This is a genomic window from Chromohalobacter sarecensis, assembly GCF_023061135.1.
Taxonomy (GTDB): domain Bacteria; phylum Pseudomonadota; class Gammaproteobacteria; order Pseudomonadales; family Halomonadaceae; genus Chromohalobacter; species Chromohalobacter sarecensis.
The window spans coordinates 111360-168459 of record NZ_JAKGAN010000007.1 but is presented as its reverse complement, the minus strand read 5'-3'; the positions used below and the strand labels follow the sequence as shown (position 1 = coordinate 168459).

The following is a 57100-nucleotide window of genomic DNA, read 5'->3' as shown; positions in this document are numbered from 1 at the left end:
TCGCGAATTCGACTGGCCGAGACATCGCTGACCAGTGGGACGCTGACCGACTCCCATTGCGGAAACAGCGTGAGGTAGTAACTCGACTGACCACGACTGGCGCCAATCAACCCGATCCGGGGTAACCGGCCCTGTTGGGGAACGACCACATCGCGCACCCGGCGCTGCACATCGCGTACCCAGACATCGTTGTTGTAGAGCGCATCCAGTAACGGCGTAATTTCGAGTCGCGCGTTATCCTCGACATCGAAGCATGCCCGCAACATGTCTCGACGCTCCTCGAAACGCCACGGATTGCGCAGCGAACGGGCCTGCCAGGCGGACCCCACCATGACGATCACCTGCCGTGCCTGCTGCAATGCCTCGCGGATGACAGTGATATGCCCCCGGTGCGGCGGCTGGAAACGCCCGATGAAGACTAAGCAATCGAAGGCATAGGGTGTATCGGAAGAGGGGAAGGATGTGGTGGCGTTGGACATGAAAGCTCCGTTGGCAGGGCCGAGCCATTATGGGCAGCCACACGGGGCTCTGCAATATAAGCAGTGGCCGGGGCATCTGCGCTATCCTGAAACCAAGCTACGTTGTGTTCGTCATTCATCATGTTCGACAAGGAGAGTCCGTGATTAATCTTTCGCCGCGCTATTGGTACCGAATCGTCGTCAATGCCACGACTTTGTGGCTTGAACACAATGCGTTCAGCTACGCGGGCTCCCTGGCGTTTTACACCCTGTTTTCACTGGCGCCGACGATCATCATCGCGGTCACCGTGATTGGGCTGGTACTGGGAGAAGACGCCGTGCGAGGCCAGATCGTAGCGCAGTTGCAAGACACCATGGGTCAAGACGCCGCCATGGCGATACAGCAAGCGGTGGCGCAGTCACGTATTGAAAGCTCCGGTATCTGGCCGACCTTTCTCGGCTTTGGCGCGCTGGTGGTGGGGGCCACGACCGTCTTCGCGCAGATGCAATTTTCCCTCAATACGCTGTGGGGCGTGACGGCGCGTCCCGATCGCAACGGGTTTTGGCTATTCATCAAGAAACGTCTGCTGTCGCTTACCGTGGTGTTGGCGGTGGGCTTCATCCTCATGGTGTCGTTGGTGCTGGGCGTGATGCTGCAAGCCTTTTTCAGGTATGCAAGCGACTGGCTACCGGGTGTCAACGCGCTCTTGGGCAGTGCCGAATTCCTGGTCTCGCTGGCGGTGATTGCGCTGTTTTTCGCCGCTATTTTCAAGGTATTGCCGGATGTCGTCGTCAGCTGGCGAGATGTTATGGTCGGCGCGATCGTAACGGCGGTGCTATTCGCGATTGGGCGTTACGCCATCGCCGCGTATCTCGCCTATACCGCTACGGCGTCGACATACGGCGCGGCGGGGTCGGTCGTTCTGGTATTGCTGTGGGTTTACTACAGTTCGCTGATTCTGCTGTATGGCGCCGCCTTCACTCGCACCCATCTCGAAGCGCGTGGTAAGCGTATCGTGCCGCGCAACTCTGCAGTCCTGGTCAAGCGTGAATTCGTTGATTCTTCGGGATATACGGCTTCCAGCGCGACGCCTGAAAGCAAAGGAGAGGGCCATGCATGAATATTGTCTCAAGGCGTGGGTCACCGGCCGTGTTCAAGGCGTTGGATTTCGCGCCGCGATACGCGATCAAGCGTTAAAGGAAGAACTCAAAGGGTATGCCCGGAACCTCGGCGACGGCCGTGTCGAAGTAATGCTGTGCGGCGAGCAGACGGCCGTCGACCGGGTCGTGCGCTGGTTATGGCACGGGCCGCCGGCGTCGCGCGTTACTCATGTCGAGTGCGAAAAAGTCGATGTCACGCCTCCGAGTACCTTCGAGCTCGGCTAAAACTCCCGCCGCCCCGTTCCGCTATGGGCAGAAAAGGCGGGGCAACGGGCTCTCAGCGGGTCAGTGTCTCGACGATCCAGTCCACGACGACCTCACCCTCGGCGTTCATACACACATCGACGAGCGGCGTGCGTGACCAACGGGGATCGATGAAAGCACGCTCTTGCGGCGCAAACAGCGTCTGGCCTTCGGCGTCCCCATCGGTGACGACATTCAAGTGTCCGCGCCTGGTGGTGAAGAGTTCCGGGCGCATCAGCCACGCCAAGGCACAGCTGTCGTGCGGGCAACAGCCATCGATATCCAGCGCGGTACGATAGAAGGCGCGATAGAACGCATAGCTGCCGGCCAGCACCTCGCCCAGCTTGCCTTGGGCGGCGGCGATCTTGTCCATTTGCGCGGGACCCAGCACGCAGCGATGCGTGGCATCCAGCCCCACCAGGGTCAGTGGCCAGCCCGCCGTCAATACGCGTGCCGCGGCATGCGGGTCATTGAAGATATTGGCCTCGGCGACGGGCGTGACGTTGCCACCCTCGCGAATCGACCCACCCATGACGACAACCTGTTTGACACGCTCGACGATGCCCGGATCGAGCTGCAGCGCAGCGGCCAAGTTGCCCAGCGGACCCACGGCGACCAGGGTGACCTCGCCGGGGCGGGCATTGATCTGCTCGACGATGAACTGCGGCGCACTGATCGTCTCGGCATGATGCGTCGGTACCGGCAAGGGATGATTGCCCAGCCCGTTATCGCCATGGATATGCGCCGGCGCCGGATGCTTGAGCTTGACCAGTGGCGCTGCGGCACCCTGTGCAACGGGGATGCGCTGGCCGGCGAGCTCGGCGAGCAGCAACGCATTGGTGGTAGCGGTATCGATATCGACATTGCCGTAGGTCGTGGTCATGCCGAGAAGTTCGATCTCGGGATGCGCCAGGGCGATGGCAATGGCTTGAGCGTCGTCTACGCCGGGATCGGTATCGAAAATCAGCGGAATGCCCATAAATGTCCTGTTTCAAATGATGTTCAAGTAACCAAAAGACGGTACCGCGAGAGTCAACGGCGCAAGCCATCGCGCGCCGACCAATCACGAGAGGTCGCTGCGACCTCGTTGGCAAGCGGGATGCTCGGCGCCGCGCCAGCGCGTTGCACGCACAAGGCCGCAGCAATGCTCGCTTCATGCAGGCACGTCTCGATGGGTTCGCTGCGTTGGCGTGCAGCCATGAAGTAACCGATGAAAGTATCGCCCGCCGCAGTCGTGTCCACGGCTTCAACAGGGAACGCCGGAAGTTCGAGGCGCTGGGCGCCATGCTGATAACGCACGCCATCACGTCCCAGCGTCAACACCAGCTCCACCTTGGGCAGCCGTCGAGAGAGAACCTCCATGAGTTCGTCGGCCCCGGCGTGTTCGTCGAGCCCCGCCAACGCCGCAGCTTCGCCACGATTGAGGAACAATATCTGGCACAGTTCGAGCGGTAGAGAGTGCACGTTGGCGCCGAGCGGCGCGGGATTGAAGGCGATACGCATGCCGTGGTGCGAGGCGAGGGCCATGACGTTTTCGAGCGCATTGCATTCGTTTTGCAGCAATAACCAATCGTCAGGACTGACCGAGGGCATCAAGGCATCGAGGTGACGTTCACTGAAGCCATGATTGGCGCCGGGATAGAGAATGATGGCGTTTTCAGCGTGATCGTCGACCTGAATGATGGCATGCCCGCTGGCATCGGCGGTAAGTTCGATGGCAGACGTATTGACGCCCGCCTGAGCAAGGATTTCCAGCACCCAGCGATCATTCTGAGATACACGTCCCCAATGCGTCACGTCACCGTCTGCTCGAGCCATGGCCAAGGATTGATTGGCGCCTTTACCGCCCAGCACCTGCGTGAGGCTCTGGCTGGATAATGTTTCGCCGGGGCGCACCAGATGGCTGACGCGGTAGACGTAATCGATATTGATGGAACCGTAGTTGTAAAGCATCCAAGCTCCCAGCCGTAAAAATCATGTATTAAGCGCGTGAAGCAAGCCATTGATGCAGGTTGTCGCGCGTCAGACTGACGACATTGGCGCGAGCTTCCGGCGAGATCCAAGCGCTGTGCGGGGTGACGATAAGGTTGAGCGCTTCATGCATGGCGCTAATCAGCGCATGCCCCTCACGCGGGGGTTCTTGAGGCAAGCTATCGACGCCGAGCCCGCCAAGCGAGCCGCCACGTAGCGCGTCCAACGCGGCGCTTTCGTCTATGATACCGCCGCGCGCGCAATTGAGCAGCAAGGCGCTGGGCTTGAAACGGGCCAGCATCTCGGCGTCGACGAGATGCCGTGTCTGCTCCGTCAACGGGCAGTGCAGGCTCAATACATCGAGCTCGCCCGCCAGCGAGGCGAGGGAAGGGCGCGAATCCTGCGCTTCGTTGCCGGGGCGTGCAGCAAAGGTGACGCGCATGCCGAAAGCCTCGGCCAACTGCGCCACGGCACGACCGAGTTCGCCATGGCCGACGATGACCAGATGTTTGTCGGCCAGTTGCAAGGTGCGATGATCGAGCAGGCAGAACAAGGCGCTATCGTTCCAGCGGCCGGCGGCGACATCGCGCATGTAAAGCGGTAGACGATTGGCCAGCGCAAGCATCAACATCAGGGTATGTTGCGCCACGCTCGCCGTGCCATAGGCGGAGACATTGCGCACCTCGATGCCCCGGGCCTGGGCAGTCTCCATGTCGATATTGTTGGTCCCCGTCGCCAACACGCAAATCAATTTAAGATCGGGCAGGGACGCGAGCAGGTCGCCATCCAGCACGACTTTGTTGGTGATGGCAATATCCGCGTTATCGAGACGCGCCTGGCGCTCATCGATGGCGGTATGCGCATGGACCTCAAGGCTGTCGACCGCCGCGTGCAGCGGCGAGAGATCAATATCGTCGCCGAGGCTGGCGGCATCGAGAATCACGGCTTTCATGCGACGTCCTTTTTCTTTTAACGAAGTGAAGTGGGACTGGCATCGTAGCGGCAAGCTACATGATATCGAGCCCCGATACGCTTGCCCGCTGGGTGGCGCAACGCGCTATAATGAGCGGCTTTCGGAAAAGGCTTGGAAAGTGCGATCTCCGGCCCTATATCCCTGCCACCGCGCGAGCGTCGCGCGGGCGCTTCTTGATGACTTGAATGGTGAGAACCATGCCCATCTACGAGTATGAGTGCAAGGCCTGCGGCCATCGCCTGGAAAAGCTGCAGAAAGTCAGCGCGGCAGCGTTGACCGATTGTCCACGCTGCGAGCGCGCAGAATTATCCCGCTTGGTCTCGGCGGCGGGCTTTCGCTTGGCCGGCGGCGGATGGTATGAAACCGACTTCAAATCGGGGCAAAAACGCAATCTCGCGGGAGAGGCCTCCGCGCCTTCCACGTCTACAGAGACTGGCGGCAAAACGCCCGCCTGACGTGTTCGGTGCCGTCCGGGCGGCGCCGAATCGCCCCATGAAATACGCAACGAAACAGGATAAGACATGCGCAGTCACTATTGCGGTCAATTGAACGAAACCCAGGTGGATCAGGAAGTCGCACTCTGCGGCTGGGTACATCGTCGTCGCGACCACGGGGGAGTGATCTTCCTTGATTTGCGCGACCGCGATGGTATCGCCCAAGTCGTGGTCGATCCCGATACTCCCGAGGCATTCGCCAATGCCGATCGTGCCCGCAACGAGTTTGTACTGCGCATTCGCGGACGCATTCGCCTGCGTCCCGACGGGACCCAGAATCCCAACATGCCCACCGGCATGATCGAAGTATTGGCATCAGACGTCGAAGTGCTCAACACGGCCGCCACGCCACCGTTCCAGCTCGACGAGCACGGCAAGGTCGGCGAGGAGACGCGTCTCAAGCATCGTTACATCGATCTGCGTCGCCCGGAGATGATCGACAAGCTGCGGTTGCGCTCGCGGATTACGCACAGCGTACGCGCGTATCTCGAAGGGCAAGGCTTTCTGGATATCGAGACGCCGATTCTGACGCGTGCCACCCCGGAAGGCGCTCGCGATTACCTGGTGCCGAGCCGCACGCATCCGGGTGAGTTCTTCGCCTTGCCGCAGTCACCGCAGCTGTTCAAGCAGCTATTGATGGTTTCGGGCTTCGACCGTTATTACCAGATCGCCAAGTGCTTCCGTGACGAAGACCTGCGCGCCGATCGCCAGCCCGAGTTCACACAGATCGACCTGGAAGCTTCGTTCGTCGAGGAAAGCGACATCATGTCATTGACCGAAGACATGATCCGTCAACTGTTCCAGGACGTGCTCGATGTCAGCCTGCCGGCATTCCCCAAGATGCCGTACAGCGAAGCGATGAACCGTTACGGTTCGGACAAGCCGGACTTGCGTATCCCGCTCGAGCTGGTCGATGTCAACGACCTGATGCGCGATGTCGACTTCAAGGTGTTCTCCGGCCCGGCCAAGTCCGATGATGGGCGCGTCGCGGCGCTCAAGGTCACCGGTGGTGCCAAGCTGTCACGCAAGGAAATCGACGCCTACACCGATTTCGTCAACATCTACGGTGCCAAAGGGCTGGCCTGGATTAAGGTCAACGAGCGCGCCAAGGGCATCGAAGGGCTACAGTCGCCCATCGTCAAGTTCATGGACGGCATCATCGAGCCGTTGCTCGACCGCGTGGGGGCCGAGGACGGCGACATCATCCTCTTCGGCGCCGACAAGGCCCGCACCGTCAATGAGGCGCTGGGCGCGTTGCGCGTCAAGCTCGGCGAGGATCTCAACCTTTATACCCAAGAATGGTCACCGTTGTGGGTCGTGGACTTTCCCATGTTCGAAGCCGACGATGCCGGCCGCCTGGCGGCCTTGCACCATCCGTTCACCGCGCCGTCGTGCTCGCCGGAAGCTCTCAAGGCAGAACCCGCCAATGCGTTGTCACGCGCCTACGATATGGTGCTCAACGGCACTGAACTGGGCGGTGGCTCGATCCGTATTCACGATCAAGCCATGCAGCGTACGGTCTTCGACGTGCTGGGTATCGGCGACGACGAAGCGGAGGAGAAGTTTGGCTTCCTGCTCGATGCTCTTCGCTTCGGCGCACCGCCGCATGGCGGACTGGCCTTCGGCCTCGACCGCCTGGTCATGCTGATGAGCGGCGCCAAGACCATTCGCGAAGTCATCGCCTTCCCCAAGACCCAGAGTGCCGCCTGTCTGATGACCGACGCGCCGGGCGAGGTTAGCGCCGAGCAGCTCAAGGAACTCAACATTCGTTTGCGCCAAAAGGCGCAGCAAGGTGGTGACGGCGAGACCTGACGAACGCCGCTGGTCCCACGTTCTTCTCGTTTTCCCGGCGTCGTCTCGGCGCCGGGTGTCCTGCAAACGCGAACGCCTGTTTTCCAAGGAGTGACGTCGATATGGCAGGCCATAGTAAATGGGCGAACATCAAGCACCGCAAGGCTGCCCAGGATGCCAAACGCGGCAAGATTTTCAGCAAGCTCATTCGTGAACTGACCGTTGCCTCCCGCCAGGGTGGCGGCGAGGTGGCGGATAACCCTCGCCTGCGCGCTGCCATCGACAAGGCGCTGGCCAACAACATGACCAAGGACACCATCCAGCGTGCCATCGAGCGCGGCGCCGGTAATGCCGATGGCGACGAGATGGAGGAAACCGTCTACGAAGGTTATGGTCCCGAAGGCGTCGCCGTGATGGTCGAGTGCATGACCGATAACCGCAATCGCACGGTTTCCGAAGTGCGCCACGCCTTCAGCAAGAACGGCGGTAATTTGGGTACATCCGGGTCCGTCGCTTTCATGTTCCATAAGCAAGGGCGTTTGACGCTGCCGGAGGGTACTTCCGAAGAGGCTGCCATGGAGGCCACGCTGGCCGCCGAACCCGAGGACATCGTCACTCAGGATGACGGTACGCTCGAGATCGTGACGTCCGTAGAGGACTTCGGTGCAGTCAAGGACGCGCTGGTCGAGGCGGGCATCGAGCCCACCGCAAGCGATGTCGGGTCTCATCCCGACAACTATTCCCCCATCGACGACGTCGACACGGCACGCAAGGTCCTCAAGTTGTTCGACATGCTCGAAGACCTCGACGACGTGCAGAATGTCTATTCCAACGCCGATTTCTCCGATGCCGTCATGGCGGAACTCGAGTGAGTGGCGTGATGCGAGTAAGGGACGTGACGCGAGTGAGTGGCGCCACGGAGATGATGAGCCGATGATCCTGCTGGGAATCGACCCCGGGTCGCGCATCACCGGTTATGGCGTCGTCGATGTCGCCTCGGCGACGCCACGTTACGTTGCCAGCGGCTGCATTCGCATCAAGAGCGATCAACTGGCCCAGAAGCTCGCCCAGGTGTATGCCGGCATTGCCGAGTTGATCGGCGTGCATCGTCCGCATGAAGTCGCCATCGAGCAAGTCTTCATGTCCAAGAATGCCGACTCCGCACTCAAGTTGGGGCAGGCACGCGGCACGGCCATCGTCTGCGCCGCCAATCATGGCCTCGAGGTCTTCGAGTACGCCCCCACCCAGATCAAGCAGGCCGTCACCGGTACCGGCGCGGCGACCAAGGATCAAGTACAGCATATGGTGACGGCTATTCTGGGGCTCGACGGTACGCCACAAGCCGATGCCGCCGACGCACTGGCCATCGCCCTGACGCATGCCTATGCCCGCCAGGGACCCTCGCTGTCAGCGGTCCGCGGGCGGCGGCGAAGCGGTTCCCGTCAGCGTTGGCGGGACTTTCGCCCCGACTGAGCACCGCTTGTCGAGTGCTGGTCAGTCGCGAAGCGGATCAGTATAGTGTCAACCCAGTCAATCGAAGGACTCGATGTGCATGATTGGACGCTTGCGTGGCACCCTGCTGGAAAAGCAACCGCCGTGGATCGTCGTCGACGTCGGCGGCGTCGGCTATGAGCTGGAGACTTCCATGACCACCTTGCTGGCATTGCCGGCGGTGGGCGAAGAGGTCCAGTTGCATACGCATATGGCGGTGCGCGAGGATGCGCATCTACTGTATGGCTTTGCTCGCGGCGAAGAACGCCAGTTGTTTCGTGCCCTGATCAAGGTCAACGGGGTAGGACCCAAGCTAGCTTTGGCGATTCTCTCCGGCATGGATCAGGAAGCCTTCATCCGCTGCGTCATGGAAGATGACAGCAAGGCGCTGACACGCCTCCCCGGAGTTGGTAAGAAAACCGCCGATCGCCTGGTCGTGGAGATGCGTGACCGCTTCCCCCATTGGCAGCTCGAGCAGGAAAACGCCCTGCATGCCCTTGAGCTGGGTGCCTCACCCGCAGCGCCTGCGGCCGATCCCTTCGCCGATGCGGAATCGGCCCTCGTCGCTCTGGGCTACAAACCCACCGAAGCCTCGCGCATGTTGTCCGGGCTGGACGAGAGCCTTTCCACTGAAGGCCTGATCAAAGCCGCCCTGACACGCAAGATGGCAGGCTAAGGACCGCGAATGATCGATACCGACCGCTTGATCGCGGCACAACCTCAGGGAAGCGAGGTGCACGTGGATCATGCCATCCGCCCGCAGCGGCTTGCCGAGTACATCGGTCAGCCCCGTGTGCGCGAGCAGATGGATATCTTCATCAGCGCGGCCCGTCAGCGCGGCGATAGCCTCGATCATACCCTGGTCTTCGGGCCGCCCGGCCTGGGCAAGACCACGCTGGCCAACATCATCGCCGCCGAGATGGACGTCGATATCAAATCCACCTCCGGTCCCGTGCTCGAGCGCGCCGGCGATCTCGCCGCCATGCTCACCAACCTGCAAGCCGGTGATGTGCTGTTCATCGACGAGATCCATCGCCTTCCCGCCTCGGTGGAAGAGGTGTTATATCCGGCGATGGAGGATTACCAGCTCGATATCATGATCGGCGAGGGCCCCGCCGCGCGTTCCATCAAGCTCGATCTACCGGCCTTTACGCTAGTCGGCGCCACCACGCGTGCGGGATTGCTCACGTCGCCACTACGCGATCGTTTCGGTATCGTACAGCGACTGGAATTCTACGCGGTCGACGAGTTGACCGAGATCGTCGTCCGCTCGGCGCATTTATTGGGGGTTGAGGCCGACCGTGACGGCGCGGCCGAGATAGCCCGCCGCGCACGCGGCACGCCACGCATCGCCAATCGCTTGCTGAGACGCGTGCGCGACTTCGCCGAAGTGCGCGGCGACGGTCGCCTGAATGAAGCGATTGCCGATCAAGCCCTCAACATGCTGCATGTCGACCGCCATGGGCTCGACCACATGGACCGGCGTCTTTTGATGGCCATGATCGAGAAGTTCGATGGCGGTCCGGTCGGTGTCGACAGCCTGGCGGCCGCCATCAGCGAGGAACGCGACACGATCGAGGATGTCCTAGAACCGTACCTGATCCAGCAGGGATTCATGATGCGTACCGCTCGCGGACGTGTGGTCACACGTCTGGCTTACGAACACTTCGGTCTGACGCCGAGCGATGCCGTCGTCGCGGCGCCGTCGCTTGACGACAAGCGGGTGGAGGGCGATGCATGAGCGACTTCACGCATTCGGTGAAAGTTTACATCGAAGACACTGATGCCGGCGGCATCGTCTATTACGTCAACTATCTCAAATACATGGAGCGGGCACGCAGCGAGTGGTTAAACCACCACGGCCTAACCCAGCGCGACTTGTTCGCACAGGGAATTCAACTGGTCGTGCATCATCTGGAATGCCGTTATGCCAAGCCTGCCCATCTCGACGACGAACTGCACATCACGTCGGATGTCGTCGAATCCACTGCCTGCCGTGCGACCTTCGCCCAGACAGTGACACGTCGCGGGGAACGACTGTGCGAGGCCCGGGTGGACATCGTCTGCCTCGAGGCTTCTCGGCTTAAACCCGTGCGTTGGCCGGATGCTCTGCAGCCACTGATGCACGGATAAACCAAGCGAAACGAACTCTCAAGCGACACGAGGATTGCCGTGAACGACTCCATGTCCATTCCGCATCTGATCATGAACGCCAGCCTGATCGTTCAACTGGTCATGCTCCTGCTCCTGGCGGCCTCGATAGCCTCATGGATCATCATTTTCCAACGCAGCATCGCGCTACGTCGCGCCGAAAAAGCGTATCGGGATTTCGAGGACCGCTTCTGGTCCGGCGTCGATCTCAATGAGCTCTATCGTGACCTGCCCGCCGAACAGGAATCGCTGGGTGCGGAGCACGTTTTCCGCTCCGGCTTTCGCGAATTCAACCGTCTGATGCCCAAGACTCAAAGCACCGATGCCGTGCTCGAGGGCGTGCAGCGAGGCCAACGCGTGGCACTGTCGCGTGAAGAAGACCGCCTCCAGTTGAACCTGACCTTCCTGGCCACGGTTGCCTCGGCAAGCCCTTATATCGGCCTTTTCGGCACCGTATGGGGCATCATGGGATCGTTTCAAAGCTTGTCGATGGCACAGCAGGCCACGCTTTCCACCGTGGCGCCCTGGATCGCGGAGGCCTTGGTCGCCACGGCCATGGGGCTGTTTGCCGCTATTCCTGCGGTGATCTTCTATAACCGACTGTCCGCCCATGCGGGACGCTTGCTCGGCAAATACGAGAACTTCGCCGAGGAATTCCACGCCATTCTGCACCGCAATCTGCAGGGGCGCAGCGAACGCGAGGCATCCTGAGGGAGGAAGCATGTACGGATCCTATCATCATCGCCAGCGGCGTAAGCCGATGGGCGAGATCAATGTCGTGCCGTTCATCGATGTAATGCTGGTGCTGTTGGTGATCTTCATGATCACCGCCCCCATGCTCAATCAAGGTGTCGATGTCGAACTGCCACAGGTGTCTTCCGAGCCCATCGATACCCAGGAGCAAGAGCCACTGATCGTGTCGGTGGACCGTGAAGGGCAGTACTACATTTCCCTGGGAGACGAAGAGACGTCCGTCGCCCTCGATGAACTCGGGGAAAAGGTCAAGGCCATGCTGAGCCGCAACGCGGATACACCGGTCATGGTGCGTGGCGATCGTAATGTTGCCTATGGTCAGATCGTGACATTGATGAGCACACTGCAAGGGTCGGGAGTGGGCAACGTCGGACTTATCTCCGAACCCCCTTCCGGCGGTGAAGAGTGAGGCATCGACATGGCGAAACGTGAACGCCGTGTAGGCTATGGCTGGCCAGTGCTGCTGGCCATTGGCGTGCATATCGCGGCGCTGATGCTCACTATCATCAAATGGCCTGAAAGCGAGCCAGACCCAACCTCTTCATCGGTGGTCCAGGCGACGCTCGTGCGCGCGGAAACGGCGACCGATCAGCCCCAGCAGACCGAGGAATCCACTCCGCCGCCTTCACAGTCGGAGGAAGAGGATGCGCCGAAACCCGAAGAATCGGCGCCTGAGGAATCGTCCAAGGAGCCAGCGCCCGATAACGATGCCGAGGTAACGGATAACGCGGTGGAAGAAGCCAAAGCCGAAGCCCGGCGCTTGCAGGAAGAAGCGCAACGCGCAGAACAGCAGCGAGCCGAAGCCGAGCGACAACGTCAGGAAGAAGCTGAAGCCGAGAAGAAGCGCCAGGCGGAAGCCGAGGCCGAACGGCAGCGTCAGAAAGAAGCTGAAGCTGAGCGGCAGCGTCAGGAAGAAGCCGAGGCCGAGCGGAAGCGTCAGCAAGAGGCCGAAGCCGAACGACAGCGTCAGCAAGAGGCCGAAGCCGAACGACAGCGTCAGAAAGAGGCTGAAGCCGAGCGACAACGTCAGGAAGAAGCCGAAGCCGAGCGGAAGCGTCAGGAAGAAGCCGAGGCCGAGCGGAAGCGTCAGGCGGAAGCCGAGGCCGAGCGGAAGCGCCAGCAAGAGCTCGCCGAACGGGCAGCCCAGGCCAATGAGTCATCACTGGACAGCATGATCAGTGATGAAGAACAATCCATTGCTAACGCCGAGCAGGCCAGCGAAGCCGCTAATGGCTTCAAGAACCTGGTTCGCAGATACGTCGAGCAAAGCTGGAATGTACCCTCCAATGCGTCTTCGGAGTTACGCGCCATCGTGCGAATCCAATTACTGCCCACTGGCGAGCTAGTAAACGCCACGATCACTCAAAGCAGTGGCAATTCCGCTTTCGATCATTCCGTGATCAATGCCGTCGAAAAGGCGGCGCCATTCCGTGAGATGCGCGAACTCGACGCTTCGGTAAAAGGTCAGTTCCGTGAATTCAATCTGGACTTCAACCCAGAGGATATCCGCTGATGAAACGACTCAACCTTTGGGCAGCTACGTTGCTGCTGATGTTGTGCGCTGGTATGGCGCATGCCGAGCTGACCATCGAAATCACCAAAGGCAGCGATCAAGCCATCCCCATTGCCATCGTGCCCATGGAAGGAGGAGATCAACTACCGGAAGAGGTCTCGCGCATCGTCGGCAATGACTTGGAACGCAGCGGTCGTTTCGAGCCATTGTCGCGTGAATCGCTGATCTCGCGGCCCAGCAGCAGCGATGATGTTCACTATCAAGACTGGCAACAGCTGGATAGCGACTATTTGGTGGTGGGCAAGGTCGAGAACCAGGATGGTCAGTACCGCATCCAGTACGAGCTTCTGGACGTCAATGGCGAAGACCGCATGCTCGGCGAAGTCGTGACCTCCAGCCGTGATCAACTGCGCGATAGCGCACACTATATCAGTGATCAGATCTTTGAAGAGATCACCGGTATTCGCGGCGCCTTTTCGACGAGCATCGCCTATGTCTCGGCCAGTGGCGTCGAGGATAACATCAAGTATACCTTGAATATCGCCGACTCCGATGGGCACAACAATCAGCAGATTCTGTCCTCGGACGAGCCCATCATGTCGCCGGCGTGGTCACCCGACGGGCAAAAGCTGGCCTATGTCTCATTCGAGACGGGGCGGCCCTCCATTTATGTCCAGAATCTTGCCACAGGGCAGCGTGTTCGCCTGACCTCCTTCGAGGGCATCAATGGCGCACCGGCTTGGTCGCCGGATGGTCGCAAGCTGGCGATGTCGCTATCCAAGGATGGCCAGCCGGAGATCTACGTCATGGATCTCGGTTCGCGTGACCTCACGCGTCTGACGCACAGCGACGCGATCGACACCGAACCCGAGTGGGCACCCAACGGCCGTAGCTTGATTTTCACCTCCGACCGTAGTGGCAATCCGCAGATCTATCGTTACAGCCTGGGAGACGAGCAGGCCCAGCGGATCACCTTCACTGGCAGCTACAATTCACGTGGCCGTTTCAATCCAGAGGGCGATGCGATATTCATGGTGACCCGCGACGACGATGGTTTCCACGTTGCTCGACAGGATCTGGATACCGATCGCATGACGATCCTCACCGATTCCAACTGGGATGAATCTCCCAGTGTCGCGCCGAATGGCACCATGGTAATCTTCGCCACGCAAGAAGGGACCCGCGGTGTATTGGGGGCCGTATCGGACGATGGGAGTGCTTCTTTCCGGCTGCCATCGCCACAAGGGGACGTCCGCGAACCCGCATGGTCGCCCTTTTTGGACTAAACCGCGTTAGAGTCATTCGACTTTCAAGCAAGGAGAAAACAATGCAATTCAAACCGTATGCTCAAGGGCTCGCCGTCGCCATTTCACTCGCCGTTCTCGCGGGTTGTTCCAGCACTGGCGGCACTCAGGATGGCAGCATGGATGGCACCTCCGGAACAGGCGCCGGTGGATCAGGCTCTGCCTCCAGCCAAGGCATGGAAAGCGGGCAGGGCACCGCGGGCAGCGATATGAGCGACCGCGATGCCATGCCCGAACAGCGCACCATCTACTTCGCTTTCGACCGCGATACCATTCGTCCGGAATTCGAATCGGTACTCGAAGCGCATGCTCGATATCTCAAGAATCATCCCAACACCGATGTCGTCCTGGAAGGGCATGCCGACGAGCGCGGCACTCGCGAGTACAACCTAGGGTTGGGTGAGCGTCGTGCGCAAGCCGTCGAGCAATATCTCAGCGTGGAAGGCGTCTCGTCGTCACAGGTCGAAATCGTCAGCTATGGCGAAGAACGTCCTGCGGCCCGCGGTCACGATGAAGAGTCGTACGCCCAGAATCGCCGCGTCGTCTTTTCCTACTAAACGTCGCCGGAGTCAGGTATGAAACACGGTCTGAAAAGACTGTGCGGCGCGGGAGCCTTGGTGCTCCCGCTGTCCGTATGGGCTCAGCCCTCGGTCGATGACTTGACCGATCAGTCCAGCAGTAGCCTTTATAGCCAGACCGCCGTGCGTGGGGAAGCGGGCGGCGGTGGCGGCAATCTAACCTTATTCAATCAGCTTCAAGACAGCCAGCGCGAGATCAAGCAATTGCGTGGCCAGCTCGAGGAATTACGCTATCAACTCGAGCAGCAGAAGAAACTTTCGCAAGAACGCTTTCTGGACCTTGAAAAGCGCGTCGATAACATGGCGTCGCGTTCTGATTCCTCTAGAGATTCTTCCGGCGTCGATAGCGATGCAGCCGAGTCGGTCACCGGGGATGCCGGTACCAACGAATCGCAAGCAGGTGGTGCGCAAGAGGGCACGTCAGGCGACCAGGGGCGCGAAGATTATCAGGCGGCTTTCAAGAAGGTTCAGGCGCGTCAGTTCGATCAAGCAATCCAGGCCTTCGAGAATTTCGTCGGTGACTACCCGAATTCCGATTTACGCCCCAACGCGCACTATTGGCTAGGCGAATTGTATTCCGCGCAATCGCAATTGGACGCGGCCGCCGAGTCTTTCCAGACGGTCATCGATGACTATCCCGACAGCAACAAGGTCGCGGATGCTCTCTACAAGTTGGGACTGCTCAAGGCGCGCCAAGGCCATCCCGATGAAAGCACAAAGCTCCTCGAGCGCGTCCGCGACGACTATCCTGATAGCAATGCGTCTGACATGGCCAAGGATTTCCTGAACCAGTCAGAGTGATTGACGCGGCAAAATGGAGGATGACTCATGGAATGTCATATCGATTTTCATCCGCCAGCAAACCTGCTCGAGGGGCGGGTCATCCTCGTTACTGGCGCCGGGGCCGGTATCGGGCGCGCCGCCGCGCGGTCTTTTGCCGAGCACGGCGCCACGGTGGTCCTGGTCGGGCGTACGCTGGCCAAGCTCGAAGCGGTCTACGATGAAATCGAGACTGCCGGTGGTCCGCAACCCGCGATTTTTCCGCTCAACTTCGAGGGGGCGACACTCAAGGAATATCGCGATCTGGCCGACACGCTGGAACGCGAGTTCGGGCGTCTCGATGGCCTGCTGCACAACGCAGGGCTGCTCGGGGAATTGACGCCTTTTGCGCATTACGATCTGGAACTCTGGGAACGGGTGATGCAGGTCAATGTCACCGGGCCGGCGTGGATGACGCAGACGTTGCTGCCATTGCTCGAGGCGTCTCGCGATGCCTCGGTGGTGCTGACCTCCTCGAGCGTCGGACGCAAGGGACGCGCGCGGTGGGGTGCCTATTCGGTCTCGAAGTTCGCGACGGAAGGCTTCATGCAGGTGCTGGCCGAAGAACTCGAGCCCACTACCTCGGTACGTGTGAACACCCTCAACCCCGGGGCGACGCGCACTGCCATGCGGCAGCGAGCCTATCCTGATGAGGACCCAGCCACGTTACGCACGCCGCTGGACATCATGCCGACGTACCTGTGGTTGATGGGACCCGCCAGCCGGGGGCGTACGGGCCAGGCATTCGATGCTCAGCCACCGAGGGCGTAGCGTCGGTTCCCGCCTAGGCGGTGTCGTCAGTCGGAAGGCACCGCCAGCATGCCGTCTTCGCTTGGCCAAAGCGCCTGCGTCAAGCTTTCCGGCGTTTCGAACCAACGATCCACCGGCCACGTATCGGGGGTTTCTTCATCGCCAATGTAGCCATAGCGTACCGCGATAGCGTGCATGCCCGCCGCGCGCGCCGCCTGCATGTCACGTAGATGGTCACCGATGTACCAGCAATCGACGGGCGCGACGCCGAGACGGCGCGCTGCCTCGAGTAGTGGCGCAGGGTCGGGTTTCTTGAGCGGCAGATCATCCGCAGCCAGCAATACGCCATGTGTCAGACCGAGTGCTTCGACCAAGGGTGCGGCATAGGCGCGCGGTTTGTTCGTCACTATTCCCCAGGGGCGCTGGGTTCGGTCCCATGCTTCGAGCAGAGGCGTCAGGCCGGGGAATACGCGGCTATGCACTGCGATGTTACGGCCGTAGGTCTCGAGGAGGAAACGCCGGGCCTCGCCATGATCGGCATGCGTAGGCGCCCATCCCAGCGCCAGCTCCACCAGGGCGCTGCCGCCGTTCGAGACCTGTGCGCGGATGGTTTCATAAGGCAATGGCGCGAGTCCGTGATGGGTTCGCAAGGCATTGGTGGCTTGCGCCAGATCAGGCGCCGTGTCGACGAGCGTGCCGTCGAGATCGAAAAGCAGCGCCGCCGGCGTGGCGTAGCTCATTGCGCCTCTCCCGGGCCTGTCCATTCCGGTGTGCAATGCATCATATAATTCACGGACACGTCGTTGGCCACCAGGCGATAGCGCTTGGTCACGGGGTTGTAGGTCAGTCCGGTTTGCCGACGCACGCGTAATCCGGCGTCGCGGCACCAAGCGGATAACTCTGCCGGGCGAATGAACTTATCGTAGGTGTGCGTACCGCGAGGCAACAGCTGCAAGACATACTCGGCCCCCAGAATGGCGAACATGTACGCCTTGGGGTTGCGATTGATGGTCGAGAAGAACAAGTGGCCGCCGGGTTTGACCAGGGTCGCGCACGCACGCACGATTGCCGCCGGATCGGGGACATGCTCGAGCATTTCCAGGCAGGTGACGACATCGAACTCACCGGGATGCTGGGCCGCCATTTCTTCGGCGCTGATCTGGCGGTAGTCGACCTCTACCTCGCTGTCCTGCTGATGCAGCCGCGCAACGGCGAGCGGCGCTTCTCCCATGTCGATACCTGTGACCCGAGCGCCGCGATGGGCCATCGCCTCGCTGAGGATACCGCCGCCACAACCCACATCGATGGCGGCTTTGCCTGCCAGATTGGCCTGCTCATCGATAAAGTTCAGACGCAGCGGGTTAATCTCATGCAGCGGTTTGAACTCGCTTTCAGGATCCCACCAGCGGCTGGCAAGCGCTTCGAACTTGGCGATCTCGGCGTGATCCACGTTGTTACCGAACGTCTCGCTCATGGGGCTTCCTCTTGGAGAAATGATCGAACCGATGCCGCAGCATTCGTTTCGAAATCTAATGTCTGTATGGGGCGTCATGTGCCGGCACGCCAATAAAGCACATTCTACAATGTTACGCGTGGATGTTGAGGGGCGCATTCTGCCAATCTGCCAACCTCGACAATGCAAGACAGTGCGAACCTCTTTGTCTGAATACCATCAAAGGAATGCCGAATCGGTGGCGCCGTCGCGCTTTTCACTATGGCATACTGCCGACACTCGACCCTAGAACGCTAAGGAAGGACTCCTCATGATCAAGAAGGCCGTACTCCCCGTCGCTGGACTCGGCACCCGTTGCCTGCCAGCCTCCAAGGCCATTCCCAAGGAAATGATCACCATTGTCGACAAGCCGGTCATTCAATACGTCGTCGAAGAGGCGGTGGCCGCCGGCATCAAGGAAATCGTGCTGGTGACGCACTCCAGCAAGAGCGCTATCGAGAACCACTTCGACAAGAACTTCGAGCTCGAGGCGATGCTCGAAGCCAAGGGCAAGGATGAACTGCTCGCGGAAGTCCGCAACATCGTGCCCGAGGACGTAAGCATCATTGCCGTGCGCCAGCCGGTCGCATTGGGACTGGGGCACGCCGTGCTGTGTGCACAGTCAGTGATTGGCGACGATCCGTTTGCCGTGCTGCTGCCCGATGTGCTGGTAGATGCCGGCGATCTGGCGCAGAACGACCTGGCGGGCATGATCGAGGCTTACGGCAAGAGCGGCCAGGCACAGATCATGGTCGAAAACGTGCCGCAAGAGATGACCCACAAGTATGGGATCGTGGCACTCGAGGGCGAAGTACCGAGCCCCGGCGATAGCGCACCGTTGACCGGCATGGTCGAAAAACCCAAGGTGGAGGAGGCGCCTTCGAGCCTGGCGGTGATCGGGCGTTATTTGCTGCCGGCTGCTATCTTCCCGCTGATCGCCGACACCAAGCCCGGCGCGGGGAATGAGATCCAGCTCACCGACGCCCTGGAAACCCTGCGCCAGCAGCAGGGCGCCGAGGCCTATCGCATGCGTGGCAATACCTACGACTGCGGGCACCAACTAGGCTATCTGGAAGCCACGCTGGCACTCGCCAAGCGCCATCCCCAGTATGGCGAAGGATTCCGCTCCCTGTTGGGTCGTTACGCAAACGAGGGCTGATGCCATGCGCGTGAACGTGTATGGAAGCGAGCTATCGGCGGCCGTGGCGGCGGCAGCGCTTTCCTCGGTGGGGCACCAGGTTGACTGGTGCCCGCATCCCGAGGTGCCTTGGCAACGTCTGGAACATGCCGAATGGCTGCTTCGCGAACCGGGACTCAAATCCCAGATCGATGCGGGGTGTCGCTCGGGCTTGCTGCGCCTGACCGATACGCCCACGCGGGAAGAGGTCGAGATTCATTGGCTGGCGCTGGCTCCGGATCAGCGCGAGGCCGCCGAAGCCTATGTGGCCGATATTCCCGCTGCACAAAGCAGCCCGCTGGTAATCGTCAATAATTCGACGTTCCCGGTCGGCCACACCGAACGCCTCGAGGCCCTGCTAGGGCACGCCGACCAGTCAGCCGTCGCCTTGCCAGATATGCTGGAAGAAGGCCGTGCCTGGGAGACCTTCACTCGTCCGGCACGCTGGTTGCTGGGCAGCGAAGATAGCCAGGCCACCGCTCAGGTACGTGAGCTGCTACGTGCGTTCAACCGCCGTCAGGACGTCTTCCAGCTCATGCCACGCCGCGCTGCAGAGCTCTCCAAGCTGGCAATCATCGGCATGTTGGCAACACGCATCAGCTACATGAATGAATTAGCGGGTCTGGCCGACTCGTTGGATGTCGATGTCGAACACGTCCGCCTGGGCATGGGCGCCGACAGCCGCATCGGGTTCGAATATCTGTATCCCGGTTGTGGCTTTGGCGGTCCCAGCTTCTCGCGCGACCTCATGCGGCTGGCCGACGTCCAGCATGCTTCCGGTCGCGAATCGCTGCTGCTCGAGCATGTCCTCGACATCAACGAGCAGAAAAAAGAGACACTGTTTCGCAAATTCTGGCACCACTTCCATGGCCAGCTTTTCAAGCGGCGCGTGGCGATCTGGGGAGCGGCATTCAAGCCCGGCACCACCCGCATCGACCAGGCGCCGGTGCTGACCTTGCTCGAGGCGCTGCTGGCACAGGGCGTCCATGTCAGCATTCACGATCCCGAGGCGTTGCCGGCACTGCGTGACCTTTACGGGGATCATCCTCGCGTGCGCTTTTGCGACGGCGATTTTTACGCCGCTTGCGAGGGCGCGGATGCCCTGATGCTGGTCACCGAGTGGAAATGCTATTGGAATCCCAATTGGCGTCGTCTAAGTGAGCTCATGGCCACGCCGTTGATCCTCGATGGCCGCAATATCTTCGATCCCGATTATGTCGCGGCACGCGGTTTGATCTATCGCGGTATCGGCCGACGAGCGGACCCTGCGAATGCCTGAATGACGCACGCCCCGTCGAAACGGGGCGTGCTCAGTGCTTATCTCGACGGACGATCAGCCGTTGAAGTTCTGGGCGATGAAGTCCCAGTTGATGACATTCCACACGGCATCCAGGTATTTGGGCCGGGCATTGCGATAATCGATGTAGTAGGCATGCTCCCAGACATCGATGGTCATCAGCGGCGTCTGACCGTGCGCGATAGGGCAGTCGGCATCATCAGTGTTGCTGATGGTCACGCCACCATCGGCGGTCTTGATCAGCCAGGTCCAGCCGGAGCCGAAATTACCCGCCGCTTGGGCATTGAACGTTTCCTTGAACTGCTCGAAGGAACCGAAGGTCGCTTTGATCGCATCGCCCAACGCGCCCTTGGGTTCGCCGCCACCCTGTGGGGAGAGACAGTGCCAGTAGAAAGTATGGTTCCATACCTGGGCGGCCTGATTGAACATGACGCCGGAAGCCGATTGCATGATCTCTTCGAGTGACTTGTCGTCGTCGGCGGTACCCTGGGTCAACTCGTTGAGCTTGTTCACGTAGGCTTGATGGTGCTTGCCGTAGTGATACTCCAGGGTTTCGGCGGAGATATACGGTTCGAGCGCGTTTTTCTCATACGGTAGGGCGGGCAGTTCAAATGCCATGGTGTTCTCCTTTTGCTTAAAAACCTTACAATACCAAGCATCTGCGTCCTCAACGACGCCCGGTATCCTAGCACCGGCCCCGGTAAGCGCCCATTTCACCACACTCGTGGATGCGCCAGGGTATTGATTAATAACGTAGCCGAGACGAGAGCCGAGCATGTCTGAACGACCTGAAGGAACACGTCAGGAGCCGCGTATCGTGCCCGAGCGCGACGACCCCATCGCCGAGGAACGCCTCGACAGCCGTCCACAGCGTCGCAGCAGCGGCACGCGACGTCGTCGTTCGCGCGTCTGGCCATTATGGTGCCTGACGCTGCTCCTCATCGTCGCCTTGGCGGGAATCACAGGATTTTACTGGCAAGAGCGCCAAGCCTGGCAGGCGCGGTTTTCCAACCTTGAAGCACGTCAAAACACCTTGACCGACCGCCTAGACGCCACAGGCAGCTCGTTGGATGCCTCCGGCGACAGCTTGCGCAATGAACTGGACCGGCTGCGATCTGAACTGGGCGCTTCCCGCGCGGTGATAGGCAACCTGGAAACCAAGGTTAGCGAGCTGGAAGAAAGCACAGGTTCGGGCAATGCCCTGGAGAGGTTGCGTGAGACGCAAGAGACCCAGCAAGCTCTCATTGCCGCCCAGCAATCCTCGCTCAAGGCCCTGGAAAGCACTGGAGAGGATGCACGCGCCACCTTGTCGTCACGCTTGGAGTCTCTTTCCTCGGGCCAGGAAGAGCAGGGCGATGGGATCGAGGCTTTGTCACAGCGTCTTGAGGAACTGGCCGATGCACGTCAGGCCCGTGGCGCAACGCTTGACGACCTGCAAGAGAACCTCGACGATCTGAGCGCGCGTCTCGCGTCACTCTCCGGCGATCATGATGAGGTCGCCGATGAGGTCGCAGCCGTTCAGGACGATCTAAGGGAACTTCGCCAGGGACAATTGGCTCTCAATGCCAATGTGGAAGCGCTTTCCGCTTCTCAGTAATGCCGTCCTCGACTAATCACGCGATCTCACGACAAGGATTGAGTCATTGGAAATCAGCCGAGATCAACGCGCGAGGATTATCGCCTCGCCACGGGTGAACGTTGTCGATCAGCAGCATCGGGGAGGCTGATGCCGATGCCCCACTCCATGACAAGGCGCCTCCTGTGGGGAGCGGCATTGAGTATCGTCACGTCCGGCGCCTATGCGCTGGATGCGTCCGTTGAGGGGCTCGAAGGCCCCGCTGCCGAGAATGTTGTCACCTTCCTGCGCCCGGTCGATACCCAGAACATCAGCGAGGAACGTCTGGATAGCGAAGTCCGCGATCGCACCCAGCGGGCACTGCGTGCCTTCGGTTATTACTCGCCCCAGATCGAAACGGCGTACCCCAAGGGAACGTTCGATGCCGATGCCGTCGTTACCATCGACCCCGGCCCACAGACACATATCACCCAGCTCGACGTGGGTATCGACGGCGAGGCTGACAAGGATCGCGCCTTCCAGAACGCGCTCGATCAAGTCGCTCTCAAGGAAGGCGATGCACTACGTCATGACCGTTACGAAAGTGCCAAAAGCCGCTTTTCCACATTGGCGCTCGAACGCGGCTATTTCGATGCCGGCTTTACCCAACGTCGAATGGAGGTCCGTCCCTGGGAAGCCAGTGCGCGTATTTTCCTGAGGATGAACAGCGGGCCACGGTACCATTTCGGCAACATCCGTTTCTCGGGGAGCCAGATCGAAGAAGACCGCCTGCGCCGCATGCTGCCGTTTGAGGACGGCGATCCTTATCTGGCCGGGCAACTGGCCGAGTACAACCAGCGTCTGGGAGAAACCGACTGGTTTCGCGGCATTGCCGTGCGCCCACGTCTCGATAGTGGCGGAGGTGGCGCGAATAATGGGCGATGGTGGCAAGAGGCCACCGGGCGTAGACCTCCTTTGACGAGTGGTCCAGGGCTTGCCGCCGTGCGCCAACTCCATGGCCAGCAGCGTACCGACGTGCCTGTCGACGTCGATGTGATTCCCGCCGACCGCCACCAGTTCGAAACCGGGATCGGCTACGCCACCGATGTGGGGCCACGCGTTCAATTCAGTTGGGATATGCCGTGGCTTAATGATCGCGGCCACAGCCTGTCGAATGCCTTGTATCTCTCGGGTCCCGAGCAACGCTTCGACGGTGAGTATCTGATGCCGCTGGCGGACCCGCTACGCGATAGCTACCGCCTCGGCTATGGTCTGCGCAAGCTCGATAACGAAGACACGCAAAGCATGGAGAGTTCGGTCGAGCTGGCGCGACGCTGGGAGTTCGACAACGACTGGGTGCAGGAACTCTATTTTCGTACCACATACGAGGATTTCACCCAGGCGGATCAGGACGAACAAGTCCTGCTGCTTTATCCTGGCATCAGTTGGACCCGTACCCGCACGCGGCAGCCCAATTTCCCCATGTGGGGTGATCGACAACGGCTGGCGTTGGAGGTCTCCGATCCCAAGTGGGGGTCGGACGCGCGCTTCTTGCGCACCACGTTCGATTCGCAATGGATTCGTACACTGGGACAGGACAACCGCTTCGTCGGCCGCATCGGCGGGGGTGCCATGGCCACCGACACCTTCGACAAGATTCCTCCTTCGCTACGCTTCTTCGCCGGGGGCGATCAAAGCGTGCGCGGCTACAGCTACGAGAGTCTGTCGCCGGAGAACGACGACGGCGAACTGCTCGGTGGCCAGCACATGTTGACCGCCAGCGCCGAGTACCAGCGCCGGGTCACCGGAAACTGGTGGGGAGCAACGTTCATCGATACCGGCAATGCCTTCGATGAATGGTGGCCCGAGGAACTCAAGACCGGTGCGGGTATCGGTGTGCGATGGATTTCCCCCGTGGGCCCCGTACGTTTCGATATCGCCCATCCTTTCGATAATGAGGAGGACGCGTGGCGTCTGCATTTCGCCATCGGACCGGAATTCTGATCCGTGCACTGATTTACATACCACTGTGGCTCTTGGGACTGGTGTTGTTGTTGCTCGGGGGGGCGTTGTCGCCCTGGGGAACCGCGTGGCTGGCCGACCAAGGTCAGTCACGCGGCTGGTACGAGGTCGAGGAGGTGGAAGGCGCGCCGCTGGACACGCTGACGTTACGCGGCCTGCACCTCGATATCGGCACTCTCACCCTCGATGTCGAGCGCTTGCATCTAAGCTGGGCCGACGATTGTCTGCTGGACGGCAAACTCTGTCTCCAGGGACTGCAAGTCAAGGGCGCGCACATTGCCTTGTCACCTGGCGAGTCCAGCGATGACGCCCAGGCCGACGCCTCCTCCGGCGGTGGGATGCCCGCGCTGTGGTTCCCGTTCCCCATCGAGATACGCGCCCTCGGGCTCGAGGACGTACGCGTCGATCTGGCCGATGGCACGCAACTGCAATGGGATGACTTCACCAGCGGGGCGCGCGTCTCCGGCAACGACCTTACATTACTGCCCACACGCTTGGAGGGAACTCAACTCTACCTGCCGATGAGCGAGGGACAGCGCCTGACCCAAGGAATGGCATCGCCGGCGATGCCTGCAGCAACTATCGATGCCGCTTCACAGGCAGTCGAGAGTCATGCTGCCGAGGAATCCGCGACCGATAAGTCATCTGAGACCAAAGAAGTGCCTGCGGCTGATAGTCAGACATCCGATACCGATTCCGCACACCGCCTTGAATTACCCGAGATCGACTTGCCGCTCGACATCCGCGCCCCGAGCCTGGTGATCGACGACTTCCAGTTGCGTGGCGCAACGTCCTACCATCTAGCGCGGGCCACGCTGTCGCTGTCCACCGAAGGCAGCGACGTTGCGATTCATCGGCTGCACGTGCGCAGCGATGACGGTGAAGCGGAACTTGCCTTGCAGGCTACTTTGAGCGGCGATTATCCCCTCCACGGCAGTTTGGAAACGCATATCGCACGTGCTCCGTTGGCCGGTCAGCGAGCGACGTTGACGCTGGATGGCTCTCTGGCCGATCTGGCGCTCGACCTCGACGCCAATGGTCCCGTCACGGCCACGCTGAAGGGACAGGTCGATGCGCTGGCACCGACCTTGCCATTCGATCTGTCGCTTGAGGCCAACGATATCACCTGGCCGCTGGCGGGCGCGCTCACCGCGCCTGAGCTCGCTGCGCAGAGCCGTCTGGACACCGCCGCGCTGTCGGCGTCACAGCGCGTGGGCGCTGGCAAGGCGGCTTATCGGCTCGACACGCTGCATCTCGACGCCGATGGCTCCCTGGAAGATTATCGGGTCGCACTCGATTTGGCGGCACGTGGTGATGGTCTCCCCAAGAGTCGATTGACGCTCGAGGGCCGTGGCGATACGTCTCACTTCGCCTGGGCACCGCTCACACTCGAGGCCGAAGGCGGAACCCTGACCGGCCGCGGTCAGGTGGACTGGGCCTCGGCACTCTCAGTGGAAAGCGAGCTTCAGCTCGACAAGCTGCCCGTAGGCGCCTTCACCGAGGCCGTCGACGGGACGCTCAACGGCGAGGCGCGCGTCGGCTTCGACATGCAGCCTCAGGGCTGGCGGCTACGCATACCGCAGTTGGCCATCGATGGCACCTTGCAAGACAGAGCCCTGCGCTTGAACGCCAAGTTCAGCGGCAATAGCCAGATGCAATGGGCGATCGACCAGCTCGACCTGCGTCAGGGCGATAACCGCATCACCGCCGAAGGCAACATCGGGCAACGTCTGAACCTGCGCAGCCGCATCGAGGCACCGCAGCTGGCCACGCTTTGGCCCGGGCTCGGTGGCGCCTTGCAGGGCGACCTCGACGCTCAGGGCTCCCTCGAGTCGCCGCGTCTCGACCTCGACATGACCGGTGAGGCGCTACGCTACCAGACGCAACAACTCGAATCCCTGTCGCTGAAGGCGCATAGCGAAGGAATCGACGACCCGCGTGTGAAGGCCGACGTGTCTATCGAAGGACTCGAGGCCGGCGGCCAACATGTCGACGCCCTGAGCCTCGCGCTGGCTGGGCGTTTATCTCAGCACACGCTAGAGCTCGATGCTCAACTGGGAAGCGGCCTACCGCTTTCACAAGCGAGTCTCACGCTTGACGGCCAGTACGACGCCGACACTCAGCGCTATCGCGGGTCGCTGGCCCCGCTCGAACTGGCGACCGAGTACGGCGATATCGCGCTCGATGACGCCCTGGACTTTGATGCCGATGTCGCCGCCCAACGCGTGACACTCTCGCCGTTCTGTCTTGTGCGCCAACAGGGAGGCGCAGCCTGTCTCGTCGACCAGGCGCGACTCTCCGCCGATGCCGGCGACGCGTCACTGGCCTTGCGCGACGTTCCCATGGACCTGCTTGCCGATAAACTGCCCTCGGGCTGGCACGTGGATGGCGAGACCCAGGGCGAGGCCAATCTAAGCTGGCAACAGGCAGGCCAGCAGTGGCATGCCGAAGGGCAGATCGATAGCCAACTGGATGTCACCGGCGAAGATGCTCGTGGCAACCCGTGGGAACTGCCGGACAGCCGCCTCGCGGCGACGTTCGATGCCACGCCATCTCGCGCCGATACACGTCTGACACTCGATCAAGGCGACACCGGGCAACTGGCGTTGTCGTTGGGCATCGACGATCCGTTGGGCGAAGCCGCCCTGGAAGGGCGCCTGCAGGTCGATGACGTCGCCTTCGCGCCGTATCGTGCGCTCGTCGAGGGTTTATCCAACCTCGAAGGGTCACTCGCCGGCGATGTCACCTTCGCCGGGACGTTGCGTCAGCCCGACCTCAATGGTGAGCTGACCGCCGAAGGCGTAAAAGCACGTGGCGCGGCCATTCCCGTCGCGATACGCGATGCGCGGCTGGGTATCGACTTCGCCGGACAACGCGCCGATATCGAAGGGTTTGTGGCCGGAGAGAAAGGGCAGCTCAACCTGGATGGCGAAGCCGACTGGCAGGATCCCGCAGCCTGGCAGGCACGTCTGGGTATCGAGGGCCAGGAAGATCCGTTAGAGGTCAGCTTGCCGGACTTCGGGCGTTTGCGCGTCGCCCCGGACCTGCGCGTCGACGCCAATCCGGACCGCTTGCGTGTACGTGGCGATGTTGATGTCCCCTGGGCGCGCCTGGAGGTGGGCAAGATCCCGCCCTCCGCCGTCGCACCCAGCAGCGACGAGGTCATCATCACGCGTGAGGAGGATGCGGCCCAGCAAGAAGCCGAGGCGTCGGGCGAACAGGGCGAAGCCACGGCACAAGCACTCTCCGACGCCGGCATGGCACTGGATATCAGCGTCATGCTGCATCTCGGCCCGGACATGAGCCTGGAAGCCTATGGCCTCGAGTCGCAGTTGGAAGGCCAGCTCGAAGTACGCCAGGGTAGCGGCCCTGTGCAGTTATTTGGCAATGTCAACCTGGTCGATGGCAGTTATACCGCGTTCGGACAGGACCTAATCATTCGCCAGGGGCAGATTCTGTTCAGCGGGCCGGCGTCACAGCCGCGTCTGCAGTTCGAGGCGATTCGCAATCCCGACACCATCGAGGACGACGTCACCGCAGGTCTACGCGTCACGGGCCGTGCGGAAAATCCACAGTTGAGCATCTTCTCGGAACCCGCGATGTCGGAAAGTCGGGCCCTTTCCTATCTGCTCAGAGGCCGCGCACCGGGCGACGGTGGTGGCGATGGGGCACTGACCTCGGCGCTGATTGGACTCTCGCTGTCGCAGAGCGGGCGTGCCGTGGGCCAGCTTGGCCAGGCATTCGGTGTCGACGATTTAAGCCTCGACACCTCGGGCTCGGGCGAGGATAGTCAGGTTGTCGTCAGTGGTTATGTCTTCGATGACTTGAAAGTTGGCTACGGCGTTGGCATTTTCTCCCCCATCGCCGAGCTGACACTGCGTTATCGACTGATCCAAAACCTGTATCTGGAAGCGGTATCCGGCGCGGCTCAAGCTCTCGACTTGATTTATACCTTTAACCTCGGGCGCAGCAGCGCTTCGCCTTGAGGCCACTGCCGCAGGGACACGCGGCATTACGACCGATGTCGAGGCGACGCCACTGGGCGTCGCCGTCGATATAGAACCACTGGTCGGCATGAGTGACGAACCGAAAGCGACTGGTTTCGGTAAGACGCTGAAAGCCATCGGCGTCGATGAAATCGGCACTGAACGTCACCGTGCCTTTCTCGCCTTGTTGGGTGCTGTCATGGACGATCAGCTTCAGCCAGCGTGCTGTGTTCGTGGCCAGTGAGCCGCGAGTGGGGCATGTGGCGGGATCCCAGGTAGCGATCAACGCGTCGTACGCATCGCGCGCGAAGGCGCTATAGCGTGCTCGCATCAGCGCCTCAGGTGTCCTCGCGCGGCGCGGATCCTCATGGATTGGCGCGCAGCATTCATCGAAGCGCCGTGACTGCCCACAGGGGCAGGTATCGGACGCTTTTTTACTCATCGTCATGCGAGATTTTCCTTATGTGGCCACAAGAATCGCTCGAGCTTCCCACGCCAGAAACGGCACTCGAGGGGCGTGATACACCCATACGTATCAGCGGCACTCATTATGTCAACGGCCGTTCGATGTTGTCGCCGTTTCCCGAGGGGCATGAAGAAATCGTGCTGGGACTTGGTTGTTTCTGGGGTGCCGAACGTCTGTTCTGGGAGATGCCGGGCGTCTATGTGACGGCGGCAGGCTACGCCGGTGGTTATACGCCCAATCCGACCTACGAGGAAACCTGCAGCGGACACACCGGCCATGCCGAGGTGGTCTACGTGGTGTTCGACCCCACTGAAATCGGCCTGCCGGAATTGTTGCGTGCTTTCTGGGAAGCGCATGATCCGACGCAGGGCATGCGCCAAGGCAATGACATCGGCAGCCAGTACCGGAGCGTCATCTACACCACGGATGAGCTACAGCGCCCACTGGTCGACAAGAGCTGGCAAGAATACGACCAGGCCCTGCGCCAGCAAGACCGTGGCCACGTTACGACGGAAGTTGCTCCGCTCGAGGCCTTTTACTATGCGGAAGAGTATCACCAGCAATATCTGGCCAAGAACCCGGCGGGATATTGCGGCCTCAAGGGCACCGGAGTGGCCTGCCCGGTGACATAAAGCGCCAGACCTCTTCTAACAGTCAACGCGCATCACCCGTTGGGCCCTGCCGCCAACGAGCGGTGGGGAGTCAAATGCGCGGCCCAGCGTTCCAACTGCCATGCGACACGCCGCGCCAACCAGGAGTTCAGTCGCCCCTGACGTGACTCGACGAAACCGACATGCCCGCCTTGGCGGGCGATTTCCAGGCGCACGGCATCGCTCGGGGCCGGCAACCGCGAGAATAGGTCGGCGGGCATGAAAGGATCGTCTGCGGCGTGCAGGATCAGGGTCGGCAGTTCTATGTCGCCCAGCAGGCGGCCGGCGGAAGCGCGCCGGTAATAATCACTGGCCGATTGAAAGCCGTGCAAAGGCGCCGTTACCGCGTTGTCGTACGCCCAAAATGTCTCCAAGCCCGCGAGCTGTCGTGCATTGAGCGTGATCGGCAGAGGGCCAGCCGCCATCTTGGTGGTGATCTTGCGCTTGAGAGCACTGAGCAAATGACGCTGATAGACACGGGCAAAGCCACGATTGAGCGCATCGGCGCTGGCCGCCAGATCGAGTGGCGCACTGATGGCGATAGCCCCGGCCAGGTCGAGACCGTCGCCGCCTTGCTCGGCGACTAGCTTGAGAAGCATGTTGCCGCCCAACGAGACACCGGCTGCCACCTTGATGGCGCGTGGATAACGCAGCGCCAGCTGCCCGATGACCCAATAGGCATCTGCCGTATCGCCCGAATGATAGACCCGGGCAAGCCTGTTAGGCGCCTGTCCACAGCCACGAAAATGCATCAGTACCGCCCGCCAGCCCATCTCACTCGCCGCGCGCATCAATTCGCGTGCATACGGGGAGTCGAACGAGCCTTCCAAACCATGAAACAGCACGAATACCGGTGCGTCCGCTCGTGTGGGAGCCGGCTGGGCCCAGGCCAGCTCGACGAAATCGCCATCGGGTAGGTTAATGATTTCCGTTTCGCGCGCCAGCGGGGGCAGACGGCGAAAGCGGGGCAACAGGGTTTGCACGTGGCGATTACCCAGTCCTCGTGGCGCACAAAAATCGGCGGAAAACAGCGTACGTGACATCGGCGTGGCTCTGGCGAATCTATCTGTAGCTTAGGCGCTTTTCGGACAGCGCCTAACACGTTGAGCTTGCTCGGCAAGTATCTCAGGCCTTGGCGTACGTTGCCTCGAGTTGTTGCCATAAACTTGGCACACCGGGGTGACGTGAATCCTTGCGCACGTACAAACGCAGATCCAGCGGGACATCCCAGCGCTCATCACCAGCGCGCACCAATTCGCCATTGGCCATTGGCGTGTTTACGCTGCGTTGCGGCAGCCAGCCCAGCCCATAACCTTCTATCACCAACTCACGAATATTGGTGGCCTGTACACTTTCATTGAGCGTGTTCAGATAGACGGCATCCGGCTGGCGGCCGAGGTGCGACTCGAGCGCAGCTGCCATCAAACCGCGTGGATGAAAAGCGATCAGCGGTTGGGGCTGGCGGCGCGTTCCCGGCAATGTGAAACGCGGACGCCCCTCGGTATCGGGGGCACTCACCGGAACGAGTCGTTCTTCGCCAAGATTCAGGTATTCAAGCTCGCTCATTTCAAGATCGAAAGCGATGCGTCCGCGCGGCCAGTACAACAATGCCAAATCGCATTCGCCGCGTTCCAGTCCATGCAGGTAATCGCCGATCAGCCAGCTCGTGGCGCGCAAGTAGGGCGATATCGCCGGTGTCAGGGCATGCTGATCGAACCAACCGGGCAGGAAATTCGACACCAGACTCTGCGGCGCGGCCAGCAGGATGCGCCTGGCCTCGTCAGCGGCAATCGACTGTAGACGGTCGCGCGTCAATCGCACGCGCTCGGTAATCTGCTCGCAAAGCGCTAGAAACTCCTCGCCGGCGGGCGTCAGGCTCAGCGGCAGCGTTTGGCGGTTGATCAAGGTGGTCCCCATTTCCTCCTCCAGCAGCTTGATACGCCGCGAGAAGGTCGGTTGGGTCACGTTCTGGGCATCGGCGGCCCGGGAAAAATGGCGTTCCCTGGCCAGCACGATGAAGTCTTCGAGCCAGCGGATTTCCATTATCAGACGCCATCCATCATCGTTGACGCCGCACGCCAGCCGAGGCGTGCGGCGTCGCATGGCAGCGCCCCGTCACGCGCAGGTGAACGGGTGCCGCAAGTTTGTTGCTCCACAATACGCTTAGATACGGCCTTCCTCGACCGCATGACACGCCACCTGATTGCCATCGTCAGTGACGATGAGCTGGGGTACTTCCTGGCGACAGCGCTCCATGGCGTGCGGACACCGGCCATGAAAGACGCAGCCCGAAGGAAGATGGACCGGTGTAGGCACCTCGCCGGAAAGACGCACGTGCTCGGGACGGTCGTCTTCAAGACGGGGAATCGCCGAGAGCAACGCTTGCGTATAGGGATGCTTGGGCTTCGCGAATAGCGAGCGTGTATCGGCCAGCTCACACACCGTGCCCAGATACATGACCGCCACACGCGTGCCGAAATGCTCGACGACCGCCAGATCATGGGTGATGAAGAGATACGTCAGGTGACGCTCGGCCTGCGCGTCCATCAGCAGGTTGAGCACCTGTGCCTGAATCGACACATCGAGCGCCGAGATCGGCTCGTCAGCGACGATGAACTCGGGATCGACGGCCAGCGCTCGGGCAATTGCGATCCGCTGGCGCTGACCACCGGAAAATTCGTGGCCGAAACGCTTGCCCCATTCCGGATCGATGCCTACCGACGCCATCACGTCGGCCACTTTGTCCTGGACCTGCGGTGTCGTCCAGTTCGGGTGATGAAAGCGCAGGGGCTCTTCCAGCGTCTGTTGAATCGTCATGCGCGGATTAAGCGAGGCATACGGGTTCTGAAAGATCATCTGCATGCGCTGGCGATAGGGGAGTAGCTGCTTGCCACGCATGTTATCGATGCGCTGACCGTCATAACTAATGTCCCCCGCGCTGGGCGACAGCAGCCCCATGACCAGCCGCGCTATGGTCGACTTGCCGCAACCGGACTCGCCGACCACGCACAAGGCCTCACCACGGTGAACGCTGAGGTCGACACCATTGATGGCATGCACCTGCTCATTGCGCCGCACCAGGCGACCTTTTTCGAAGTGCAACTGTTCGAGAAACCCGTCGGCCAACGGGAAATGTTTGTACAGTCCGCGAATCTCCAGCAAGGATTCGGCCTCCGCGTGGGTCGGTGACGCGGTCGCGGGCGAGGTCTGGGCGGCAACGGCGTTCATGAGGCCTCCTTGGCGAGCATGTCACGCACCATGTGGCATGCGACGTCGCAATTTCCCGAGGTAACGAACTCGGGGACCTCTTCGAGGCAATCGCGGCGCGGTTGTCCCGAAGCGTCGTAACGGTATTGGCAACGCGGATGGAAAGCGCAGCCACTCGGCGTATTGGATAATGCGGGCATCGAGCCGGGAATTTGATTGAGCCGGCTGCCTGGCGTGGTCATCTGCGGCAGGGCATTGAGCAAGCCCTGCGTGTAAGGATGCTGGGCATCGTTGATGATTTCACGCGTCGGTCCCTGCTCGATGACGCGTCCGGCGTACATGACCAGCGTGCGCTGCGTCATCTGGCTGACCACCCCCAAGTCGTGGGTGATCAACACCAGCCCCACGTTGTGCTTCTCGCACAGCTCGCGCAGCAAGGTCATGATCTCGGCTTGAATCGTGACATCCAACGCCGTGGTGGGCTCGTCGGCGACGATGATATCCGGGTCCAACAGGAGTGCGATCGCAATGATGATGCGCTGGCGCATGCCCCCGGAAAGCTCGTGAGGATATTGATGCAGACGTGTTTCCGGCGAGGGGATATACACCTGCTTGAGCTTGTGCAGGGCAATGGCGCGCGCTTCGCGTGTCGAGATACGTCGATGCGCCTTCAGGCTCTCGACCATCTGCTCGCCGATGGAAAGCACGGGATTGAGCGTCATCATCGGATCCTGAAAGATCATCGAGATCCGGTTGCCGCGCACACGACGCAGATCGCGTGCCGACATTCGCGCCAGGTCGTTACCCTCGAAGCGAATGCTGCCACCGGCGATATATCCCGGCTTGGCGATGAGATTGAGTAGCGTGAATGCGGCCACCGATTTGCCCGCGCCGGATTCGCCGACAATGCCCAGGCGCTCGCCACGATCCAGCGTGAAGCTGACGTCGCGCAAGGCGCGCACCTCGCCTTGGCGCAGGGCGAAGCGCACATCGAGATTGGAAACTTCGAGTAAAGCCATGTGCGTTACCCCTTGTAGAGCCGAGGATTCATGACGTCGCGCAGCCAGTCGCCAAGCAAGTTGACCACCAGTACCAGCACCACGAGGACCGCGCCGGGGATCAACGTGATCCACCAGGATCCGGACTGCAGATAATCAAAGCCGGACTTGATCAATGAGCCCAGAGAAGGCTGGGTTTCCGGCATACCCAGGCCTAGAAAGGAGAGGGCGGCCTCAGAAATGATGGCATTGGCGATCTGCACGGTCGAGATGACGAAAATCGGCGAGAGCGTGTTGGGCAGGATGTGGCGGAACATGATGCGCCGGTCGCGATACCCCATGACACGGGCGGCATCCACGTATTCCTTGGAACGCTCGGCGAGTACCGAAGCGCGCACCGTACGGGCGTATTGCGGCCATTCGGCAAGCCCGATGATCAACACCAGCAGCCAGACGGCGTAGTCGCTATACACGGCGCCGCCGAAAACTGCCTTGATCAAGGCGCCGACGATAATGGCGACCATCAGCGTCGAGAACGATAGCTGAATGTCCGCCAGGCGCATCAGAAACGCATCGATACGACCGCCCCGGTAACCGGCCATTAGTCCCACGGTCACCCCGATCAGCGCCTGGAGCATCACCGCCCCGAAGCCGATGATCAGCGAGACGCGGGCGCCATAGAGAATCGTCGAAAGCAGATCACGTCCCTGGGCATCGGTGCCCAGGGGGAAAAGAGCATCAGCCCCGTCGACCCATATGGGAGGAAGCTCGGAGTTGAGAATATTGATCTGGGTGAGATCGTAGGGGTTCATCGGCGCGAGCCAGGGCGCGCACACCGCTCCCAAAAGGATGCACAGGAAAATGGCCAGACAGAATTGCGCGATCCAGTCACGCTTGAAGCTGTAGACCAGGTAAGAATTACGGAAACGCTTCCAGCGGGAAGGCGTTATTGCAGTCGTTGTCGTCATGCCGGCTTCCCTGTCAGTTTCACGGTCGGATTGACCAGCCCGTAGATCAGATCGACCAACGTATTGGTGACCACGAAGATCAGGCCGACAATCATCAGGTAGGTGACGATGAGCGGAATATCCGAGCGCTGGATGGCTTCGAGGAACATGAGTCCCATGCCTGGCCACTGGAAGACGGTCTCGGTCAGGATGGTGTAGGCCACCATGGTGCCGAGTTGAACGCCGCCGACGGTAATGACCGGCAACATGGTGTTCTTAAGCGCATGCACGAAGTAGATGCGCTTGAGCGAAATCCCTTTGGCCGTGGCGAACTTGACGTATTCCGACTGCAGGACCTCGAGCATTTCGGCACGTATCAGGCGAATGAACAGCGGCAGCATGATCGACGCCAGCGAAACGGCGGGCAACACCAGGTACGTCAGGCCATCGAGGGAGAAGAAGTTGCTATCCCAGGTGCCGAAGAGATGCGTCAAGTTGTTGCCGCGCCCGTATGACGGCATTCCGCCTTCGGTGGACAGCACACCGTTGAGCCACTGTCCCCATCCCGTCTCCACCGGAAACGGTGAGAAGTCGACGCCGATCGCGAAGAGTTGAATCAACATGATGGCCGTCAGGAAGACGGGGATCGAAATACCGATGATGGACACGCTCATGAAAAAGCGTGACAGGGCCGATCGCGGACGTATCGCACAGTAGACCCCGATGGGCACCGAGAACACCACGATGATCAGTGTCGCAGCAATCACCAGTTCCAGTGTCGCCGGTAAATGGCGCTGAATAACCTCTGTCGTCGGCTCGTTGAAAAAGTACGAGTAACCGAAATCACCTTGCAGGGCGTTGGCCGCGAAGCGTCCGTACTGCACGAGGAAGGAGTCGTTGAGCCCCAGCTCTTCTCGCAGTTCGGCCCGCTGGCTCTCCGGCACGGACTGTCCCACCATTTGCTGGATGGGATCGCCCAGATTGCTCTGTATGGCGAAACTGATAACGCTGATGACGAACATGACCACGAAGGCATGCATCAGTCGCTTGATCAGAAAAGCGATCATGGGTGGCGCGTCCTGTTAAACGGGCATCTCCGACCCATGCCCAGAGTGGGCCGGGCCGGAGAAACAGCGTGGATGGGAGTAGGGCAATGCCGCCCGATGGCGGCATTGCATGGTCGCGCCCTTACTGCTCGACCACGAGATCCCCGAGATACGGGAAGTTCATGACGTTGACCACGGGCTCGAGCTTGACGTTTTTCTTCGCCGCCCAAGCAAGATCCTGCCAGTGCAACGGCATGAAGGCGGCGTCGTCATACAGCGCCTTCTCGACCGCCTGCAGCATCTCTGCGCGCTTGTCACGATCGGTCTCGACATTCGCCTGCGCGACTTTCTCGTCGATTTCCGGGTTGCAGTAGTTGGCCGCGTTGTACTGGCCAGCCCCTGTCTCGGGGTCCGGGCACTCGGTGAGGTACTGATACAAGTTGGCGGAGTCTTCGGTATCGGCATGCCAACCGATCATCATGATATCGGCGGCGCGATCGTCGAATTCCCCCCAGTACTGCGCCTTGGGCAAGGTCTTGAGGTCTACGTCGACATTGATGCGCGACAACATCGTGGCCACCGCTTGGGAAATCTTGGCATCGTTCACATAGCGATTGTTGGGCGCCATCATGGTGACCGAGAAGCCATCTTCGTAGCCGGCTTCCTTCATCAACTCCTTGGCTTTCTCGACGTCGTAGCGTGGTTCCAGGCTATCGTTGTACCCGTCGTAACCCTTGGGCGAGAGTTGCGCCGCGGGGGTCGCAAAGCCTTTCATCAGACGGTCGGCGATAGCTTGCTGATTGACCGCGTAGTTGAAGGCCTGGCGGACACGCGGGTCCTCGAATGCTTCCACACGCTTCTGGTTGAGCTGCATCAGGATGATGCGCGTTCCTGACATGGTGGTCAGCTCGACATTCTTGTCGGCTTTGACACGTTCCAGGTCATTGGGCGGCACGGGGGCGATAAAATCGACATCGCCCGAAAGCAGCGCCGAGACACGGGTGGCGTTCTCGCCGATCGGTGTCAGCACGAGACGGTCGACATTGCCCGGGGAGTCTTTGTCCCAGTAATCATCGAAGCGCTCGAACTCGACCTTGACGCCTTGTTGACGCGACACGACCTCGTAAGGGCCAGTGCCCGACGAGTGCCGCGATGCGAAGGAATCGCCATTCTTGACGATTTCATCCTTGGGATCGCCGTCTTCCGTCTCGCCGGAGTAGTACTCGCTATCCATGGGGAAGATATAGGTCGCGAGGTTGAGAACGAGCGGATAGGGCTTATGCGTCTTGATCTCGACGGTATGCTCGTCGATGGCGGTCGCCGAGGCGATGGGGTCGAAGATCGCCTTGAAGTCGCCGCTGTGCTTCAGGCGGTTGATGGTCCAGACCACATCCTTGGCCGTGAAGTCGTTGCCGGTATGGAATTTGACGCCATCGCGCAGCGTGAAGCGCATCGTCTTGTCGTCGATGCGCTCCCACTCCGTCGCCAGACGTGGCTCGAAATTAACGTCTTTCGTCCAGCGCACGAGGGGATCGTGCGTCAGATGCGAAAGCTGAAGAATGCCACCGGAAAGTTGTTCATGGATATCCAACGACACCGGGTCGGCATCGTAGGCCATGCGTAATGTCACGGGATCGCTATCGCTGGACGAGTCTTGCGCCAGCGCAGGCAGTGGAAGCACGACGGAAGCGCCGAGCAACGAAGCCAGGAGAGTCTTCTTATCGATCATGTTGAAGCCCTATTGTGTATTGTTATGCGACGAGAATCGTCAGCTTCAACATAAAGAGCTTTGTAGGAAGACGACAATCGAAATCTTGATGGTCGCCATTCGTCAGATGAATAACCCTGTGCTGGCAACTTCCAGCGCGTGGCCGTTATCAGCGCTCGACGCGGTCGAAGCGATGAATGTGCGAAGCTTCGTCGAGTTGCGATACCGTACACTCGAGATCGGTCACGCAGCCATCGGCCAGGCCGTAGACCCAACCATGCACCGATAGCTTTTGCCCCCGCTGCCAGGCCCGCTGCACGACCTTGGTACGACACAGGTTGGCCACTTGCGCGCGCACGTTGAGTTCACACATGCGATCGACCTTTTCGTCGAACGACAACGGTTCCAGCGCCTCACGGTTGACGCTGTACAATTCGCGCACGCTGTGCAGCCAGTAATCGATCATGCCGTTATCGCCGTCGGCGATCGCGGCCCGCACGCCACCGCAGCCATAGTGACCAACCACCATGATGTGTTCGACCTGCAGTACATCGACCGCGAACTGCACCACCGACAGCGCATTCATGTCATTGTGATACAGCAGATTGGCCACGTTGCGATGCACGAACACCTCGCCCGGCGGCAAGTCGATGATCTGATTCGCGGGCACGCGACTGTCCGAGCACCCGATCCACAGATAATCGGGATTCTGCTGATGCGACAAGCGCTCGAAGAAGTCCGGGTCATGCTCGCGTACGCCAGCGGCCCATTGGCGGTTCTGTTCCAACAGCTTCTTGATATCGCTCATGTAAATCTCTTCATGCAGGGGGTATCCCAGCAACTTTTACCCCCTGAGCCAGCAAGCGTCAATCAGGCCCCTCCCTGAGCGTTCCCCGGACTGTTATCATCTGCGCCATCGAAAAGTCAGGAGAATGACGTGGCTCAGTACGACTACGACCTATTTGTCATCGGCGCGGGCTCCGGTGGCGTACGCGCCGCACGCACGGCAGCCGCCACAGGCGCGCACGTCGCCATCGCCGAGGACCGCTATCTGGGTGGCACCTGTGTGAATGTCGGGTGTGTCCCCAAGAAGCTGTATTCCTATGCGGCACATTTCCATGATGCCTTTGAAGATAGCGCTGGCTTCGGTTGGACGCTGCCCGAGGCACCACGCTTTGACTGGGCGACGTTGCGCGACAACAAGATCGAAGAGATCAAGCGTCTCAACGGTATCTATGGGCGTTTGCTCGAAGGTGCCGACGTCACGTTGATCAATGGTCGCGCCCGCATCACCGGTCCGCACAGCATTGAGATCAACGGCGAGACGGTCTCCGCCGAGAAGATTCTGGTAGCGACCGGCGGCTGGCCCTGGGTGCCCGATATCGAGGGTGCGGAACACGCCGTGGACTCCAACCGCGTCTTCGATCTGGAGACCTTTCCTGAGCGTTTCCTGGTGCTTGGCGGCGGTTATATCGCGGTTGAGTTCGCCAGCATCTTCAATGGGCTCGGCAGCGACGCGCACTTGGTCTATCGCGGCGAGCTGTTCCTGCGCGGCTTCGATCGTGAAGTGCGTGAGTTCACCCGTGACGAGATGCAGAAGAAGGGCGTCAACCTGCACTTCGAAACCACTATCGAGCGTATCGAGCCGGTCGGCGATGCCTATCGCGTCAGTCTGACCAACGGCGAAACGTTGGAAGTGGATGTCGTGCTGGCGGCCACCGGACGCCGCCCGAATCTCGCCGGCCTGGGACTCGACGAGCTGGACATCGCGCTCAATCCCAATGGCACCGTGAAGGTCGACGAGCGTTATCAGACCTCCGAGCCGTCGATCCTCGCCTTGGGCGACGTAACCGGCGGCCCCGAGCTCACCCCTGTGGCGCTCGCCGAGGCCATGCACCTCGTCCAGCACCATTACGGGGATGCCACGCCGCGCCCGCTGGATTACCAGGACATCGCCACGGCGGTGTTCTGTCATCCCAATATCGGTACCGTTGGCCTCAGCGAAGAAGAAGCTCGCGAACAGTGCGAGGGTGGGGTACGCATCTATCGCACCGACTTCCGGCCCATGAAGCACACGCTCTCGGGCAGTCAGGAACGTTGCCTGATGAAGCTGGTCGTCGACGACGTGACTGACCGTGTGGTCGGCGCCCACATGGTGGGCGACGATGCCGGCGAACTCATCCAAGGGATCGCCATCGCCGTACGCGCGCGACTGACCAAGACCGACTTTGACGCCACGGTGGGCATTCACCCCACCAGTGCCGAGGAGTTTGTCACGATGCGCTCCTTGTCACGTCGCTAGCGATATGATGCAGTCTCGGATAGTAAACGGGCCACCTCGGTGGCCCGTTTGCGTTGTTACCCGACAAAAATCTCTCGCCGCGCAATGAATGCATACGCTTCATGATTGACTAGACTAAGAGCAGTCGTGGTTACATAAACCCAAGATAGCGGCGCATACTATATACGCGCATTCGACTATAATGTGTGTTTATGTGAATGCGGCATGACGATAATGTCTTATTTGATCAATGCATAAGCCGCTGTTATTATTGCGAACACATTCGCCATTAGCGAAAAATGGATATGACACCCACGACCGAGAACTTCACGCCTTCCGCCGATCTAGCGCGTCCGAGCGTCGCCGACACCGTGATTGGCAGTGCACAGAAGACTCTTTTCATCCGCAAGCCCACGACCGACGATGGGTGGGGGATCTACGAGCTCGTCAAGGCGTGCCCTCCCTTGGATGTCAACTCGGGATACGCCTATCTATTGCTCGCGACGCAGTTTCGCGATACCTGTGCCGTAGCCACGGACGAAGAAGGGGAGATCGTCGGTTTCGTTTCCGGTTACGTAAAACGCAATGCCCCGGATACCTATTTCCTGTGGCAAGTGGCCGTGGGTGAGAAGGCCCGCGGGACGGGCTTGGCACGGCGTCTCGTCGAAGCCGTGTTGATGCGTTCGGGGATGAGCGGTGTCCACCATCTCGAAACTACCATCACACCCGATAATGAGGCATCGTGGGGGCTGTTCAAGCGCCTTGCCGACCGTTGGCAGGCACCGCTGAACAGCCGTGAGTATTTTTCCACGGGGCAGCTGGGTGGCGAGCACGATCCGGAAAATCTCGTCCGAATCGGCCCGTTCGAGCCGCAACGAATTTGACCCGCTTAAAGAGGCAATCTATGCAGACTGAGATTCTCGAACGTATGGAGTCTGAAGTTCGGACCTATTCGCGTTCGTTTCCCACCGTTTTCACCGAAGCCAAGGGTGCCCGTCTGCACTCTGAAGACGGTAAGCAGTACATCGACTTTCTCGCGGGCGCCGGCACGCTGAATTATGGTCACAATAATCCCCACATCAAGCAGGCGCTGGTGGATTACATCGCCTCCGACGGCATCGTTCATGGCCTCGACATGTGGAGCAAGGCCAAGCGCGAATATCTGGAAACCCTCGAAGAGGTGATCCTCAAGCCGCGTGGGCTGAACTACAAGGTTCAACTACCGGGGCCGACGGGCACCAATGCCGTGGAAGCCGCGATTCGCATCGCCCGCAACGCCAAAGGGCGTCATAACATCGTCGCCTTCACCAACGGTTTCCATGGCGTCACTATGGGGGCGCTGGCCACCACCGGTAACCGCAAATTCCGTGAAGCCACCGGCGGCATCCCGATGCAGGGTGGAAGCTTCATGCCCTTCGATGGCTACATGGGCGAAGGCACCGACACCCTGGGCTATTTCGAAAAGCTGCTGGGCGACAACTCCAGCGGTCTCGATATTCCCGCCGCCGTGATCGTCGAAACGGTGCAGGGCGAGGGCGGTATCAATCCGGCCAGCATTCCGTGGCTACAACGCCTCGAGAAAATCTGCCGCGCTCACGACATCCTGCTGATCATCGATGACATCCAGGCCGGCTGCGGTCGTACCGGTAAGTTCTTCAGCTTCGAGCATGCTGATATCACGCCGGACATCGTCACCAACTCCAAATCGCTATCAGGCTACGGACTGCCGTTCGCTCACGTGCTGATGCGCCCGGAGCTGGATATCTGGAAACCCGGCCAATACAACGGCACGTTCCGTGGGTTCAGCCTTGCGCTCGTGACCGCCGCCGCCGCCATGCGTCACTTCTGGAGCGACGATACCTTCGAGCGTGATGTGCAGCGCAAAGGCGGTATCGTTGAAGAGCGCTTCCAGAAAATCGCCACCTTCATGACCGAGCAAGGGCATGACGCCAGCGAACGTGGTCGTGGCCTGATGCGTGGTCTGGATGTCGTCGACGGCGATATGGCCGACAAGATTACCGCCCAGGCCTTCAAGAACGGTTTGATCATCGAGACGTCGGGTCACTCCGGCCAAGTCGTCAAATGCCTGTGCCCGCTGACCATCTCCGACGAAGACCTCAATGAAGGTCTGGATATCCTTGAACGCAGCGTCAAGGAAGTCTTCGGTCAAGCCTGAGCGTATTATTCGTTAGTCCACTAAAGTTGTTATCGTCACATGCGTTACAGTGGACATTGAATGCGGCCCGCGAGATCGCGGGCCCTTTATTGAGCCCATAGAGGATTGCGCTACATGATCGTTCGTAACCTGGAAGAGTGTCGCAAGACCGAGCGCTTCGTCGAAGCCGACAACGGCAACTGGGATAGCACGCGCTTGGTGCTGGCCGACGACAACGTCGGTTTCTCGTTCAACATTACCCGCATTCATCCGGGCACCGAGACTCACATTCACTATAAGCATCACTTTGAAGCCGTGTTTTGCTACGAAGGTGAAGGTGAAGTCGAGACGCTGGCCGATGGCAAGATTCATCCCATCAAAGCCGGCGATATGTATCTGCTCGATCAACACGATGAGCACTTGCTGCGTGGCAAGGAAAAAGGCATGACCGTGGTATGCACATTCAATCCCGCCTTGACCGGGCGTGAAGTGCATCGTGAAGACGGATCCTACGCGCCGCTCGACGAATAAGCGCTAGCGTCGAGTACGACTGCGAAAACGCTGCCGGATGAGGCAGCGTTTTCTTTTGTGCGTGAGTTGAGGTAAAACTGCCGAGGATGTCGTTCAACATCAACATTGATAGCATTAAGAGGCAGTGACAGGCGCTGTGGATCGTAGTCGTGTTGGTCATGCCTCAAGTTCGCATAATATATATTATGTTAAATGCCATGTTTTATCTTGTGTCAGTAATGGACACCCAGGCAACCGACTCCGTATGATCAAGCGCGATTTTGTTCAGGCGTCTGATATTCTGGCGTCTGAGTTCTACGCCCTCTCGTTTCGTTTCAATGCGTTGCCAAGATGGCCCGCGACAGGAAGATGCTATGCACTCCCGCTCGTTATTTCTTTCCGCTTTGTGCCTTGGTGTGCTGACGCTCGCAGGTTGCGTCTCACCGCAAGTGACCCAGCCCGCCGACGACTTGACCGAAACGGCTTTCGACCAACGTCTGGAGAGTCTAGAGAACAATCTGGCGCTACGCTGCTCGACTCAAACCGAGCTGTTACGTGTTCAAGCCGAGCGCGCACAACGCATCGGTGACAATGTACGGGCTAATGGCAAGCTGCTGCGGCACTTACGCGCTGATGTCGAGAATATCGGTCAAGAACCTCGTGTGGTGACCACGTGTCCCGTCAAGCGTAACGATACTGCCAGCAAGGAAATGCTGGGTCGCAATGAATGGGTCGGCTTTCCCACGGTTGGTACCTATCTCAAGGCTCGTGTAGATTCCGGCGCCAATACATCATCGCTCTCGGCGCATGATGTGACGGAGTTCGAACGCGATGGCGAAAGCTGGGTGCGTTTCAAGCTGGCACTCGAAGATGACGAGCCGGCCGTCGATGGGATGCGTGACGACGTGATCGAGGCGCCGGTGACACGCCGCGTCAAGATTATCCAAGCATCGGGCACCGATAATCGCCCCGTGATCAGTTTGCTGATGACCTTGGGGCCCCTCAAGCAACGCGTCGAGTTCACGCTCAACGACCGCTCGCATCTCGATTATCCCGTCTTGTTGGGCCGGCGCTTCTTCATGGACATTGCGCTGATCGACGTCAGCCAGGCCTATATTCATCCGCGGCCGGAATACCCCGGTGGCGAGAGCGCGGCAGAAGCGGAAAAGGATCAGCAGGACAACGATAGCGAGGAAGAAGCTCGCTGAGACGGCGCCCCTCCATGGCGCATCTCGATAACCTTTAGTGGACGGCGTCACGGCGACGCCGCCTTGTCGACAAGGATAATGCATGTCTCGAGTGCCCTTTTACCTGTTGGTCGGCGCCTTGCTGGCCATCGGTATCGTCTTGACCATCTTCCGGCATTTTCACTACGAAGTTCCCTTCATGCCGGGCGAGCAACGGCAAATATGGGAAGTCGAGGCACAGGTCAATTTCGATGCTGACAATGGCCCCGTCAGAGTCGATCTTGCCCTACCCTCCAATCAGCCAGGCTTCCGCCTGCTGACGGAAAACACCGCCTCCTCGGGGTTCGGACTGTCGTATTTGCGTGATGACAAGGCACGCCATGCGCAGTGGGCCATCCGGCAAGCTAATGGGCCTCAGCAGCTTTATTACTCGGCTCAACTTCTAGTAACCGATGGCGAAGAAGAATTTCTAGCCGAGCCTCCGGCATTACAACGCGATATCGGCTGGGAGCGGCCTTACGACACCGCTGCCAGAGAAGTCATCGGTCAAGCACATGAGCGCTCGGCGGATGCCTTCACATTCACGCGCGAGTTGATCAAGGAATTCACCGATCAGCGCCAGGGAGAAAACGCCCGACTCCTGCTCTCTCAATACGAGCGCCCTGTATTGCTGACGCGCTTGCTCAATCAAGCCGACGTTCATGCCCGGATCGTCAATGGCTTGACGTTGGAAGACGGCCGTCGTCGGCAATCGTTGACCTCCTGGCTGCAAGTGTTCGAAAACGACAAGTGGGTGCTGATTAATCCCCGCACCGGAGAGCAAGGCAAACCCGAGAACCTCCTGTTGTGGGAGCGTAATGGCAATGCCGTGCTCGAAGTCCAGGGCGGCAGCGACTCTCGCGTGAGTTTCTCGATGCTGCGCCATAATGAGCCGGCATCGGTCGCGGTGCGCAATCAGTTTACCGACGATACCCTGCTCAACTTCTCCATTCACAGCTTGCCCATCGAGGAACAGGCACTCTTCAAGACGATCCTGTTGATTCCCATTGGGGCACTGGTCGTCGTGCTGCTGCGTGTTCTCGTAGGACTCGAGACCTCCGGCACTTTCATGCCGGTTTTGATCGCCCTGGCTTTCATCCAGACGACCCTGCTTACCGGTTTGGTCGGTTTTCTGCTCGTCGTTGCCGTGGGCCTGGTGATTCGCAGCTATCTATCGCGGCTCAATTTATTACTGGTGGCGCGAGTGTCGGCGGTGATCATCACGGTCATCGCCATCATTTCGTTATTCTCGGTCATGGCGTATCGCTTCGGTCTCAATGCGGGGCTGACCATCACCTTCTTCCCGATGATTATCCTTTCGTGGACCATCGAACGGATGTCGATCCTATGGGAGGAAGAAGGCCCCAAGGAAGTTTTCAAGCAAGGGTTCGGCAGCCTGCTGACCGCTGTATTGGCCTACCTGGCCATGAACAACCCCTGGGTGCGTCACATCACCTTCAACTTCCTGGGCGTGCAGTTGATTCTCATGGCCATGATTCTGCTGTTGGGGAATTATACCGGGTATCGTTTGCTGGAATTGCGACGCTTCCAGCCCTTGGCGAAGGATGACTGACATGTGGGCGACTCCAGCCAGGTTGCAGGCCAAAGGCGTCATCGGCATGAATCGCCGCAACATACGTTACATCGGACGCTACAATGATCGCCGACTCTATCCTCTCGTCGACGATAAGCTACAGACTAAACTCTTGGCCAAACGCCACGGCATCACCACGCCAGACTTGATCGGCACCGTGAGCACCCAGTTCGATGTAAAACGCGTCGTCGAGGTGGTGAAAGACGCGCCCGGTTTCGTCATCAAGCCCGCCAAGGGCAGTGGCGGCAAGGGCATTCTCGTCGTCGAGCGCCAACAGGATGGCGGTTACATCAAGCCCAGTGGCACGCGTATCGAGCGCGTTGACCTGGAACGACACGTCTCCAATATTCTGTCCGGGCTTTATTCGCTGGGCGGGACTCCCGATGTCGCTGTGATCGAGTCATTGATTGCCTTCGACGAAGCCTTCGCCGCGTATACCTACGAAGGCGTGCCCGATATTCGCGTCATCATCTTCCGCGGATATCCGGTCATGGCGATGATGCGCCTTTCCACGGCGGCATCGGATGGCAAGGCCAACCTGCACCAGGGTGCGGTCGGCGTGGGACTCGACATCACCACGGGGACGGCCTTGCGAGGCGTGCAGTTCAATCGCCCTCGCGAAGACCATCCCGACACCGGCCACGGCCTGGCTTCACTGTACGTTCCAGGTTGGGATGCCCTGCTCCATCTGGCCGCCAGTTGCTATGAAATGACTGGGCTCGGTTACTTGGGCACCGACATGGTACTCGATCGCCATCATGGCCCGATGCTGCTCGAGCTCAATGCGCGCCCGGGGCTGGCCATTCAGATGGCCAATGGCGAAGGGCTAAGACGGCGCCTGGATCTGATCGAGAAGCAAACCGAGACACGCTCGGTCGAGGCGCGCGTCGCCTTCGCACAGCAACATTTCGCACGTGAAGGAGAACTGGCCAGTTCCGCATAATCGCGCGCGGAAGCCGGGCGCGTCTGGCCCCGTTCGGGGCAACGGCGTAGAATGCCCCGCACTACCGAGAACGATGGTGTTGCGATGCTCGACTCCCATGCACTACTGACCCAGGCGGAACGCCAGTGCCAAAAGCACGGTGCGCGCTTCACCCCGATCCGGCGACGTGTCCTGGAAATGATCGCCACCTCGCCTGGCGGTCTCAAGGCCTATGACCTGCTCGACCGTCTCGCCACAGAGCATGCCTCGGCGCGCCCCCCGACCATCTATCGCGCGCTGGAGTTTCTCATCGAACAAGGCCTGGTGCATCGCATCGAGTCACTCAATGCCTATGTCGCTTGCCCTTGCCCCGAGCACGTGCATGGCTTTCAGCTGCTGATATGCCGTTCGTGCGGGCGTGTGGAAGAATTGCACCTCGACGACGTCAACGAGCAACTGACCCAGGTAGCCCATCAACAAGGCTACCGGATCGAGCGCCAAACCATCGAACTACTGGGATTGTGTGCGACCTGCACCGCCCAGGCGTCCGCCTGACTCATCCAACACCAAAGCGACGACATGCCATGACCGATCTCTACAAGCAACTCGAGCCGGCCACGCAAGGCACATACGAACCGACGAGCACGTTGCTCGATGCAGCACGTTGGAACGATGACGGCCTGATTCCCGCCATTGCACAGCAGCATGAGAGCGGCGAGGTGTTGATGATGGCGTGGATGAATCGGGCCGCACTGGAGGAAACGCTGGCGACCGGGCGTGTCTGCTATTGGTCACGCTCGCGCGGCAAGCCGTGGCGCAAGGGCGAGTCCTCCGGGCAGGTTCAACAACTGGTGGCAGCACATCTCGACTGTGACGGCGACACCCTACTGCTGAGCGTCGATCAGCAAGGTCCCGCGTGCCACACCGGGCGGCGCAGCTGCTTCTACATCGCGCTGAGCCAGGAAACGGCGGAAATCGACAGCGCCCCGCTGATCGATCCCGCCGAGCTCTACGACCAGCGCTAGCCATGCGTCGCCTTCTCGGCAAGTGCCTTTCGGGCCTCATGATCGGCCTGCTGCGCGGCTATCAATACGTCATCAGCCCCCTACTCGGTCCGCGCTGCCGCTTCTGGCCCAGCTGCTCGCAATATGCCGTGGAGGCCATCCAGATCCATGGCCCGCTGAAAGGCAGTTGGCTGGCGCTCAAGCGGATCTTGAAATGCCACCCCGGCCATCCCGGCGGCGTCGACCCCGTGCCGCCCGGACCCGGCGACTGTGGCTCATGCGCCGACCACGAGGGTTCCGATACACACTGACGGCCCTCCACTTTTCCAGCAACTCACCCTTCAGCCAAGCTAGGCGGCTTGCTTGGCCACTGTATAGATACGATCGAGCATGGCATGCAGCCCGTTGCTGCGTGTCGGCGACAAATGCTTGTCGAGGCCAAGTTCGCCCAGAAAGTCCGGCGGCGTCGCCTGAATCTCACTGGGGGGCCGGTCGTTGTAGATCCGCAGCAGTACGGCGATCAACCCCGAAACGATGGCGGCGTCGGAGGTTGCATCGAAATGCAGCCGGCCATTCTCCAGGCGGTCGTGAATCCAGACATTGGACTGACATCCCTGAATCTTGGTGTCGTCACTTTTCAACGACTCAGGGAATGCCGGCAACTGCTTGCCCATGTCGATGATGTACTGGTAGCGATCCATCCAGTTGTCGAATATGGCGAACTCATCTGCCAGTTCGGCTTGTGCTTCGCGTGCTGTCATGCGCCCTCCTCGCAAATCGATCACCCATTATAACGTGCCATCATCATGCGTGTCGGCGTCCGCGAGCCGGTGATGTGCCAATTGACGATGCCACTCTTCAGCCTCGGCGTGCAGGTAGCGCGCGGTGGTGTCCAGGCGCGCATGCCTAGCGGTACGCGCCAGATAGCGCAACTCCACGCCGGCCTGCGCCTGATGGGTCAAGGCAGTGTGGCGCAGCCAGTGGGGAGTAGCCTTTTGTAACGGCGCGCGCGTGGGCTCAGGCAGGTCGTCAAGAGCTTGGTACCCCGCCCGAAATGTCTCGCGAATCAGCCGATAGAGCTGGTTATCCCCTACCCCGCGCCGGCCATCCAGTGCGCGCAGCAACGGCGTGGTGTCGTCGGGTTCAGGCTGCGGTGACACGCCCAGCGTCATTCGCCACTCCGCGAGCAACGTCATCATGTCCGGTGGCACCGGCACTTCGGCCAGCTTGTCGCCCTTCCCCACGACCCGCCACCACCAGCGCCCTTCGCGCTGGACGAAGTCGCCCATGCGCGCCTGAGCCACCTCACCGAGTCGCGGTGCCAGCAGGTAAGCAAAGCCGAACAAGAAACGCCGCCGCGCCCAACGATAATAGGCACCATCACCGGCCTGCGGTGACGGCGGCGTTTGCAACCACGCCCAGAAGCGCTGCCATAGCGCTCGCTCGAGATAACGCTCGATACGTTCGCTGCGATTGTCCATGCGGCGACGTTTGTCGCGCATCAGCCGAAACGGATTGTGCTCGAGCCATCCCGCCTCGACCAGCCAGGCGAACATGCCCTGCAAAATGACCAAAGACTGACGCCGACTGGCCGCCGATAATGGCTGCCGGAATGGCCGCCAATCCACATCGGCACGTGGACGCGACGGCCCTACCCAGCGTGATGCCGGTTGTGGGTCGGCCAGGAATCGTTCGTAAGCATCCAGCGTGTCACGCCGCACGTCGGGCAACCCTTCACCACGCTGCTGAAGCCACAACAGCAAGCGCTCGGCTTCCTTGCGATAGGCGCGCCATGTCTGGGGGCTCGACTGGAATTCGCGCAGCCAGAGTGCAATGGCGTCGACATCGGTACGCGCCGAGATATGTGCACTATGCCTCGCGCGCTGGCCCTCGATCCCGCTCCCAACCTCTCTCAGCGCCGCTTCTGGCGGCGCCGAGGCGACACTGGTTTCGAGGGCGACGATCGCCTCGAGCCGTCCTTCTTGCTGTTCTTTCGGCTTCTGCCCTCGCTCGTCCTGCATGACGCCTGATGCCTTCTGTGTCTTTATTGCCGCGAGTCTCCGATATTACGTCAAAAAATTCAAGATAATACGCGTAATCTTGAATTTATCGATAGTTTCATAATGTATTTTACGTATTATGTTTAACGTAATATTGGCCAATTTCAGGTAACGAGGTATGCTGTGGGGAGTAATCAACGCCCAATGTGGCGCCCGGTACAGAGGACTCGACATGGCCCGCAACGGCATTCAATACGAGGACGTACAGCGCGCGATCGATACGCTGCTACGCCAAGACGACGCGCCCACCGTCCAGAAGATCCGCGACATCCTGGGCACGGGAAGCTTCACGACCATCAGCGATCACTTGCGGGAATGGCGATTGCGGCGGGAGCGGAACCGGGATGTCACGGCGAGCGATACCCCGCCGGAGGCGCTACAGGCATGGATGACGGATCTCTGGGAAAAAGCCCAGGCGCTGGCGGCGGAGTCGCTGGCGCATTACCGTCAGGAGGCCGATCAGCGTGTCGAAGAGGCGCAAACCGAGGCCCAAACCGCCGCTCGCAAGTCGGCGGACGCCGAGGAACGCCTGGCAGCGTTGAATACGCATTTCGAGCAGGCCCAGGCACGGCTGGAAGAAAAGACAATGCAGCTGGCTAATGCACAAAGCGAACTGCAAGCGGCCCATCAGCAGGAAACCCAGCAGGCACGGCGCGTGCAGCAGCTCGACGAGGAATGCCAGAAACATCAGCGCCACCTGGAAACCGCTCGCAGCGAGCACCGCGATGCCATGGCAGAGCTCTCACGTGAGCATCAAACGCAGCTAAAACAGGAAGAACAGCGCCACGAAGCGGCGGAAGCACGCTTGATGGGGCTTCTCGATGACGCGCGTCAGGAGCGCCAGAATATCGAGAAACAGGCCCAAAAACGCGCTGCGTCCCTGGAACAGAAATTCGAGCGTGTGCAGGCTGAGCTCGCCGAGCAGCGCCGCCATTACACGGCACTGGAAGAAAAAGCGCGCAGCGAGACCTCGCAGCGGCAAGCATTGGAAAACAAGTTGCGGGAAAGTCAGGGCCAGCTACAGCAGATACAAAGCGACAACCGGCGGGCAGAACGCGAGCTCGAGCAGCAGCATGCCATCAATCGCGAGCTGCGTGAAAAACTGGCGCGCCTACCATTGCCACCCTTCGTCGTCTAATCTGAAACACGGACGCTTCTTAGCCACCAGGCCTCAAAATGACGAAAGCCCGCACTTGGCGGGCTTTCGATGCTGGTTCAGAACTGTCACGACCCAGGGGATGGCCGCGTCTAGTGCCGATCAGCGGTAATAGGCGTTGGTATCGTCGGTGTGGTCGGTGACGTCACGGATACCGACCAATTCGGGAATGCGCTCGACCAGCGTCTTCTCGACCCCGTCTTTAAGGGTTATATCGACCGCAGCGCACCCTTGGCAACCACCGCCGAACTGCAGTACGGCGACATTTTCCTCGGTCAACTGCATCAGGCGAATTTCACCCCCATGCGCTGCCAGGCCGGGATTGATTTCGCTGTAAAGCACGTAATTGACACGATCTTCTAACGGGCTGTCGGCATTGACCTGCGGCATCTTGGCATTGGGCGCCTTGATGGTCAGCTGGCCACCCATGCGGTCCGAATTGAAGTCGACCACCGCTTCTTCGAGAAACGCGATGCTGTTCTTCTCAAGATATACCGTGATCTTGTCCAGATCGAGCCTTTCGTCGCTAGGCTCTTCCTCACCCGGACGGCAATACGCCAGGCAGGTCTCGGCGTAGGGCGTCCCCGGCTGGGTGATGAAGATACGCACCGCGATGCCTTCGACGTTCTGCTTGGCCAACAGCTCGGCAAGATATTCCTGAGCGTTGTCGGTGATTTGGATGGGCTGGCTCATAAAACGTTACTCTCTACCTGAGATGTTGCCTTCATGGTATGAAAAAGCGTCGCCCGACACAATCCCGAGTATTTTGCTGGGTCTTGGCGACTGCCCACATTGCGGCGCTTCTGGTACCATCCCCGCCTCATGTACCGCCTGCGTGACATCGGCCTCCGGCCTGTTTCGCTGACGCACGTTCTATCGCTCGGATCCCGCTGGAGAAATACGCTGACATGCCTGCCGCCACTGCTTCGTCATTAACACTCGCCGCTGCGTTCTCGTCACTTCACGAACAGCTGGCACGGCGCATCATGATCCTCGATGGCGGCATGGGCACCATGCTGCAGGGCTACGAGCTGGATGAAGACGACTTCCGGGGACAGCGCTTCGCCGACTGGCCGAGCGATCTAAAGGGCAATAATGACTTGTTGGTGCTGACGCGTCCCGATGTGGTACGCGACATTCATCGCGCCTATCTCGAAGCCGGCGCGGATATTGTCGAAACCAACACCTTCAACAGCACCCAATTGTCGCAATCCGATTACGACATGCAGGCTCTGGTGCCGGAGATTAACCGTGAAGCGGCGCGTCTAGCCAAGGATGTCTGCGAGGCAGTGGGCTCGGAAACCGACGTGCCCCGCTATGTCGCCGGCGTGCTGGGGCCAACCTCGCGCACGGCGTCGCTCTCGCCGGATGTCAACGACCCCGCCAAGCGCAATGTCACGTTCGATCAGTTGTTCGACAACTACTATGAGGCGGCCGACGCCCTGATCGACGGCGGTGTCGACCTGTTCATGATCGAGACCATCTTCGACACGCTCAACGCCAAGGCCGCCATCTATGCGCTCGAAAGGCTGTTCGAAGCGCGTGGCAAGCGTTGGCCGGTGATGATCTCGGGTACTATCACCGATGCCTCCGGGCGCACGCTTTCCGGACAGACCACCGAGGCGTTCTGGAACTCGATCCGCCACGCTCAACCGCTGTCCGTGGGGCTCAACTGCGCCCTCGGCGCGGCGGAACTGCGGCCCTATCTCGAAGAACTCTCCCACAAGGCCGATACCTTCGTCTCGGCGCACCCCAACGCGGGGTTGCCCAACGAGTTCGGTGAATACGACCAGACCGCCGAGGAAATGGCAGCGATCGTGCGTGAATTCGCCGAAAGCGGCATGGTCAATATCATCGGCGGTTGTTGCGGTACCGCGCCGGAGCATATTGCTGCCATTCGCGAGGCGGTGAGCGAGCTGGCGCCGCGTCATGTCGCCGAGCGTCCTAAGGCCTGCCGTCTCGCAGGGTTGGAGCCGTTCAACATCGAAGCGGACTCGCTGTTCGTCAACGTTGGTGAGCGTACCAACGTCACCGGGTCGGCGCGCTTCAAGCGCTTGATCAAGGAAGAGGACTACACCACCGCGCTCGAAGTCGCGCTGGAGCAGGTCGAGAACGGCGCCCAGGTCATCGACATCAACATGGACGAGGGCATGCTCGAGTCCCAGGACGCCATGGTGCGCTTCCTGAATCTGATCGCTTCGGAGCCGGATATCTCGCGCGTGCCGATCATGCTCGACTCCTCGAAGTGGGAGATAATCGAGGCGGGGCTCAAATGCGTCCAGGGCAAGTCGGTGGTCAACTCGATCTCGCTCAAGGAAGGTGAAGACGCCTTTCGCCAACAGGCCATGGCCTGCCGCCGCTACGGGGCTGCCATCGTGGTCATGGCCTTCGACGAACAAGGCCAGGCGGACACCTTCCAGCGCAAGACGCAGATCTGCGAGCGCGCCTACCGCCTGTTGGTCGATGATATCGGCTTTCCCGCCGAAGACATCATCTTCGACCCCAACATCTTCGCCATTGCCACGGGCATCGAGGAGCACAACAACTACGCCGTCGACTTCATCGAAGCCTCGCAGTGGATTCGCAAGCATCTGCCGCATGCCATGCTCTCGGGCGGCGTTTCCAACGTCTCGTTCTCGTTTCGCGGCAATAACGCGGTGCGTGAAGCGATCCACTCGGTATTCCTCTATCACGCCATCAAGGCTGGCCTGAGCATGGGCATCGTCAACGCCGGACAGCTGGCGGTCTACGACGATCTGCCCGCCGAACTGCGCGAGGCCGTCGAAGACGTGGTGCTCAATCGTCGCGACGACGGCACGGAACGCCTGCTCGACATTGCCGACAAATACAAGGGCGACGGCAGTGGCGGCGAGAAGAAGGAAGACCTGGAATGGCGTAGCTGGGAAGTTGAGAAACGCATCGAGCATGCCCTGATCAAGGGCATCACCGCGTACATCGAGGACGACACCGAACTGGCGCGACAACGTGCCGAGCGCCCCATCGAGGTCATCGAAGGGCCCCTGATGGACGGCATGAACGTGGTCGGCGACCTGTTCGGCGATGGCAAGATGTTCCTGCCTCAGGTGGTCAAGTCGGCGCGGGTCATGAAACAGGCGGTCGCCTATCTCATCCCCTACATCGAAGCCGAGAAGAGCGCGGGTGCCCAGGCCAAGGGCAAGATCGTCATGGCCACGGTCAAGGGCGACGTGCATGACATCGGCAAGAACATCGTCGGCGTGGTCCTGCAGTGTAACAACTACGAGGTCATCGACCTCGGCGTGATGGTGCCGGCGGAGAAGATCTTCGCCGCCGCGCGCGAGCACAACGCCGACATCATCGGCTTATCTGGGCTGATCACGCCGTCGCTGGACGAGATGGTCCACGTAGCCAAGGAAATGCAGCGCCAGGACTTCACGATCCCGCTGCTGATCGGCGGTGCGACGACCTCCAAGGCCCACACCTCGGTCAAGATCGCGCCACAGTACGAACAGCCGGTCATCTACGTCAGCGATGCCTCGCGCGCCGTCGGCGTTGCCAGCCGCTTGCTCTCACCGACGCTCAAGCCGAGTTACGTCGAGGAGATACGCGAGGAATACGACAAGGTTCGCGAGCGCAATGCCAAGCGTCGCCCCAAGGCTGCCGACCTCACTTACAGTGAGGCGCGCGAACGCCGTCCCGCACTCGATTGGGCCGATTACACGCCGCCCGAACCAACCTTCAGCGGGCTCAAGGTATTCGACGATTATCCGTTGGAAGAGCTGGTCGAGCGCATCGACTGGACGCCCTTTTTTATGAGCTGGCAGTTGTCCGGCAAGTACCCCAAGATTCTTGAGGACAAGGTCGTCGGCGAGGCGGCCTGCAGCCTGTTTGCCGATGCCCAGACGATGCTTCACAAGCTAGTCGATGAACGCCACATAACGGCGCGCGGTGTGATCGGCATGTGGCCTGCCAACAGCATCGACGACGATAGCCTCGAGGTCTATGCCGACACTTCGCGCAGCGAGGTGATCGAGCGTCTGCACCATATTCGCCAACAGACCACCAAGAACCGCGACGGCGTCTGCCAAAGCCTCGCCGACTTCATCGCGCCGCGTGACCAGGAAAACGGCGACCCCAGCGGCAAGCAGGATTGGATCGGCGGTTTCGCGGTGACCACCGGGCACGGTGCGGACGAGCTAGCAAAGCAATACGAGGCGGCCGGCGACGATTACAACGCCATCATGGTCAAGGCCCTCGCCGATCGCCTCGCAGAAGCCTTCGCCGAACGCATGCACGAGCGTGTACGCAAGGAATTCTGGGGGTATGTGCCCAATGAAACCCTGGACAACGACGCGTTGATCGCCGAAAAGTACCAGGGCATTCGGCCTGCTCCCGGCTACCCCGCCTGCCCGGACCATACCGAGAAGGCCACGCTCTTCCGGTTGCTGGATGCCACCGCCAAGACCGGCATCGAGCTGACCGACAACTACGCTATGTGGCCCTCGGCGGCGGTCTCAGGCTGGTACTTCTCGCATCCGCACTCGAAATACTTTTCTACCGGCAAGATCGGGCGGGACCAGGTCGAATCGCTGGCGGCGCGCAAGCAGATGCCATTGAAGGATCTCGAGCGCTGGTTATCGCCAGTATTGTCCTACGATCCCGAATGAGAGATACCATCGAACGGCCTTTTTAATAACATAAATGCAATAAGCTATTATTATTTATTCTTTCAAAGAATATAGAAGGCAGGGTAAGGTGCCCTGCTACGGCAATCCATGTGACTAGCAGGACACCGCCTGTATGTATCGGTACGACACGTACGACCAAACGCTCGTCGACGAGCGCGTCGCCCAGTTCCGCGACCAGATGCGCCGCTATCTCGAAGGCAAGATCAGCGACGAAGAATTTCTACCGCTGCGCGTGCAGAACGGCCTCTATGTACAGCGCTATGCGCCGATGCTGCGTATTGCCATTCCCTACGGCATGCTGGCCTCCTATCAGCTACGCAAGCTGGGCGAGATCGCCGCACGCTACGATCGCGGCTATGGCCATTTCACCACGCGTACCAATCTGCAGCTGAACTGGCCGAAACTCGAGGACGTGCCGGATATCCTGGCCGATCTGGCGAGCGTGCAAATGCATGCCATCCAAACCAGCGGCAACGATATCCGTAATACCACCACCGATCAGTTTTCCGGCATCGCCGGCGACGAGGATGTCGACCCGCGGCCCTGGTGCGAACTCATTCGTCAGTGGTCGACCTTCCACCCCGAGTTCGCCTATCTGCCGCGCAAGTTCAAGATCGCCGTGACCGGTGCCGAGGAAGACCGCGCGGCCATCCAGGTGCACGACGTGGGCCTGCGCTTCTGGCGCAACGCGGACGGCGACGTGCGCGTCAAGGTACTTGTTGGCGGTGGTCTGGGGCGTACGCCGATGATCGGCGCCGTGATCTGTGACGACCTGCCGTGGCAACACCTGCTGACGTATCTCGAAGCGATCCTGCGCGTCTACAACCAATACGGCCGGCGCGACAACAAGTTCAAGGCGCGTATCAAGATTCTGGTCAAGGCACTGGGCATCGACGAGTTTAGGCGTCGTACCGAGGCGGAGTGGGCGCATCTCAAGGATGGCCCGCAGACGTTGACCGACGAGGCGATTTCCGCCGTGACCGGTCACTTCGTCGAGCCGCCCCGCCGCGACGTTGCCGAGGACGCCATCCAGGCCTACGAGCGCCTGCGCGGGGAAAACCGTGCCTTCGCTCGCTTCGTGACCAACAACGTCACCGATCACAAGGTCCCCGGTTACAAGGCCGTGACGCTGTCGCTCAAGCGTCACGACCATTCACCCGGCGATGTGACCTCTGAAGACATGGCCGCCGTTGCGGATCTGGCCGATGAATTCGGTTATGGCGAGCTGCGCGTTACGCACGAGCAGAATCTGGTGCTGACCGATGTGCCGGTGGATCGCATGCAAGAACTCTGGCAACGGCTCGAGACACTGGGCATGGCCAATCCTACCGTGGGGACTCTGGCCGATTTGATCTGCTGCCCGGGCGGCGATTACTGCTCGCTGGCCAATGCCAAGTCGATCCCCGTTGCCCAGGAAATCCAGCAGCGCTTCGAAGATCTGGACTTCCTCTATGATCTGGGGCCGCTGGAACTCAACATCTCCGGCTGCATGAATGCCTGCGGTCACCACCACGTGGGGCATATCGGTATTCTCGGCGTCGACAAGAAGGGCGAGGAGTATTACCAGATTTCACTGGGCGGCAGTCAGGGCAACGAGTCGTCACTGGGCAAAATTCTTGGTCCCTCTTTCTACCGAGAAGACGTGACCAACGTGATCGACAAGCTGCTGAAGGTCTACGTCGGTGAACGTACGCCCGACGAGACGTTTCTCGATACCTATCGCCGCATCGGCCTGAAGCCTTTCAAGGAGCATGTCTATGCCTGAGCAGCCACGCACCCTGATCGCCAATCGCCGCGTTGAGGACGATGAATGGGTACTCTGCGAGGAAGATGCACCACGCCCCGAGAGCGGGCGGGTCATCGTCCCGTTGGTGGAGTGGCAGGAAGCGTCCGGCGACGACATCGCGCCGTTGCTTGCCAGCGATACCGAGCTTACGCCCGAGCTCGCCGAGCAGCTACTTGCCGCGCCGCTGGTCGCCATCGACTTTCCCAGGTTCACCGATGGCCGTGGCTACAGCATTGCGCGTCAGCTTCGCGAGCGCCATGGGTACCGGGGACAGATTCGCGCGGTCGGCGACGTCCTGATCGATCAGCTGTATTACATGTCGCGTTGCGGCTTCGACGCCTTCTTGCTGCGCGAAGATCAAATCGTCGAAGATGCACTCAACGCTCTGGACACGTTCAGCCTCAGCTACCAGCCCGGCACCGACACGCCGGAGCCCCTGTTCAGACGGCGTATGCGCGAAAGCGCCTAACGCTGCCAGGCACTGGCCGACGCACGCTCAAACGAGAAGGACGTCGGCCCTCTGCGTTTTTCTCTTAGCTCGCTTCTCCCGATAGGGAATCAGCCCCGTCGTTTCTGCTGGCGTTCGCGATTTCTGGCGCGGGCACGCTCCGACTTGCGCAACATGGCATAGGTGGCACCCAAGCCGCCGTGGCTTTTATGCGCCGAGACATAAGCTTGCACCTCATCGAACTGCGCCAGCCATTTGCCGACGTAGGAGCGTGCGATATTCGCCTGCCC

Annotated in this window: 56 protein-coding genes (2 of these 56 only partly in view); 36 read left to right on the top strand and 20 right to left on the bottom strand. The window is 60.3% G+C overall.

What is annotated here, in order from left to right:
• Positions 1-479 carry the beginning of a bifunctional nicotinamide-nucleotide adenylyltransferase/Nudix hydroxylase gene (locus tag L1071_RS12665; RefSeq protein WP_246975398.1) on the bottom strand. It extends 625 nt beyond the left edge of the window, so only the first 479 of its 1104 coding nucleotides appear in the window; its start codon is at positions 477-479; the stop codon falls past the left edge of the window.
• A 140-nt stretch (positions 480-619) separates the two neighbouring features.
• Here L1071_RS12665 and L1071_RS12660 point away from each other — a divergent pair, with 140 nt between their 5' ends.
• Both L1071_RS12660 and L1071_RS12655 read left to right on the top strand, forming a co-directional pair.
• The gene (locus L1071_RS12660; RefSeq protein ID WP_246975396.1) at positions 620-1579 is read left to right on the top strand and encodes a YihY/virulence factor BrkB family protein; all 960 of its coding nucleotides are present in this window, start codon (positions 620-622) and stop codon (positions 1577-1579) included.
• Positions 1572-1844, top strand: a complete 273-nt coding sequence (locus L1071_RS12655) for an acylphosphatase (protein ID WP_246975394.1) — start codon at positions 1572-1574, stop codon at positions 1842-1844. The genes L1071_RS12660 and L1071_RS12655 overlap by 8 nt, the downstream gene beginning before the upstream one ends.
• 52 nt (positions 1845-1896) lie before the next feature.
• Here the strand turns inward: L1071_RS12655 and L1071_RS12650 are convergent, their stop codons facing one another.
• The 3 genes from L1071_RS12650 to L1071_RS12640 are packed head-to-tail and all read right to left on the bottom strand — an operon-like array spanning position 1897 to position 4785.
• On the bottom strand, positions 1897-2841 hold the full coding sequence (locus tag L1071_RS12650; RefSeq protein WP_246975392.1) for a nucleoside hydrolase: 945 nt from the start codon (positions 2839-2841) through the stop codon (positions 1897-1899).
• 53 nt (positions 2842-2894) lie between these two features.
• On the bottom strand, positions 2895-3815 hold the full coding sequence (locus L1071_RS12645) for a ribokinase (RefSeq protein WP_246975391.1): 921 nt from the start codon (positions 3813-3815) through the stop codon (positions 2895-2897).
• Positions 3816-3843: 28 nt separating this feature from the next.
• Positions 3844-4785: an NAD(P)-dependent oxidoreductase gene (locus tag L1071_RS12640; protein WP_246975389.1), complete on the bottom strand. Its 942-nt coding sequence runs from the start codon at positions 4783-4785 to the stop codon at positions 3844-3846.
• A 218-nt stretch (positions 4786-5003) separates the two neighbouring features.
• On the opposite strand from L1071_RS12640, the gene L1071_RS12635 reads away from it, so the two are divergent.
• From L1071_RS12635 to L1071_RS12570, 14 genes are all read left to right on the top strand, one after another.
• On the top strand, positions 5004-5261 hold the full coding sequence (locus tag L1071_RS12635) for an FmdB family zinc ribbon protein (protein ID WP_246898261.1): 258 nt from the start codon (positions 5004-5006) through the stop codon (positions 5259-5261).
• Between the two features lie 66 nt (positions 5262-5327).
• Entirely contained in the window at positions 5328-7112 is a 1785-nt protein-coding gene (gene aspS / locus L1071_RS12630; RefSeq protein WP_246975387.1) for an aspartate--tRNA ligase, read from the top strand.
• A 101-nt stretch (positions 7113-7213) separates the two neighbouring features.
• Positions 7214-7963: a YebC/PmpR family DNA-binding transcriptional regulator gene (locus tag L1071_RS12625; protein WP_246975385.1), complete on the top strand. Its 750-nt coding sequence runs from the start codon at positions 7214-7216 to the stop codon at positions 7961-7963.
• A 61-nt stretch (positions 7964-8024) separates the two neighbouring features.
• A complete protein-coding gene (ruvC, locus tag L1071_RS12620) occupies positions 8025-8564 on the top strand; it encodes a crossover junction endodeoxyribonuclease RuvC (RefSeq protein WP_246975384.1) in 540 nt (179 codons plus the stop codon).
• Between the two features lie 79 nt (positions 8565-8643).
• The gene (gene ruvA / locus L1071_RS12615) at positions 8644-9258 is read left to right on the top strand and encodes a Holliday junction branch migration protein RuvA (RefSeq protein ID WP_246898256.1); all 615 of its coding nucleotides are present in this window, start codon (positions 8644-8646) and stop codon (positions 9256-9258) included.
• A gap of 9 nt (positions 9259-9267) precedes the next feature.
• Positions 9268-10323, top strand: coding sequence for a Holliday junction branch migration DNA helicase RuvB (ruvB, locus tag L1071_RS12610; protein WP_246975382.1), 1056 nt, complete (start codon positions 9268-9270; stop codon positions 10321-10323).
• A complete protein-coding gene (gene ybgC / locus L1071_RS12605) occupies positions 10320-10715 on the top strand; it encodes a tol-pal system-associated acyl-CoA thioesterase (RefSeq protein ID WP_246975380.1) in 396 nt (131 codons plus the stop codon). Before ruvB ends, ybgC begins: the two co-directional genes overlap by 4 nt.
• Before the next feature lie 51 nt (positions 10716-10766).
• Positions 10767-11444 carry a protein TolQ gene (tolQ, locus tag L1071_RS12600; protein WP_281504585.1) on the top strand — a complete coding sequence of 226 codons (678 nt, stop codon included), beginning with the start codon at positions 10767-10769 and terminating at the stop codon, positions 11442-11444.
• Positions 11445-11454: 10 nt separating this feature from the next.
• Complete coding sequence (tolR, locus tag L1071_RS12595) at positions 11455-11895, top strand: protein TolR (protein WP_246975378.1); 441 nt, start codon at positions 11455-11457, stop codon at positions 11893-11895.
• A gap of 9 nt (positions 11896-11904) precedes the next feature.
• Positions 11905-12999, top strand: a complete 1095-nt coding sequence (gene tolA / locus L1071_RS12590) for a cell envelope integrity protein TolA (RefSeq protein ID WP_246975375.1) — start codon at positions 11905-11907, stop codon at positions 12997-12999.
• The gene (gene tolB / locus L1071_RS12585; protein ID WP_246975373.1) at positions 12999-14285 is read left to right on the top strand and encodes a Tol-Pal system beta propeller repeat protein TolB; all 1287 of its coding nucleotides are present in this window, start codon (positions 12999-13001) and stop codon (positions 14283-14285) included. The genes tolA and tolB overlap by 1 nt, the downstream gene beginning before the upstream one ends.
• 41 nt (positions 14286-14326) lie before the next feature.
• Positions 14327-14860: a peptidoglycan-associated lipoprotein Pal gene (gene pal / locus L1071_RS12580; RefSeq protein WP_246975371.1), complete on the top strand. Its 534-nt coding sequence runs from the start codon at positions 14327-14329 to the stop codon at positions 14858-14860.
• An 18-nt stretch (positions 14861-14878) separates the two neighbouring features.
• On the top strand, positions 14879-15682 hold the full coding sequence (ybgF, locus tag L1071_RS12575; RefSeq protein ID WP_246975369.1) for a tol-pal system protein YbgF: 804 nt from the start codon (positions 14879-14881) through the stop codon (positions 15680-15682).
• A gap of 27 nt (positions 15683-15709) precedes the next feature.
• Entirely contained in the window at positions 15710-16471 is a 762-nt protein-coding gene (locus L1071_RS12570; protein ID WP_246975367.1) for a YciK family oxidoreductase, read from the top strand.
• Positions 16472-16497: 26 nt separating this feature from the next.
• On the opposite strand, the gene L1071_RS12565 is transcribed toward L1071_RS12570, so the two are convergent.
• The gene (locus L1071_RS12565) at positions 16498-17190 is read right to left on the bottom strand and encodes an HAD-IA family hydrolase (RefSeq protein WP_246975365.1); all 693 of its coding nucleotides are present in this window, start codon (positions 17188-17190) and stop codon (positions 16498-16500) included.
• Positions 17187-17924, bottom strand: coding sequence for a bifunctional 2-polyprenyl-6-hydroxyphenol methylase/3-demethylubiquinol 3-O-methyltransferase UbiG (gene ubiG / locus L1071_RS12560; RefSeq protein ID WP_246975363.1), 738 nt, complete (start codon positions 17922-17924; stop codon positions 17187-17189). The genes L1071_RS12565 and ubiG overlap by 4 nt, the downstream gene beginning before the upstream one ends.
• Positions 17925-18213: 289 nt before the next feature.
• Between ubiG and galU the strand changes: the two genes are divergently transcribed.
• Both galU and L1071_RS12550 read left to right on the top strand, forming a co-directional pair.
• Positions 18214-19101, top strand: a complete 888-nt coding sequence (gene galU, locus L1071_RS12555; protein ID WP_246975361.1) for a UTP--glucose-1-phosphate uridylyltransferase GalU — start codon at positions 18214-18216, stop codon at positions 19099-19101.
• A gap of 4 nt (positions 19102-19105) precedes the next feature.
• Positions 19106-20398 carry a nucleotide sugar dehydrogenase gene (locus tag L1071_RS12550; RefSeq protein ID WP_246975359.1) on the top strand — a complete coding sequence of 431 codons (1293 nt, stop codon included), beginning with the start codon at positions 19106-19108 and terminating at the stop codon, positions 20396-20398.
• A 54-nt stretch (positions 20399-20452) separates the two neighbouring features.
• On the opposite strand, the gene L1071_RS12545 is transcribed toward L1071_RS12550, so the two are convergent.
• Positions 20453-21034 (bottom strand): superoxide dismutase, encoded by a 582-nt coding sequence (locus tag L1071_RS12545; RefSeq protein ID WP_246975357.1) that lies wholly within the window; start codon positions 21032-21034, stop codon positions 20453-20455.
• Between the two features lie 157 nt (positions 21035-21191).
• Here L1071_RS12545 and L1071_RS12540 point away from each other — a divergent pair, with 157 nt between their 5' ends.
• The 3 genes from L1071_RS12540 to tamB all read left to right on the top strand — a co-directional run bounded on the left by L1071_RS12540 (position 21192) and on the right by tamB (position 27979).
• Positions 21192-22013 (top strand): hypothetical protein, encoded by an 822-nt coding sequence (locus L1071_RS12540; RefSeq protein ID WP_246975355.1) that lies wholly within the window; start codon positions 21192-21194, stop codon positions 22011-22013.
• A 135-nt stretch (positions 22014-22148) separates the two neighbouring features.
• Positions 22149-23975, top strand: a complete 1827-nt coding sequence (tamA, locus tag L1071_RS12535; RefSeq protein WP_378109641.1) for an autotransporter assembly complex protein TamA — start codon at positions 22149-22151, stop codon at positions 23973-23975.
• Entirely contained in the window at positions 23939-27979 is a 4041-nt protein-coding gene (tamB, locus tag L1071_RS12530) for an autotransporter assembly complex protein TamB (RefSeq protein ID WP_246975353.1), read from the top strand. The genes tamA and tamB overlap by 37 nt, the downstream gene beginning before the upstream one ends.
• Here tamB and L1071_RS12525 read toward each other — a convergent pair.
• Entirely contained in the window at positions 27948-28427 is a 480-nt protein-coding gene (locus L1071_RS12525; RefSeq protein WP_246975351.1) for a YchJ family protein, read from the bottom strand. The two genes, tamB and L1071_RS12525, sit on opposite strands and share 32 nt — an antisense overlap.
• Positions 28428-28441: 14 nt before the next feature.
• Between L1071_RS12525 and msrA the strand changes: the two genes are divergently transcribed.
• A complete protein-coding gene (gene msrA, locus L1071_RS12520) occupies positions 28442-29077 on the top strand; it encodes a peptide-methionine (S)-S-oxide reductase MsrA (RefSeq protein ID WP_246975349.1) in 636 nt (211 codons plus the stop codon).
• Positions 29078-29109: 32 nt separating this feature from the next.
• Here msrA and L1071_RS12515 read toward each other — a convergent pair whose 3' ends face one another.
• The 8 genes from L1071_RS12515 to can form a co-directional block, all read right to left on the bottom strand.
• Complete coding sequence (locus tag L1071_RS12515) at positions 29110-30138, bottom strand: hydrolase (protein WP_246975347.1); 1029 nt, start codon at positions 30136-30138, stop codon at positions 29110-29112.
• 82 nt (positions 30139-30220) lie between these two features.
• Positions 30221-31138, bottom strand: a complete 918-nt coding sequence (locus L1071_RS12510; protein WP_246975426.1) for a LysR family transcriptional regulator — start codon at positions 31136-31138, stop codon at positions 30221-30223.
• A 120-nt stretch (positions 31139-31258) separates the two neighbouring features.
• The gene (locus L1071_RS12505) at positions 31259-32323 is read right to left on the bottom strand and encodes an ABC transporter ATP-binding protein (protein WP_246975345.1); all 1065 of its coding nucleotides are present in this window, start codon (positions 32321-32323) and stop codon (positions 31259-31261) included.
• Complete coding sequence (locus L1071_RS12500) at positions 32320-33321, bottom strand: ABC transporter ATP-binding protein (RefSeq protein WP_246975343.1); 1002 nt, start codon at positions 33319-33321, stop codon at positions 32320-32322. Before L1071_RS12500 ends, L1071_RS12505 begins: the two co-directional genes overlap by 4 nt.
• A gap of 5 nt (positions 33322-33326) precedes the next feature.
• Complete coding sequence (locus L1071_RS12495) at positions 33327-34268, bottom strand: ABC transporter permease (RefSeq protein ID WP_246975341.1); 942 nt, start codon at positions 34266-34268, stop codon at positions 33327-33329.
• Complete coding sequence (locus tag L1071_RS12490) at positions 34265-35314, bottom strand: ABC transporter permease (RefSeq protein ID WP_246898214.1); 1050 nt, start codon at positions 35312-35314, stop codon at positions 34265-34267. Before L1071_RS12490 ends, L1071_RS12495 begins: the two co-directional genes overlap by 4 nt.
• A 121-nt stretch (positions 35315-35435) precedes the next feature.
• On the bottom strand, positions 35436-37022 hold the full coding sequence (locus tag L1071_RS12485) for an ABC transporter substrate-binding protein (RefSeq protein ID WP_246975339.1): 1587 nt from the start codon (positions 37020-37022) through the stop codon (positions 35436-35438).
• Between the two features lie 148 nt (positions 37023-37170).
• The gene (can, locus tag L1071_RS12480) at positions 37171-37809 is read right to left on the bottom strand and encodes a carbonate dehydratase (protein WP_246975337.1); all 639 of its coding nucleotides are present in this window, start codon (positions 37807-37809) and stop codon (positions 37171-37173) included.
• A gap of 129 nt (positions 37810-37938) precedes the next feature.
• On the opposite strand from can, the gene gorA reads away from it, so the two are divergent.
• The 10 genes from gorA to yidD all read left to right on the top strand — a co-directional run bounded on the left by gorA (position 37939) and on the right by yidD (position 47004).
• A complete protein-coding gene (gorA, locus tag L1071_RS12475) occupies positions 37939-39303 on the top strand; it encodes a glutathione-disulfide reductase (RefSeq protein WP_246975335.1) in 1365 nt (454 codons plus the stop codon).
• A 284-nt stretch (positions 39304-39587) separates the two neighbouring features.
• Positions 39588-40166 (top strand): diaminobutyrate acetyltransferase, encoded by a 579-nt coding sequence (gene ectA, locus L1071_RS12470; protein WP_246975333.1) that lies wholly within the window; start codon positions 39588-39590, stop codon positions 40164-40166.
• Between the two features lie 20 nt (positions 40167-40186).
• Complete coding sequence (gene ectB / locus L1071_RS12465) at positions 40187-41458, top strand: diaminobutyrate--2-oxoglutarate transaminase (protein ID WP_246975332.1); 1272 nt, start codon at positions 40187-40189, stop codon at positions 41456-41458.
• Positions 41459-41572: 114 nt separating this feature from the next.
• Positions 41573-41968 carry an ectoine synthase gene (locus L1071_RS12460; protein ID WP_246898202.1) on the top strand — a complete coding sequence of 132 codons (396 nt, stop codon included), beginning with the start codon at positions 41573-41575 and terminating at the stop codon, positions 41966-41968.
• 353 nt (positions 41969-42321) lie between these two features.
• A complete protein-coding gene (locus L1071_RS12455; RefSeq protein WP_246975330.1) occupies positions 42322-43155 on the top strand; it encodes an ATP-dependent zinc protease family protein in 834 nt (277 codons plus the stop codon).
• An 82-nt stretch (positions 43156-43237) separates the two neighbouring features.
• Entirely contained in the window at positions 43238-44746 is a 1509-nt protein-coding gene (locus L1071_RS12450) for an inactive transglutaminase family protein (RefSeq protein ID WP_246975328.1), read from the top strand.
• Between the two features lies 1 nt (position 44747).
• A complete protein-coding gene (locus L1071_RS12445; RefSeq protein ID WP_246975326.1) occupies positions 44748-45710 on the top strand; it encodes an alpha-L-glutamate ligase-like protein in 963 nt (320 codons plus the stop codon).
• Positions 45711-45794: 84 nt separating this feature from the next.
• Positions 45795-46244 carry a Fur family transcriptional regulator gene (locus L1071_RS12440; RefSeq protein WP_246975324.1) on the top strand — a complete coding sequence of 150 codons (450 nt, stop codon included), beginning with the start codon at positions 45795-45797 and terminating at the stop codon, positions 46242-46244.
• 29 nt (positions 46245-46273) lie between these two features.
• Complete coding sequence (hisI, locus tag L1071_RS12435) at positions 46274-46714, top strand: phosphoribosyl-AMP cyclohydrolase (protein WP_246975323.1); 441 nt, start codon at positions 46274-46276, stop codon at positions 46712-46714.
• Between the two features lie 2 nt (positions 46715-46716).
• On the top strand, positions 46717-47004 hold the full coding sequence (yidD, locus tag L1071_RS12430; RefSeq protein ID WP_246975321.1) for a membrane protein insertion efficiency factor YidD: 288 nt from the start codon (positions 46717-46719) through the stop codon (positions 47002-47004).
• Between the two features lie 39 nt (positions 47005-47043).
• Here yidD and L1071_RS12425 read toward each other — a convergent pair whose 3' ends face one another.
• Positions 47044-47454 carry a SufE family protein gene (locus L1071_RS12425; RefSeq protein ID WP_246975319.1) on the bottom strand — a complete coding sequence of 137 codons (411 nt, stop codon included), beginning with the start codon at positions 47452-47454 and terminating at the stop codon, positions 47044-47046.
• Between the two features lie 27 nt (positions 47455-47481).
• On the bottom strand, positions 47482-48714 hold the full coding sequence (locus L1071_RS12420) for a tyrosine-type recombinase/integrase (RefSeq protein ID WP_246975318.1): 1233 nt from the start codon (positions 48712-48714) through the stop codon (positions 47482-47484).
• A gap of 211 nt (positions 48715-48925) precedes the next feature.
• Between L1071_RS12420 and L1071_RS12415 the strand changes: the two genes are divergently transcribed.
• On the top strand, positions 48926-49891 hold the full coding sequence (locus tag L1071_RS12415) for a DNA-binding protein (protein WP_246975316.1): 966 nt from the start codon (positions 48926-48928) through the stop codon (positions 49889-49891).
• A gap of 120 nt (positions 49892-50011) precedes the next feature.
• Here L1071_RS12415 and nfuA read toward each other — a convergent pair whose 3' ends face one another.
• Positions 50012-50602: a Fe-S biogenesis protein NfuA gene (gene nfuA, locus L1071_RS12410; protein ID WP_246975314.1), complete on the bottom strand. Its 591-nt coding sequence runs from the start codon at positions 50600-50602 to the stop codon at positions 50012-50014.
• A 215-nt stretch (positions 50603-50817) separates the two neighbouring features.
• Here nfuA and metH point away from each other — a divergent pair, with 215 nt between their 5' ends.
• From metH to L1071_RS12395, 3 genes are all read left to right on the top strand, one after another.
• On the top strand, positions 50818-54555 hold the full coding sequence (metH, locus tag L1071_RS12405) for a methionine synthase (RefSeq protein ID WP_246975312.1): 3738 nt from the start codon (positions 50818-50820) through the stop codon (positions 54553-54555).
• Between the two features lie 133 nt (positions 54556-54688).
• Positions 54689-56341 carry a nitrite/sulfite reductase gene (locus L1071_RS12400; protein WP_246975310.1) on the top strand — a complete coding sequence of 551 codons (1653 nt, stop codon included), beginning with the start codon at positions 54689-54691 and terminating at the stop codon, positions 56339-56341.
• Complete coding sequence (locus tag L1071_RS12395; protein ID WP_246975308.1) at positions 56334-56831, top strand: DUF934 domain-containing protein; 498 nt, start codon at positions 56334-56336, stop codon at positions 56829-56831. The genes L1071_RS12400 and L1071_RS12395 overlap by 8 nt, the downstream gene beginning before the upstream one ends.
• Before the next feature lie 89 nt (positions 56832-56920).
• Here L1071_RS12395 and smrA read toward each other — a convergent pair whose 3' ends face one another.
• A protein-coding gene (smrA, locus tag L1071_RS12390) for a DNA endonuclease SmrA (protein ID WP_246975306.1) crosses the window boundary here: on the bottom strand, positions 56921-57100 show its final stretch. 414 nt of this gene lie beyond the right edge of the window; the window shows 180 of its 594 coding nt (coding positions 415-594); its start codon lies off the right edge, out of view; the stop codon is at positions 56921-56923.

Coding starts and splice junctions, on each gene's coding strand:
- L1071_RS12655 (WP_246975394.1), top strand. CDS start 1,572: ATGCATGAATATTGTCTCAAGGCGTGGGTCACCGGCCGTGTTCAAGGC.
- L1071_RS12650 (WP_246975392.1), bottom strand. CDS start 2,841: ATGGGCATTCCGCTGATTTTCGATACCGATCCCGGCGTAGACGACGCT.
- L1071_RS12645 (WP_246975391.1), bottom strand. CDS start 3,815: ATGCTTTACAACTACGGTTCCATCAATATCGATTACGTCTACCGCGTC.
- L1071_RS12640 (WP_246975389.1), bottom strand. CDS start 4,785: ATGAAAGCCGTGATTCTCGATGCCGCCAGCCTCGGCGACGATATTGAT.
- L1071_RS12635 (WP_246898261.1), top strand. CDS start 5,004: ATGCCCATCTACGAGTATGAGTGCAAGGCCTGCGGCCATCGCCTGGAA.
- aspS (WP_246975387.1), top strand. CDS start 5,328: ATGCGCAGTCACTATTGCGGTCAATTGAACGAAACCCAGGTGGATCAG.
- L1071_RS12625 (WP_246975385.1), top strand. CDS start 7,214: ATGGCAGGCCATAGTAAATGGGCGAACATCAAGCACCGCAAGGCTGCC.
- ruvC (WP_246975384.1), top strand. CDS start 8,025: ATGATCCTGCTGGGAATCGACCCCGGGTCGCGCATCACCGGTTATGGC.
- ruvA (WP_246898256.1), top strand. CDS start 8,644: ATGATTGGACGCTTGCGTGGCACCCTGCTGGAAAAGCAACCGCCGTGG.
- ruvB (WP_246975382.1), top strand. CDS start 9,268: ATGATCGATACCGACCGCTTGATCGCGGCACAACCTCAGGGAAGCGAG.
- ybgC (WP_246975380.1), top strand. CDS start 10,320: ATGAGCGACTTCACGCATTCGGTGAAAGTTTACATCGAAGACACTGAT.
- tolQ (WP_281504585.1), top strand. CDS start 10,767: ATGTCCATTCCGCATCTGATCATGAACGCCAGCCTGATCGTTCAACTG.
- tolR (WP_246975378.1), top strand. CDS start 11,455: ATGTACGGATCCTATCATCATCGCCAGCGGCGTAAGCCGATGGGCGAG.
- tolA (WP_246975375.1), top strand. CDS start 11,905: ATGGCGAAACGTGAACGCCGTGTAGGCTATGGCTGGCCAGTGCTGCTG.
- tolB (WP_246975373.1), top strand. CDS start 12,999: ATGAAACGACTCAACCTTTGGGCAGCTACGTTGCTGCTGATGTTGTGC.
- pal (WP_246975371.1), top strand. CDS start 14,327: ATGCAATTCAAACCGTATGCTCAAGGGCTCGCCGTCGCCATTTCACTC.
- ybgF (WP_246975369.1), top strand. CDS start 14,879: ATGAAACACGGTCTGAAAAGACTGTGCGGCGCGGGAGCCTTGGTGCTC.
- L1071_RS12570 (WP_246975367.1), top strand. CDS start 15,710: ATGGAATGTCATATCGATTTTCATCCGCCAGCAAACCTGCTCGAGGGG.
- L1071_RS12565 (WP_246975365.1), bottom strand. CDS start 17,190: ATGAGCTACGCCACGCCGGCGGCGCTGCTTTTCGATCTCGACGGCACG.
- ubiG (WP_246975363.1), bottom strand. CDS start 17,924: ATGAGCGAGACGTTCGGTAACAACGTGGATCACGCCGAGATCGCCAAG.
- galU (WP_246975361.1), top strand. CDS start 18,214: ATGATCAAGAAGGCCGTACTCCCCGTCGCTGGACTCGGCACCCGTTGC.
- L1071_RS12550 (WP_246975359.1), top strand. CDS start 19,106: ATGCGCGTGAACGTGTATGGAAGCGAGCTATCGGCGGCCGTGGCGGCG.
- L1071_RS12545 (WP_246975357.1), bottom strand. CDS start 21,034: ATGGCATTTGAACTGCCCGCCCTACCGTATGAGAAAAACGCGCTCGAA.
- L1071_RS12540 (WP_246975355.1), top strand. CDS start 21,192: ATGTCTGAACGACCTGAAGGAACACGTCAGGAGCCGCGTATCGTGCCC.
- tamA (WP_378109641.1), top strand. CDS start 22,149: ATGCCCCACTCCATGACAAGGCGCCTCCTGTGGGGAGCGGCATTGAGT.
- L1071_RS12525 (WP_246975351.1), bottom strand. CDS start 28,427: ATGACGATGAGTAAAAAAGCGTCCGATACCTGCCCCTGTGGGCAGTCA.
- msrA (WP_246975349.1), top strand. CDS start 28,442: ATGTGGCCACAAGAATCGCTCGAGCTTCCCACGCCAGAAACGGCACTC.
- L1071_RS12515 (WP_246975347.1), bottom strand. CDS start 30,138: ATGTCACGTACGCTGTTTTCCGCCGATTTTTGTGCGCCACGAGGACTG.
- L1071_RS12510 (WP_246975426.1), bottom strand. CDS start 31,138: ATGGAAATCCGCTGGCTCGAAGACTTCATCGTGCTGGCCAGGGAACGC.
- L1071_RS12505 (WP_246975345.1), bottom strand. CDS start 32,323: ATGAACGCCGTTGCCGCCCAGACCTCGCCCGCGACCGCGTCACCGACC.
- L1071_RS12500 (WP_246975343.1), bottom strand. CDS start 33,321: ATGGCTTTACTCGAAGTTTCCAATCTCGATGTGCGCTTCGCCCTGCGC.
- L1071_RS12495 (WP_246975341.1), bottom strand. CDS start 34,268: ATGACGACAACGACTGCAATAACGCCTTCCCGCTGGAAGCGTTTCCGT.
- L1071_RS12490 (WP_246898214.1), bottom strand. CDS start 35,314: ATGATCGCTTTTCTGATCAAGCGACTGATGCATGCCTTCGTGGTCATG.
- L1071_RS12485 (WP_246975339.1), bottom strand. CDS start 37,022: ATGATCGATAAGAAGACTCTCCTGGCTTCGTTGCTCGGCGCTTCCGTC.
- can (WP_246975337.1), bottom strand. CDS start 37,809: ATGAGCGATATCAAGAAGCTGTTGGAACAGAACCGCCAATGGGCCGCT.
- ectA (WP_246975333.1), top strand. CDS start 39,588: ATGACACCCACGACCGAGAACTTCACGCCTTCCGCCGATCTAGCGCGT.
- ectB (WP_246975332.1), top strand. CDS start 40,187: ATGCAGACTGAGATTCTCGAACGTATGGAGTCTGAAGTTCGGACCTAT.
- L1071_RS12460 (WP_246898202.1), top strand. CDS start 41,573: ATGATCGTTCGTAACCTGGAAGAGTGTCGCAAGACCGAGCGCTTCGTC.
- L1071_RS12455 (WP_246975330.1), top strand. CDS start 42,322: ATGCACTCCCGCTCGTTATTTCTTTCCGCTTTGTGCCTTGGTGTGCTG.
- L1071_RS12450 (WP_246975328.1), top strand. CDS start 43,238: ATGTCTCGAGTGCCCTTTTACCTGTTGGTCGGCGCCTTGCTGGCCATC.
- L1071_RS12445 (WP_246975326.1), top strand. CDS start 44,748: ATGTGGGCGACTCCAGCCAGGTTGCAGGCCAAAGGCGTCATCGGCATG.
- L1071_RS12440 (WP_246975324.1), top strand. CDS start 45,795: ATGCTCGACTCCCATGCACTACTGACCCAGGCGGAACGCCAGTGCCAA.
- hisI (WP_246975323.1), top strand. CDS start 46,274: ATGACCGATCTCTACAAGCAACTCGAGCCGGCCACGCAAGGCACATAC.
- yidD (WP_246975321.1), top strand. CDS start 46,717: ATGCGTCGCCTTCTCGGCAAGTGCCTTTCGGGCCTCATGATCGGCCTG.
- L1071_RS12425 (WP_246975319.1), bottom strand. CDS start 47,454: ATGACAGCACGCGAAGCACAAGCCGAACTGGCAGATGAGTTCGCCATA.
- L1071_RS12420 (WP_246975318.1), bottom strand. CDS start 48,714: ATGCAGGACGAGCGAGGGCAGAAGCCGAAAGAACAGCAAGAAGGACGG.
- L1071_RS12415 (WP_246975316.1), top strand. CDS start 48,926: ATGGCCCGCAACGGCATTCAATACGAGGACGTACAGCGCGCGATCGAT.
- nfuA (WP_246975314.1), bottom strand. CDS start 50,602: ATGAGCCAGCCCATCCAAATCACCGACAACGCTCAGGAATATCTTGCC.
- metH (WP_246975312.1), top strand. CDS start 50,818: ATGCCTGCCGCCACTGCTTCGTCATTAACACTCGCCGCTGCGTTCTCG.
- L1071_RS12400 (WP_246975310.1), top strand. CDS start 54,689: ATGTATCGGTACGACACGTACGACCAAACGCTCGTCGACGAGCGCGTC.
- L1071_RS12395 (WP_246975308.1), top strand. CDS start 56,334: ATGCCTGAGCAGCCACGCACCCTGATCGCCAATCGCCGCGTTGAGGAC.